Origin of the sequence: Aeromonas sp. s2 (genome assembly GCF_040907935.1) — a bacterium.
GTDB lineage: Bacteria > Pseudomonadota > Gammaproteobacteria > Enterobacterales > Aeromonadaceae > Aeromonas > Aeromonas dhakensis.
The window spans coordinates 113,238-169,236 of the sequence record NZ_JBFOCR010000002.1 but is presented as its reverse complement, the minus strand read 5'-3'; the positions used below and the strand labels follow the sequence as shown (position 1 = coordinate 169,236).

55 protein-coding genes (2 of these 55 only partly in view) are annotated in these 55,999 nt (G+C 63.1%); 19 read left to right on the top strand and 36 right to left on the bottom strand.

The window, feature by feature from the left end; genetic code table 11:
* The 4 genes from thyA to rppH form a co-directional block, all read right to left on the bottom strand.
* On the bottom strand, positions 1–558 hold the 5' portion of the coding sequence (thyA, locus tag AB5Y81_RS01000) for a thymidylate synthase (protein ID WP_005308712.1). It extends 237 nt beyond the left edge of the window; only the first 558 of its 795 coding nucleotides appear in the window; its start codon is at positions 556–558; its stop codon lies off the left edge, out of view.
* A complete protein-coding gene (gene lgt, locus AB5Y81_RS00995; protein WP_279484877.1) occupies positions 555–1,382 on the bottom strand; it encodes a prolipoprotein diacylglyceryl transferase in 828 nt (275 codons plus the stop codon). The genes thyA and lgt overlap by 4 nt, the downstream gene beginning before the upstream one ends.
* A 67-nt stretch (positions 1,383–1,449) precedes the next feature.
* A complete protein-coding gene (gene ptsP, locus AB5Y81_RS00990) occupies positions 1,450–3,729 on the bottom strand; it encodes a phosphoenolpyruvate--protein phosphotransferase (protein ID WP_017785581.1) in 2,280 nt (759 codons plus the stop codon).
* A 14-nt stretch (positions 3,730–3,743) separates the two neighbouring features.
* On the bottom strand, positions 3,744–4,271 hold the full coding sequence (gene rppH, locus AB5Y81_RS00985; RefSeq protein ID WP_005308708.1) for an RNA pyrophosphohydrolase: 528 nt from the start codon (positions 4,269–4,271) through the stop codon (positions 3,744–3,746).
* 733 nt (positions 4,272–5,004) lie between these two features.
* On the opposite strand from rppH, the gene mutH reads away from it, so the two are divergent.
* Both mutH and AB5Y81_RS00975 read left to right on the top strand, forming a co-directional pair.
* Positions 5,005–5,679: a DNA mismatch repair endonuclease MutH gene (mutH, locus tag AB5Y81_RS00980; protein WP_005308705.1), complete on the top strand. Its 675-nt coding sequence runs from the start codon at positions 5,005–5,007 to the stop codon at positions 5,677–5,679.
* A gap of 81 nt (positions 5,680–5,760) precedes the next feature.
* The gene (locus AB5Y81_RS00975) at positions 5,761–6,090 is read left to right on the top strand and encodes an isoamylase early set domain-containing protein (protein ID WP_005308703.1); all 330 of its coding nucleotides are present in this window, start codon (positions 5,761–5,763) and stop codon (positions 6,088–6,090) included.
* Positions 6,091–6,193: 103 nt separating this feature from the next.
* Here AB5Y81_RS00975 and rplS read toward each other — a convergent pair whose 3' ends face one another.
* The 5 genes from rplS to ffh form a co-directional block, all read right to left on the bottom strand.
* On the bottom strand, positions 6,194–6,541 hold the full coding sequence (gene rplS / locus AB5Y81_RS00970; RefSeq protein ID WP_005308701.1) for a 50S ribosomal protein L19: 348 nt from the start codon (positions 6,539–6,541) through the stop codon (positions 6,194–6,196).
* A 32-nt stretch (positions 6,542–6,573) separates the two neighbouring features.
* Positions 6,574–7,323 carry a tRNA (guanosine(37)-N1)-methyltransferase TrmD gene (gene trmD / locus AB5Y81_RS00965; RefSeq protein WP_005308699.1) on the bottom strand — a complete coding sequence of 250 codons (750 nt, stop codon included), beginning with the start codon at positions 7,321–7,323 and terminating at the stop codon, positions 6,574–6,576.
* 34 nt (positions 7,324–7,357) lie between these two features.
* Entirely contained in the window at positions 7,358–7,879 is a 522-nt protein-coding gene (gene rimM, locus AB5Y81_RS00960) for a ribosome maturation factor RimM (RefSeq protein ID WP_005308697.1), read from the bottom strand.
* Positions 7,880–7,903: 24 nt separating this feature from the next.
* Positions 7,904–8,152, bottom strand: coding sequence for a 30S ribosomal protein S16 (gene rpsP, locus AB5Y81_RS00955; protein ID WP_005308695.1), 249 nt, complete (start codon positions 8,150–8,152; stop codon positions 7,904–7,906).
* A 182-nt stretch (positions 8,153–8,334) separates the two neighbouring features.
* Positions 8,335–9,711, bottom strand: a complete 1,377-nt coding sequence (gene ffh, locus AB5Y81_RS00950; RefSeq protein WP_005308693.1) for a signal recognition particle protein — start codon at positions 9,709–9,711, stop codon at positions 8,335–8,337.
* Between the two features lie 221 nt (positions 9,712–9,932).
* On the opposite strand from ffh, the gene ccsA reads away from it, so the two are divergent.
* A complete protein-coding gene (ccsA, locus tag AB5Y81_RS00945) occupies positions 9,933–10,724 on the top strand; it encodes an inner membrane protein YpjD (RefSeq protein ID WP_005308690.1) in 792 nt (263 codons plus the stop codon).
* A 43-nt stretch (positions 10,725–10,767) separates the two neighbouring features.
* Positions 10,768–12,048, top strand: coding sequence for an HlyC/CorC family transporter (locus tag AB5Y81_RS00940; RefSeq protein WP_005308688.1), 1,281 nt, complete (start codon positions 10,768–10,770; stop codon positions 12,046–12,048).
* A 54-nt stretch (positions 12,049–12,102) separates the two neighbouring features.
* Here AB5Y81_RS00940 and AB5Y81_RS00935 read toward each other — a convergent pair whose 3' ends face one another.
* Positions 12,103–12,570 carry an Rrf2 family transcriptional regulator gene (locus tag AB5Y81_RS00935; RefSeq protein WP_279484879.1) on the bottom strand — a complete coding sequence of 156 codons (468 nt, stop codon included), beginning with the start codon at positions 12,568–12,570 and terminating at the stop codon, positions 12,103–12,105.
* A 110-nt stretch (positions 12,571–12,680) separates the two neighbouring features.
* Here AB5Y81_RS00935 and hmpA point away from each other — a divergent pair, with 110 nt between their 5' ends.
* Positions 12,681–13,874 carry an NO-inducible flavohemoprotein gene (gene hmpA, locus AB5Y81_RS00930; protein WP_117404972.1) on the top strand — a complete coding sequence of 398 codons (1,194 nt, stop codon included), beginning with the start codon at positions 12,681–12,683 and terminating at the stop codon, positions 13,872–13,874.
* A gap of 102 nt (positions 13,875–13,976) precedes the next feature.
* Here hmpA and AB5Y81_RS00925 read toward each other — a convergent pair whose 3' ends face one another.
* The 6 genes from AB5Y81_RS00925 to AB5Y81_RS00900 all read right to left on the bottom strand — a co-directional run bounded on the left by AB5Y81_RS00925 (position 13,977) and on the right by AB5Y81_RS00900 (position 19,014).
* On the bottom strand, positions 13,977–14,570 hold the full coding sequence (locus tag AB5Y81_RS00925) for a tetratricopeptide repeat protein (RefSeq protein WP_017780272.1): 594 nt from the start codon (positions 14,568–14,570) through the stop codon (positions 13,977–13,979).
* 464 nt (positions 14,571–15,034) lie between these two features.
* Complete coding sequence (mdh, locus tag AB5Y81_RS00920; RefSeq protein ID WP_279484880.1) at positions 15,035–15,970, bottom strand: malate dehydrogenase; 936 nt, start codon at positions 15,968–15,970, stop codon at positions 15,035–15,037.
* 221 nt (positions 15,971–16,191) lie between these two features.
* Positions 16,192–16,854 (bottom strand): arginine ABC transporter permease ArtM, encoded by a 663-nt coding sequence (gene artM, locus AB5Y81_RS00915; protein ID WP_017780274.1) that lies wholly within the window; start codon positions 16,852–16,854, stop codon positions 16,192–16,194.
* A 2-nt stretch (positions 16,855–16,856) separates the two neighbouring features.
* On the bottom strand, positions 16,857–17,507 hold the full coding sequence (gene artQ / locus AB5Y81_RS00910; protein ID WP_017765288.1) for an arginine ABC transporter permease ArtQ: 651 nt from the start codon (positions 17,505–17,507) through the stop codon (positions 16,857–16,859).
* A gap of 3 nt (positions 17,508–17,510) precedes the next feature.
* Entirely contained in the window at positions 17,511–18,248 is a 738-nt protein-coding gene (locus AB5Y81_RS00905; RefSeq protein ID WP_010635152.1) for a transporter substrate-binding domain-containing protein, read from the bottom strand.
* A gap of 25 nt (positions 18,249–18,273) precedes the next feature.
* On the bottom strand, positions 18,274–19,014 hold the full coding sequence (locus AB5Y81_RS00900; protein ID WP_005308671.1) for an ATP-binding cassette domain-containing protein: 741 nt from the start codon (positions 19,012–19,014) through the stop codon (positions 18,274–18,276).
* 201 nt (positions 19,015–19,215) lie between these two features.
* On the opposite strand from AB5Y81_RS00900, the gene argR reads away from it, so the two are divergent.
* Complete coding sequence (gene argR, locus AB5Y81_RS00895) at positions 19,216–19,686, top strand: transcriptional regulator ArgR (RefSeq protein WP_005308670.1); 471 nt, start codon at positions 19,216–19,218, stop codon at positions 19,684–19,686.
* Between the two features lie 82 nt (positions 19,687–19,768).
* Here the strand turns inward: argR and AB5Y81_RS00890 are convergent, their stop codons facing one another.
* From AB5Y81_RS00890 to glnK, 5 genes are all read right to left on the bottom strand, one after another.
* Positions 19,769–20,674, bottom strand: a complete 906-nt coding sequence (locus AB5Y81_RS00890) for a Dyp-type peroxidase (RefSeq protein ID WP_117404968.1) — start codon at positions 20,672–20,674, stop codon at positions 19,769–19,771.
* A gap of 103 nt (positions 20,675–20,777) precedes the next feature.
* Complete coding sequence (locus tag AB5Y81_RS00885; protein WP_117404966.1) at positions 20,778–21,812, bottom strand: ABC transporter ATP-binding protein; 1,035 nt, start codon at positions 21,810–21,812, stop codon at positions 20,778–20,780.
* Between the two features lie 69 nt (positions 21,813–21,881).
* Entirely contained in the window at positions 21,882–23,507 is a 1,626-nt protein-coding gene (locus AB5Y81_RS00880) for an iron ABC transporter permease (RefSeq protein ID WP_117404964.1), read from the bottom strand.
* 39 nt (positions 23,508–23,546) lie between these two features.
* Complete coding sequence (locus AB5Y81_RS00875) at positions 23,547–24,554, bottom strand: Fe(3+) ABC transporter substrate-binding protein (RefSeq protein ID WP_017782229.1); 1,008 nt, start codon at positions 24,552–24,554, stop codon at positions 23,547–23,549.
* Positions 24,555–24,760: 206 nt separating this feature from the next.
* Complete coding sequence (glnK, locus tag AB5Y81_RS00870) at positions 24,761–25,099, bottom strand: P-II family nitrogen regulator (protein ID WP_005308655.1); 339 nt, start codon at positions 25,097–25,099, stop codon at positions 24,761–24,763.
* A gap of 201 nt (positions 25,100–25,300) precedes the next feature.
* Here glnK and arfB point away from each other — a divergent pair, with 201 nt between their 5' ends.
* Both arfB and AB5Y81_RS00860 read left to right on the top strand, forming a co-directional pair.
* Positions 25,301–25,717: an alternative ribosome rescue aminoacyl-tRNA hydrolase ArfB gene (arfB, locus tag AB5Y81_RS00865; RefSeq protein ID WP_005308653.1), complete on the top strand. Its 417-nt coding sequence runs from the start codon at positions 25,301–25,303 to the stop codon at positions 25,715–25,717.
* 23 nt (positions 25,718–25,740) lie between these two features.
* Positions 25,741–26,235, top strand: coding sequence for a methylated-DNA--[protein]-cysteine S-methyltransferase (locus AB5Y81_RS00860; protein WP_005308651.1), 495 nt, complete (start codon positions 25,741–25,743; stop codon positions 26,233–26,235).
* Positions 26,236–26,582: 347 nt separating this feature from the next.
* Here the strand turns inward: AB5Y81_RS00860 and AB5Y81_RS00855 are convergent, their stop codons facing one another.
* From AB5Y81_RS00855 to AB5Y81_RS00825, 7 genes are all read right to left on the bottom strand, one after another.
* Positions 26,583–27,779: a NupC/NupG family nucleoside CNT transporter gene (locus tag AB5Y81_RS00855; protein ID WP_005308649.1), complete on the bottom strand. Its 1,197-nt coding sequence runs from the start codon at positions 27,777–27,779 to the stop codon at positions 26,583–26,585.
* Between the two features lie 182 nt (positions 27,780–27,961).
* Entirely contained in the window at positions 27,962–28,897 is a 936-nt protein-coding gene (locus tag AB5Y81_RS00850; RefSeq protein WP_026141420.1) for a LysR family transcriptional regulator, read from the bottom strand.
* Between the two features lie 82 nt (positions 28,898–28,979).
* Entirely contained in the window at positions 28,980–29,516 is a 537-nt protein-coding gene (locus AB5Y81_RS00845) for a glutathione peroxidase (RefSeq protein ID WP_017782231.1), read from the bottom strand.
* Positions 29,517–29,578: 62 nt separating this feature from the next.
* On the bottom strand, positions 29,579–30,142 hold the full coding sequence (locus tag AB5Y81_RS00840) for an NnrU family protein (RefSeq protein WP_010635161.1): 564 nt from the start codon (positions 30,140–30,142) through the stop codon (positions 29,579–29,581).
* Between the two features lie 210 nt (positions 30,143–30,352).
* Positions 30,353–31,486, bottom strand: a complete 1,134-nt coding sequence (locus tag AB5Y81_RS00835) for a glycerate kinase (protein ID WP_201899728.1) — start codon at positions 31,484–31,486, stop codon at positions 30,353–30,355.
* 9 nt (positions 31,487–31,495) lie between these two features.
* The gene (locus tag AB5Y81_RS00830) at positions 31,496–32,758 is read right to left on the bottom strand and encodes a GntP family permease (protein ID WP_005308643.1); all 1,263 of its coding nucleotides are present in this window, start codon (positions 32,756–32,758) and stop codon (positions 31,496–31,498) included.
* Positions 32,759–32,877: 119 nt separating this feature from the next.
* Entirely contained in the window at positions 32,878–33,993 is a 1,116-nt protein-coding gene (locus tag AB5Y81_RS00825; RefSeq protein ID WP_005308641.1) for a sugar diacid recognition domain-containing protein, read from the bottom strand.
* 322 nt (positions 33,994–34,315) lie between these two features.
* Here AB5Y81_RS00825 and AB5Y81_RS00820 point away from each other — a divergent pair, with 322 nt between their 5' ends.
* The 5 genes from AB5Y81_RS00820 (at position 34,316) to AB5Y81_RS00800 (ending at position 38,313) form a co-directional block, all read left to right on the top strand.
* Positions 34,316–34,690: a YacL family protein gene (locus tag AB5Y81_RS00820; protein WP_005308639.1), complete on the top strand. Its 375-nt coding sequence runs from the start codon at positions 34,316–34,318 to the stop codon at positions 34,688–34,690.
* Positions 34,691–34,752: 62 nt separating this feature from the next.
* Positions 34,753–35,046, top strand: coding sequence for a hypothetical protein (locus AB5Y81_RS00815; RefSeq protein ID WP_279484881.1), 294 nt, complete (start codon positions 34,753–34,755; stop codon positions 35,044–35,046).
* A 161-nt stretch (positions 35,047–35,207) separates the two neighbouring features.
* Entirely contained in the window at positions 35,208–36,038 is an 831-nt protein-coding gene (locus AB5Y81_RS00810) for a CPBP family intramembrane metalloprotease (RefSeq protein ID WP_279484882.1), read from the top strand.
* A 173-nt stretch (positions 36,039–36,211) separates the two neighbouring features.
* Positions 36,212–37,528, top strand: coding sequence for a sphingomyelin phosphodiesterase (locus AB5Y81_RS00805; RefSeq protein WP_279485512.1), 1,317 nt, complete (start codon positions 36,212–36,214; stop codon positions 37,526–37,528).
* Positions 37,525–38,313 (top strand): hypothetical protein, encoded by a 789-nt coding sequence (locus AB5Y81_RS00800; protein ID WP_279484883.1) that lies wholly within the window; start codon positions 37,525–37,527, stop codon positions 38,311–38,313. The genes AB5Y81_RS00805 and AB5Y81_RS00800 overlap by 4 nt, the downstream gene beginning before the upstream one ends.
* A gap of 38 nt (positions 38,314–38,351) precedes the next feature.
* Here the strand turns inward: AB5Y81_RS00800 and AB5Y81_RS00795 are convergent, their stop codons facing one another.
* Together AB5Y81_RS00795 and AB5Y81_RS00790 are read right to left on the bottom strand one after the other, a co-directional pair.
* Positions 38,352–39,833, bottom strand: a complete 1,482-nt coding sequence (locus AB5Y81_RS00795) for an alkaline phosphatase D family protein (protein ID WP_279484884.1) — start codon at positions 39,831–39,833, stop codon at positions 38,352–38,354.
* 159 nt (positions 39,834–39,992) lie between these two features.
* Positions 39,993–41,213, bottom strand: a complete 1,221-nt coding sequence (locus AB5Y81_RS00790; RefSeq protein ID WP_124249386.1) for a DEAD/DEAH box helicase — start codon at positions 41,211–41,213, stop codon at positions 39,993–39,995.
* 158 nt (positions 41,214–41,371) lie between these two features.
* Here AB5Y81_RS00790 and AB5Y81_RS00785 point away from each other — a divergent pair, with 158 nt between their 5' ends.
* The gene (locus AB5Y81_RS00785) at positions 41,372–42,181 is read left to right on the top strand and encodes a transporter substrate-binding domain-containing protein (RefSeq protein ID WP_279484885.1); all 810 of its coding nucleotides are present in this window, start codon (positions 41,372–41,374) and stop codon (positions 42,179–42,181) included.
* Positions 42,182–42,249: 68 nt separating this feature from the next.
* On the opposite strand, the gene tpx is transcribed toward AB5Y81_RS00785, so the two are convergent.
* On the bottom strand, positions 42,250–42,750 hold the full coding sequence (tpx, locus tag AB5Y81_RS00780; protein ID WP_279484886.1) for a thiol peroxidase: 501 nt from the start codon (positions 42,748–42,750) through the stop codon (positions 42,250–42,252).
* Between the two features lie 217 nt (positions 42,751–42,967).
* Here tpx and AB5Y81_RS00775 point away from each other — a divergent pair, with 217 nt between their 5' ends.
* Positions 42,968–45,379 (top strand): zinc/cadmium/mercury/lead-transporting ATPase, encoded by a 2,412-nt coding sequence (locus tag AB5Y81_RS00775; RefSeq protein WP_279484887.1) that lies wholly within the window; start codon positions 42,968–42,970, stop codon positions 45,377–45,379.
* 193 nt (positions 45,380–45,572) lie between these two features.
* Here AB5Y81_RS00775 and pulA read toward each other — a convergent pair whose 3' ends face one another.
* A complete protein-coding gene (pulA, locus tag AB5Y81_RS00770; RefSeq protein ID WP_279484888.1) occupies positions 45,573–49,607 on the bottom strand; it encodes a pullulanase-type alpha-1,6-glucosidase in 4,035 nt (1,344 codons plus the stop codon).
* Between the two features lie 280 nt (positions 49,608–49,887).
* On the opposite strand from pulA, the gene AB5Y81_RS00765 reads away from it, so the two are divergent.
* Positions 49,888–50,298 carry a hypothetical protein gene (locus tag AB5Y81_RS00765; protein WP_139431195.1) on the top strand — a complete coding sequence of 137 codons (411 nt, stop codon included), beginning with the start codon at positions 49,888–49,890 and terminating at the stop codon, positions 50,296–50,298.
* A gap of 58 nt (positions 50,299–50,356) precedes the next feature.
* On the opposite strand, the gene dmeF is transcribed toward AB5Y81_RS00765, so the two are convergent.
* On the bottom strand, positions 50,357–51,310 hold the full coding sequence (gene dmeF / locus AB5Y81_RS00760; RefSeq protein ID WP_279484889.1) for a CDF family Co(II)/Ni(II) efflux transporter DmeF: 954 nt from the start codon (positions 51,308–51,310) through the stop codon (positions 50,357–50,359).
* 71 nt (positions 51,311–51,381) lie between these two features.
* Here dmeF and AB5Y81_RS00755 point away from each other — a divergent pair, with 71 nt between their 5' ends.
* The 3 genes from AB5Y81_RS00755 (at position 51,382) to AB5Y81_RS00745 (ending at position 54,071) form a co-directional block, all read left to right on the top strand.
* Positions 51,382–51,657, top strand: coding sequence for a metal/formaldehyde-sensitive transcriptional repressor (locus tag AB5Y81_RS00755; RefSeq protein ID WP_005308614.1), 276 nt, complete (start codon positions 51,382–51,384; stop codon positions 51,655–51,657).
* 168 nt (positions 51,658–51,825) lie between these two features.
* Complete coding sequence (locus AB5Y81_RS00750; RefSeq protein ID WP_279484890.1) at positions 51,826–53,022, top strand: aspartate/tyrosine/aromatic aminotransferase; 1,197 nt, start codon at positions 51,826–51,828, stop codon at positions 53,020–53,022.
* A gap of 125 nt (positions 53,023–53,147) precedes the next feature.
* Complete coding sequence (locus tag AB5Y81_RS00745) at positions 53,148–54,071, top strand: LysR family transcriptional regulator (RefSeq protein WP_279484891.1); 924 nt, start codon at positions 53,148–53,150, stop codon at positions 54,069–54,071.
* A 43-nt stretch (positions 54,072–54,114) separates the two neighbouring features.
* Here AB5Y81_RS00745 and AB5Y81_RS00740 read toward each other — a convergent pair whose 3' ends face one another.
* From AB5Y81_RS00740 to AB5Y81_RS00730, 3 genes are all read right to left on the bottom strand, one after another.
* The gene (locus tag AB5Y81_RS00740) at positions 54,115–54,438 is read right to left on the bottom strand and encodes a DUF1820 family protein (RefSeq protein ID WP_005308607.1); all 324 of its coding nucleotides are present in this window, start codon (positions 54,436–54,438) and stop codon (positions 54,115–54,117) included.
* 179 nt (positions 54,439–54,617) lie between these two features.
* Positions 54,618–55,469: a YjjW family glycine radical enzyme activase gene (locus tag AB5Y81_RS00735; RefSeq protein WP_279485513.1), complete on the bottom strand. Its 852-nt coding sequence runs from the start codon at positions 55,467–55,469 to the stop codon at positions 54,618–54,620.
* Positions 55,470–55,506: 37 nt separating this feature from the next.
* A protein-coding gene (locus AB5Y81_RS00730) for a YjjI family glycine radical enzyme (protein WP_279484892.1) crosses the window boundary here: on the bottom strand, positions 55,507–55,999 show its 3' end. It continues 1,034 nt past the right edge of the window; only the last 493 of its 1,527 coding nucleotides appear in the window; its start codon lies off the right edge, out of view — the gene reads right to left on this strand; its stop codon occupies positions 55,507–55,509.

Below are 55,999 nucleotides of genomic sequence, written 5' to 3'. Positions count from 1 at the left end.
GTGGGTCAGCAGAGCGTAGCTGGCGATGTTGAACGGCAGGCCGAGGAAGACGTCACAGCTGCGCTGATAGAGCTGGCAGGAGAGTTTGCCGTCCGCCACGTAGAACTGGAAAAAGGCGTGGCAGGGGGCCAGCGCCATCTTGTCCAGCTCGCCCACATTCCAGGCAGAGACGATGATGCGACGGGAATCCGGGTTGTGCTTGATGTCGTCCACCGCCTTCTGGATCTGGTCGATGACAGACCCGTCAGCCGCCGGCCAGGAGCGCCACTGGGCGCCGTAGACCGGGCCAAGATCTCCGTTCTCGTCGGCCCACTCGTCCCAGATACTGACACCATTTTTTTTCAGATAGGCGGTATTGGTGTCGCCGTTGAGGAACCAGAGCAGCTCGTGAATGATGGAGCGCAGGTGGCACTTCTTGGTGGTCACCAGCGGGAAGCCTTCGGCCAGGTTGAAGCGCATCTGATGGCCGAACAGGGAGACGGTGCCGGTACCGGTACGGTCGGACTTGACGGTTCCCTCATCCAGGATCTTCTGCATCAGGTCGAGATAGGCTCTCATTGCTTTGCCTCCTTCACGACGTTGCCGAACAGCTGCGGGCGCTTGTAGGCAGCCCAGATCATCAGGGCACCGATGAGGATCATCGGAGTAGAGAGGATCTGCCCCATGCTGATCTCGTTGAAGTAGAGCCCCAGCTGGCTGTCAGGCTGGCGTACGAACTCCACCAGGAAGCGGAACAGGCCGTAGAACAACAGGAACATGCCAGAGATGGCGCCGCGCGGCGGGTTCTTGCGCCAGAACAGGTTGAGGATGATGAACAGTACCACCCCTTCCAGAGCGAACTGGTAGAGCTGGGAGGGGTGGCGCGGCTCGGGGCCCGCCTCCGGGAAGATGATGGCCCAGGGCACATCTGTGACCCGACCCCACAGCTCGCCGTTGAGGAAGTTGCCGATGCGGCCGACGCCGAGGCCAAACGGAATGAGCGGTGCCACGAAATCGGCCACGGTAAAGAAGTGGCGCTTGGTCTTGTGGGCAAACCAGACCATGGCGGTGATGACCCCGATCAGGCCGCCGTGGAACGACATGCCACCGGTCCAGATCTTGAACAGGTAGAGAGGATCGGCCAGGAACATGTCGAAGTTGTAAAACAGCACGTAACCGACCCGACCACCCAGGATCACCCCGAGGAAGCCGTAAAACAGCAGGTCGGACACCTCGTTACGGGTCCAGCCGCTGTTCGGCGCATCGGCGCGACGCCCCGCCAGCCACATGGCAAAAGCGAAGCCAAACAAGTACATGAGACCATACCAGCGTACCGATAGTGGTCCCAAACTGAATGCTACGGGATCAATCTGCGAGAAAACCCAATATCCATCGTGCTGCATAAGCGGCCCCAGTCATAAGAAAAGCCGCATTTTCCGATCATTCGTCAGCAGGGACAAGGCATGATTATCAATCAATCTGTTTCGCTTTGTGACCGGCGCGCAGCAAACCGCCCAGACCGTGCTCTTCCAGATAGCGGGCAAACAGGCCGCGCAACACGTGCGGATTGTCGTGCTTGAGGCCGTCGGTCAGCAGCACCGTCAGCTCGCTCAGGTTGGCCTGGCGCAGCACGTACTTGATGCGGGCGATGTTGTGGGTGTTCATGCTGAAGCGGCGATAGCCCATGGCCAGCAGCAGCAACACCCCGACCGGATCACCGGCCAGCTCGCCACACACCGACACTGGCTTCTGATAGCGATGTGAGGCGTCAACCAGCAGCTGCAAGGCGCGGATCACCGCCGGATGGAAGGCGTCGTAGATGTTGGCGACCCGGGCGTTGTTGCGATCCACCGCCAGCAGGTACTGGGTCAGGTCGTTGCTGCCCACCGACCAGAAGTCGATGAGCGGGGCCATTTCGGGCAGGATGTAGAGGGCGGAAGGCACCTCGATCATCACCCCCAGGCTCGGGTAGCGGATCACCGCACTGCGGCTGGCCGCCTCTTCCGACACCTCGCGCCACGCCTGATCCAGCAGGCGGCGGGAGGCCTTGATTTCGCTGACGCTGCTGATCATCGGCAGCATGATGGCCAGATTGTCCAGCCCTTCGCTGGCCCGCAGCATTGCCTTGAGCTGCACCAGGAACAGTTCGGGGTGATCCAGGGTGAGTCGGATCCCCCGCCAGCCAAGGAAGGGATTTTCCTCGACGATGGGGAAATAGGGCAACTGCTTGTCCCCCCCCACGTCCAGGGTCCGCATGCAGACCGGCCGGTTGCGATAGGTCTCCAGAATGCCGCGATAACGGGCGGTCTGCTCCCACTCGGAGGGGAAGCTGTCCTGCAGCATGAAGGGGATCTCGGTGCGATAGAGGCCGACCCCATCCGCCAGCTGATTGAGAGAGATCTCGGTGTCGGCGCTGAGGCCAGCGTTGAGCAGCAGGGAGACAGGCACGCCATCGGCGGTCTCGGAGGGCTGGTTGTCGACGCTGCGCACCAGGGTATCGAGCGCCCGCTCCTCGCTCAGCAGCTGACGATACTCGGTCAGGATCACCTGATTGGGCTCGATGAAGAGATCGCCGCTGTAACCGTCGACCACCAACATGCGACCACCGATGTCGCCGAGCGGCAGATCCACCCCCATGATGGCCGCCACCCCCATGGCGCGGGCCAGGATGGCAGCGTGGGAGTTGGTGCCCCCCTTGAGGGACACCACCCCGGTCAGGAACTCGCGGGGCACCTCGGCGAGGATGGTAGCCGTCACCTCATCGGCAACCAGCACCACAGGCTCGCCGATAGCGATGTGCTCGGGCTCGTTTTGCACCAGTCGGCTGATGAGCCGCTGAGCGATGTCCTTCACATCGGTGGAGCGCTCCTGCAGATAGGGATCCTTCATCCCCTTGAACTGCTCGATGAGACGATCGCTGATGAGTTTGACCGCCGAGACCGCCGTCCAGTGCTCCTTGCTCACCTTGTTGCGGATCGGCTTGATGTAGCCGGGATCGTCCAGCAGATGCAGGTAGATATCGAAGATCGCCACCGAGTCCTGGCTGTAACTCTCGCGAAAACGCAGGGCCAGGCTCTCCAGATCGTGGCGCACCTCTTCCACCGCCACGTTCAGCCGCGCCAGCTGGCTGGCGTGATCCTCATCCTTGCGCGGGGTGATGGAGCGCAGCTCCTTGCGTGGCCGCCATACCCAGGCCTTGGCCATGGCGATGCCGCTGGCCCCGGCAATGCCGCGCAGCGGCTTGCTCCAGTCGGTCTTCTGCAGCCACCCCTTGGCCTGAGCCTGGGCGATGCGCGCCGCCAGCTGGGCCGCCAGGGTGACCATGAAGGACTCCTCCCCCTCATCGAAGAGACGGCTCTCCTTCTGCTGCACCACCAGAATACCCACCACCTGGCGCTGATGCATGATGGGGGCGCCGAGGAAGGAGCGAAACGCCTCTTCGGCCACATCGGGCAGGAATTTGAAACTGGGGTGGGAGGGGGCATCGGCCAGGTTGATCAGCTCTTCACGCTGACCCACCAAGCCGACGATACCCTGCTCGAACGGCAAGGTGGCCTTGCCCACCGCCGACTCGGCCAGACCGTCGGTCGCAGCCAGCCGGTAGCGGCGCATTTCAGGTTCGGAGACATAAACGGAACAGCAGTCCACCGACATGGCCAGCCGGGTCTGGCTGACCAATGCCTGCAAGGCCAGCTCGAGGGTATTGGCTTCGGCCATGCTTTCGACGATGCGTCTGAGTTCCGTTAACAACTAATCTGTGCTCCTTAGCGGGCGCGATTACGCCGCCCATCCTTCTTGTTGACCTGCACTGCCGGCACCGGCATCGCCAGCGGGGCAAACTCCTTCATCACCCGGCGATAGACTTCCCGCTTGAAGGAAACCACCTGACGCACCGGGTACCAGAAGCTGACCCAACGCCAGTCATCAAACTCCGGATGACCATGACAACCGAACTGGATCCTGGACTCCCTGCCCGGATCCAGCTGCAGCAGGAACCATTTTTGTTTTTGGCCAATACAGACCGGTGAACTGTCCCAACGAACGAGGCGTTTTGGCAAGCGATACTTCAACCAGTTGCGACTGGTCGCCATGATGGTCACATCCTCGGGCTTGAGGCCTATCTCCTCATACAGCTCACGATACATGGCCTGCTCTGGCGTCTCACCGTCATCAACTCCTCCCTGCGGAAACTGCCAGGAGTGCTGCCCATAACGCTTGGCCCACAATACTTGTCCGTCACGGTTACAGATCACGATTCCGACATTGGGACGAAACCCGTCGCCATCTATCACGTGATCACCTTATAAAGGCTGAATCTATAAGGGGATTGTTCCACATTCACCTCGTGGCAGCAAACAAGGACTGCAATCCCCCATTCATGAATAACTTTCGATTTCAAGCAAACTTATAAACAAATTAAAGGATCAGATCCTGCAAGTTGCCCACCCAGACTGTGCATAAGCCTGTGAGCAAGCGGGTATATACAGTAGTTTTATTTATCTGCTCCAAACTGCCCCACAGCATACAGGATGTGATAGAAAACAAAATATGTATTTAAATACATGGTGTTAAACAAAGAATGCTGGATCAAGATCCATGTCTTTTACCGCCAGCGATCCGGGATCCGGATTGTGAACAAGTTCGACTGTTCAAAGATCCACCACGGCTATTTTATCCACAGGAGTGGCACACTATCTGCCCCGATATCGCCGCAAAAATCGGTGCCGTTTCACATTTTTTTGTAACAACAGGGTGACTATTCCTACTTTTAAGCAGTTATCCAAGATTTCTGTGGATAACTGTGTGAAACAGCGCGAGCAAACCCTTGGACAACTATTTCAAGGCAGGATCCAGCGCTACGCCCATCGATAAATTGGAGACAAATCCCTTTAAAATCATTACGATAAACACTTACACACAAAACTGCCCCCCCTGTGCATACCCCTGCCAGGATCGGTTATAAAAACAGCGATCCTCAGGGAGGATCAGAGTTGCTAGAATAATCCCTCTTTGCAGGAGTCACTCATGCCCGCCAACCCTCGCTCCGAACAGGAACTGCTGGCCCGCGCCTACGCCATGGCCGGCTTCACCCTGGCCCAGCTGGCCGCCGACGCCAACATCGCCGTGCCGGCGGATCTGCGTCGGGACAAGGGCTGGGTCGGCCAGCTGATCGAGTGGCAGCTGGGAGCGAGCGCCGGCAGCAAGCCGGAGCAGGACTTCCCGGATCTCGGCATCGAGCTCAAGACGATCCCCATCGATCCTCAGGGCAAACCGCTAGAAACCACCTTCGTCTGCGTGGCACCGCTGATCGGTGTCAGCGGCCAGCGCTGGGAGGAGTCCAACGTGCGCAACAAGCTCTCCCGCGTGCTCTGGATCCCGGTGGAGGGCAGCCGAGAGATCCCCATCGGCGAGCGCCGGATCGGCATGCCGCTGCTGTGGAGCCCGAATGAAGAGGAGGAGATGCTGCTGCGCCAGGACTGGGAAGAGCTGATGGACATGATAGTGCTGGGAGAGGTGGAGCAGATCAGTGCCCGTCATGGCCAGGTGCTGCAACTGCGTCCCAAGGCGGCCAACAACAAGGCGCTGACCCGGGCCATCGGCCGCAACGGCCAGCCGATCCTGACCTTGCCGCGCGGCTTTTACCTCAAGATAGGTTTCACCCACGGCCTGCTGCAGCGCCACTTTGCCCTGCCCGCTTGATCTCTGTTATCAACATCCTTGTCATAAAGTGATATAAAAATAGACAGCCGCTATTTTTCGCAATCAGGACAAGGAGGCGTCATGCCGATCAACAAGCAATTTCTCAAGTCCCGCCCCGAGGTCAAGGTGACCTTTGCCGTGGAAAGAGAGGCCGCAGGAGAAGCCGAGCAGGTGTTGTTGCTGGGAGAGTTCAGCCAGTGGCAGCCCATCGAGCTCAAGCGGATGAAGAGCGGTGAGTTCAAGACCACCCTCAACCTGCCGACCGATGGCCCCAGCCATTTCGAATACTGCTATCAGCTGGTTCAGCCGAACGGGGAGACCCGCTACGACAACGACTGGGCGGCGGATGACTATGTGCCCGGTCCCTTCGGGCGAGACAACTCTGTGGTACGGGTCAGCCAGCCAGGTTGAGCCGGCACACCCGAAAGTGGATACAAAAAAGGCTCGCCATTGGCGAGCCTTTTCACTACCTGTCGAGCATTTCGCCGACATATCGACACCAATTCGAATCGAATTAGTTGAGCTTCTCTTTGATACGAGCAGCTTTACCGGACAGGTTGCGCAGGTAGTACAGTTTGGCGCGGCGAACATCACCACGACGCTTCAGTTCTACACTGTGGATCAGCGGAGAGTGAGTCTGGAATACACGCTCAACACCTTCGCCGTTGGAGATCTTGCGAACGGTGAAAGCAGAGTGCAGACCGCGGTTACGCTTGGCAATCACGATGCCTTCGAAAGCCTGCAGACGCTCTTTACCACCTTCTTTAACACGAACTTGAACACGTACGGTGTCGCCCTGGGCAAAAGCCGGGATGTCGGTACGCATTTGCTCTTGTTCAAGCTGCTGAATAATCTTGCTCATTGTCTTTCCTTACCTAGGATAAACTGAAAACTCTACTTAACGCTGTCACGCACTTCGCGGACATACTCGGCAAGAAGTGATTCTTGCTCGTCAGTCAGAGCTAGGTTGTTAATAAGTTCCGGCCTTCTTTGCCAGGTTCGTCCGAGCGATTGCTTGAGACGCCAGCGTCGAATCACTTCGTGATTGCCGCTTGTCAGCGCCTCGGGCACCGCCAACCCATCCAACACCTCCGGCCGAGTATAGTGGGGATGATCCAGCAGACCGTCCGTGAAGGAGTCCTGCTCGGCACTGGCCTGATCGCCCAAAACCCCTGGGACCAGACGCGAAACCGCATCGATCAGGGTCATGGCAGGCAACTCGCCACCACTTAACACGTAATCCCCGATAGACCACTCTTCGTCGACTTCGGTTTGTATCACGCGTTCATCGATACCTTCGTATCGACCGGCTACCAGAATCAGTTTCTGATTCGTCGCCAACTCGGTCACGCCCGCTTGAGTCAGCTTGCGTCCCTGAGGGGAAAGATAGATGACTTTCGCCCCGTCTCCCGCCGCTTGCTTGGCTGCATGAATCGCGTCACGCAGCGGCTGAACCATCATTAGCATGCCGGGCCCACCACCATAAGGACGATCATCGACCGTACGGTGTTTGTCGTGGGTAAAGTCCCGGGGGTTCCAGCACTCAATCTGCAGCAGGCCACTCTTGACGGCCCGACCCGTTACCCCGTGCTCGGTAATGGCTCGGAACATTTCAGGGAAGAGGCTAATCACCCCAATCCACATAAGAAACCTCCGGCACCCGTGTTAGCGCGGGAAACTAGAAACCAGGATCCCAATCAACTTCGATTGTTCGAGCAGTCAGATCAATATTCTTGATCACCTGCTCTTCCAGGAACGGAATCAACCGCTCCTTCGCACCAAAGGCATCTTTTACATTGGCCTCAACCACCAACACATCGTTGGAGCCGGTTTCCATCAATTCGGTCACCTTGCCCATGTCGTATCCCTTGGTGGTCACTACCGAGCAACCAATCAGGTCACGCCAGTAGAACTCGCCCTCAGGCAACGCAGGCAACAGATCGGCGGCTACGCCAATCTCGACATTGGTCAATGCCAGGGCATCCTCGCGCACGTCGATACCATCGAGTTTGCAGATCAGACCCTTGTTGTGACGCTTCCAGGATGAAACCTGAATTTCACGCCACACCCCGTTCTGATTGATCAGCCAGGGGTTGTAATCGAAAATCGCTTCGGCAACATCGGTGAAGGAGTTCACTTTAAGCCAGCCCTTGATGCCGTAAACGGTACCCAGGGTGCCCAGAACTACAGGTTTTTCCACCTTAACTCCTTACCGTTTGGCTGATTAAGCAGCTTTGGCAGCGTCTTTGATCAGCTTGGCAACGCGGTCAGAAACAGCGGCACCAGTAGCAACCCAATGCTCGATACGAGCCAGGTCCAGGTTCAGCTTTTCAGCGTTACCAGAAGCAACCGGGTTGAAGAAACCAACGCGCTCGATGAAACGACCGTCGCGGGCGTTACGGCTGTCAGCAACTACTACCTGGTAGAACGGACGCTTTTTCGCGCCACCACGTTGTAAACGAATGGTTACCATATCGTCCTCATTAACATCTAATGAACAAGGCCCGCAAACACGCGGACCCTAGCTTAAAATAAGCCGCATAATTCTACTTGGATTCGTAATAATTGCAACCAAGCCAGCCATTTTTTGCGCAGAGCCGCAATGAAAAGGGTCTGCCGCTGGCAGACCCTCACTCGCTACGTCAGCCCGAATAATCAGAACGGACCGCGGCCGCCACCGAAGCCGGGAGGCAGCATGTTCTTCATCTGGCTCATCATCTTGCGCATGCCACCCTTGCCGGACATCTTCTTCATCATCCGCTGCATCTCGGTGAACTGCTTGAGCAGCTTGTTGACGTCCTGCACCTGCATGCCGGAACCCGCGGCGATACGGCGCTTGCGGGAGCCCTTGATGAGGTCGGGATGGGCACGCTCCTTGGGTGTCATGGAGCTGATGATGGCCTCCATCCGCACGGTGAGCTTGTCATCCATCTGATCCTTGACGTTGTCCGGCAGGCCGGACATGCCGGGCAGCTTGTCGAGCATCCCCATCATGCCGCCCATGTTGCGCATCTGGGCCAGTTGCTCGCGGAAGTCTTCCAGATCGAAGCCCTTGCCACTCTTGACCTTGCTGGCCAGCTTGGCAGCCTTCTCTTTATCGACGGTGCGCTCCACCTCCTCGATGAGAGAGAGCACATCGCCCATGCCGAGGATGCGGGAGGCGAGACGATCCGGGTGGAAGGGCTCCAGCGCGTCGGTCTTCTCGCCCATACCGATGAACTTGACCGGTTTTCCGGTGATGTGGCGCACCGACAGGGCGGCACCGCCGCGGGCATCGCCGTCCGCCTTGGTGAGGATCACGCCGGTGAGCGGCAGCGCCTCGTTGAACGCCTTGGCCGTATTGGCGGCATCCTGACCCGTCATGGCGTCGACCACGAACAGGGTCTCCACCGGCTTGATGGTGGCGTGAAGGTGTTTGATCTCCTCCATCATCTCGCCATCGACGTGCAGACGACCGGCAGTATCGACGATCACCACGTCATAGAACTTCTTGCGCGCCTGATCGATGGCCGCGTTGGCGATGTCCACCGGCTTCTGGCTGGCATCGCTCGGGAAGAAGTCGACGCCGATGTCGCCGGCCAGGGTTTCCAGCTGCTTGATGGCCGCCGGGCGGTAGACGTCCGCACTGACCACCAGCACCTTCTTCTTGTTGCGCTCCTTGAGCAGCTTGGCCAGCTTGCCGACCGTGGTGGTCTTACCGGCACCCTGCAGACCCGCCATCAGGATGATGGCCGGCGGCTGGGCAGCCAGATTGAGCTGCTCGTTGGCCTCCCCCATCACGGAGACCAGTTCGCCGTGCACAATCTTGATGAAGGCCTGGCCCGGGCTCAGGGACTTGGCCACTTCCTGGCCCACCGCCCGCTCCTTGACACGAGCGACGAAGTCACGCACCACCGGCAGGGCGACGTCCGCCTCGAGCAGCGCCATGCGAACTTCGCGCAAGGTATCCTTGATGTTCTCTTCGGTCAGGCGGCCACGGCCGCTGACGTTGCGCAGGGTGCGCGAGAGTCGTTCAGTCAAATTCTCAAACATGACGCATTCCGGTTCTTGGCGTAACAAATGGGAGGCATTATACCTCACTCGCACGATGAGGACGATTATTCGCCGCACTCGGCTGAGGTCAGCCCTGTGCGGCTGGCCCAACATGCTGCCTATATATGGGCAGATCGGCGGCAGCACAACTGGCGAGCACATCTTGTGCAAGGTATACTGCCCTTCCTATTCCCAATCGCTTGCTCGACAACGACCCGGTTATGATCGTGATCTCTGTTCTGGCCCTGGCGTTCTATCTGCTGGCCATCATCGCCTCTCTGCACCTGCTGCTCAGTGCCAAACCAGTGGGACAAGCCCCCCTGTTTGCCTGCATCGGACTGGCCCTGATCGCCCATGGCGCCGCCCTCTCCGGCGAGGTGCTGGTAACCCACTCAGGGCAGAATCTGAGCATGCTCAACGTGGCCTCGCTGGTCAGTCTCATCATCAGCTGCTTCATGACCTGCGTCACCCGCCGCTTCAACGGCTGGATCCTGCTGCCGGTGGTCTACAGCTTCTCGGCCCTGTTGCTGGCCGCCAGCGCCCTCATTCCCGGTCGCTACATCACCCACCTGGAGGCCCATCCCCAGCTGCTGCTGCATATCGGCCTCGCGCTGATGGCCTACTCGGTATTGATGATCGCCTGCCTGTTTGCGCTGCAGCTCGCCTGTCTGGACCGGCAACTGAAGACGCGCAAGATCAGCCAGCTGCCGGCCATGCCGCCCCTGATGACGGTCGAGAAGCGGCTGTTCCAGCTCATCTCGGCCGGCGTCCTGTTGCTGACCCTCTCCATTGCCTCCGGCCTCTTCTTCCTCGAAGACATGTTCGCCCAGGGCAAATCCCACAAGGCCATCCTCTCGATCCTGGCCTGGTGCGTCTACGTGCTGCTGCTGTGGGGCCACCATACCCGTGGCTGGCGTGGTCGCAAGGTGATCACCCTGAGCCTGATCGGCAGCTTCATTCTGACCCTGGCCTACTTCGGCAGCCGCTTCGTCAAAGAAGTGCTGCTGAGCTGAACGCCCACTACTTCTTCATCACCCAGTCCCACAGGAGCCCTTCTTGGACAGTATCTCAACGAGTACATTGCTGATTGTTCTCGTTATCTTGATCCTCATGTCTGCCTTCTTCTCAAGTTCTGAAACCGGCATGATGTCGCTCAACCGCTACAAGCTGCGGCATCTGGCCCAGACCAAGCACAAGGCTGCCCGTCGGGTGGAGAAACTGCTCTCCCGGCCCGACCGCCTGCTGGGGCTGATCCTGATCGGAAACAACCTGGTCAACATCCTGGCGTCAGCCATCGCCACCATCGTCTGTATTCGTCTGTTCGGGGATCTGGGTGTGGCCATCGCCACTTTCGGCCTGACCCTGATCGTGCTGGTGTTTGGCGAAGTGACTCCAAAGACCCTGGCGGCCATGTTCCCGGAGAAAGTCGCCTATCCCGCCTCCTGGGTGCTCAAGGGGCTGATGGTGCCGCTTGCCCCCTTCGTCTGGATGATCAATGGCATCACCAGCGGCCTGCTCAAGCTGCTGAAGATCAATCCGAACAAGGATGACTCCCTCAATACCGAGGAGCTGCGCACCATCGTCAACGAGGCGGGCAGTCTGATCCCCCAGCGCCATCAGGAGATGCTGCTCAGCATCCTGGATCTGGACAAGATGACGGTGGAGCACATCATGGTGCCGCGCAGCGAGATCTACGCCATCGACATCAACGATGACTGGAAGACCATACTGCGTCAGCTGGCCCACTGCGCCCACACCAAGATCCTGCTCTATCGCGACAACATCGACGATGTGGTGGGCTTCCTGCACGCTCGCGACGCGCTGCGGCTGATGGCCAAGGATCAGTTCAACAAGTCGAGCCTGCTGCGGGAAGTGGACGAAATTTACTTCATTCCGGAAGGGACGCCCCTCAACGTGCAGCTGGCCAAGTTCCAGCGCAACAAGGAGCGGATCGGCCTCATCGTCGATGAATATGGCGATATCCAGGGTCTGATCACCCTGGACGACATCCTGGAAGAGATAGTGGGCGACTTCACCACTTCCATGACCCCGGCTCCCAGCGACGAGATCCATCCCCAGCCGGATGGCTCCTTCCTGGTGGAGGGCTCGGCCAGCATCCGCGAGCTCAACAAGGAGATGAACTGGCAACTGCCCATCGACGGGCCCCGTACCCTCAACGGCGTCATCCTCGAATATCTGGAGGAGATCCCCCAGCCCAACATCAGCCTGCGGCTGGCCGGCTACCCCATCGAGATCCTGGAAGTGGAGAACAACATGGTGAAGATGGCGCGGATCATGCCGGCGTTGTACCGAAACGAGTCGGGACTGGAAGATTGAAAAAAGGCTGCCGATGGCAGCCTTTTTCTATTGCGTCATTGGCCGGCGATCGGCTCACTCATCTTCGTCGCCAGGCTCCAGCATCAGGGTCGGGATCAACTCGCCGAAGACCTGTTGCAGCTCGTCGCGATTGGCCAGCAGATCCTGCAGCGTGTAGCTGTCCATCACCGCCAGAAACGCATTCATCGCCTCTTTCAGGGCACTCTTCAGCAGACAGACAGAGACGATGTGGCAGGCCGGCGAGTTGCAGTCGATGCCGTCCAGATTGCCTTCCAGCGCCCGGATCACCTGGCCGATGTTGATGCTCTCCGGCGCGCAGGCCATGCGAATGCCGCCATTCTTGCCGCGCTGGGACTGCAGGTAGCCCAGTTTCACCAGCTGGTTCACCACCTTCACCATGTGGTTGCGGGAGACGTCATACAAGGCGGAGACCTTGGCCACGCTAGACAATTCGCCCTCCGGCAGGGTCGCCAGATAGAGCAGGGCTCTCAATCCAAAATCGGTATAGCTAGTTAGTCTCATAGTGCCTGTGTCGCATCACGCGGAAATTGATTATTGATTCAGATCAAATAAACATCTAGGATGCAGCTTATTAAGTGACATTCTAGATGTTCAATTAGCAAGGAACCCCTATGTTAGACCAAGCCACCATCGCCGTCATCAAAAGCACCATCCCTTTGCTCGAATCAGCGGGCCCCGCGCTCACCCAGCATTTCTACCAACGCATGTTCAGCCATAACCCGGAGCTGAAGGACATTTTCAACCTGGCGCACCAGCGCAGCGGTGGTCAGCCGTTGGCGCTGTTCAATGCGGTGGCGGCCTACGCCAAGAACATCGACAACCTGGGGGCACTGGCCGGTGCCGTGGAACGCATCGCCCACAAGCACACAGGTTTCCTGATCCAGCCAGAACAATATCACATTGTAGGTAGTCATCTCTTGGCCACGCTCAAAGAATTGGGCGGAAGTGCGGTCACCGACGAGGTGCTGGATGCCTGGGGCAAGGCTTACGGCGTGCTCGCCAGCATCTTCATCGGCCGCGAGAGCGAGATTTATCAGGAGAAGGCGAACGAGATCGGTGGCTGGCAAGGCCCCCGCCCCTTCATGATCAAGGAGAAGCGGGTCGAGAGCGAGCTCATCACCTCCTTCCTGCTGGCGCCGGTAGATGGCAAGCCGGTGCTGGACTTCAAGCCGGGCCAGTACCTCAGCATCAAGCTGGTCCATCCCGAGCTCGAGTATCAGGAGATCCGCCAGTACTCCCTCTCCGATGCCCCCAACGGCCAGCACTACCGCATCAGCGTCAAGCGCGAGCCGCAGGGCCAGGTCTCCAACCTGCTGCACGATCATCTGCAGGAGGGCGATCAAGTGGAGCTGATGCCGCCCGCCGGCGATTTCTACCTGAAAGCCGATGGCCATACCCCGGTGGTACTGCTCTCGGCCGGTGTGGGTGTCACGCCGATGATGAGCATGCTCAACCAGCTGCTGACGAGCAGCCATCAGGCCGACATCACCTGGCTGCACGCCTGCGAACAGGGCGCCGTGCATGCCTTCAGGGAAGATATTCAGCAAAAATCCCGCCAGCACGCCAATCTGCTGAGCCGGGTCTGGTATCGGGAGCCACAGGCCAGTGACGTGCAGGGCGAAGACTACCATCATGCTGGCACCATGGATCTGAGTGCCGTGCAGGAGCGCATCACGCCGCAGGCCCACTACTACTTCTGCGGTCCTCTTGGCTTCATGCAGGCGGTCAAGCAGCAGCTGATCGCGGCGGGTATTCCGGCCGGCCAGCTCCATTACGAAGTTTTTGGTCCCCACCAAGATCTGTAAGGCGGGCGGATCCCTATAACCTCATGAGGGTCCAGCCTGTCACGGCACGGCGGCTAGCCCCTCCCGACCCACGGATGCAGATCCGTGGGTCATTTTTTGGGATCAGTGCATCGCCTTGGCACGGGCGATGGCGTTGGCCGGCATCCGGTTGCCGAGCCGGCTCAACAGACCGGTCGCCTTCTGGTGCAGTGCCTTGTCGCCGATCACCGTGCTGTGCAGCCAGTGGTAGGCCTCTTCATAGTCGAGCGGGCTGCCCATGCCCTGCAACAGCATCTCCACCCACTCGATCTGCGCCCGCTGGAAGCCCAGGCTGGCGGCCTCCCGCATCAGGGTCTCGGCCTTGAGCAGGTCCTTTTGCACCAGGGTGCCCTTCCAGTAGTAGCGACCCAGCTGTTCCAGCGCTGGCGCAAGCCCCTGGTTGGCCGCATCCCACATGAATTTCACCCCCAGCTCCGCATTGGGCTTGATGCAGACCCCCCAGGCCAGCATGTCCCCCCACAGAAACTGATAAGAGGGGATCTTCATCACCTCGGCCCGCACCTCGATATCCTGGGTGAGCTGGCACCTGTCCTGCTTGACCTGCTGCAGGTGACGGCCCTGCTCAATCCAGTTGAGCAGTTCGTCCTGACGATAGAGCGGCACCGCCTGCAGCGCACCACTGTCCACGGTCACGCCGCTGGCCGGGGTGCTGGTCATGGGACGATTGTTCGGCGAACGGTCACCCTCTGCAGCGACAGGCGCGGGAATGGGGGCTGCCGCTGGCGCAGTGGCGGGTGTTGCACTCGCTGCCGCTACCGGTGCAGCAGGGGGGGCTGGCGTTGCCGTGGTTGGCGCGGCAGCCGGTGCGGGAGCCGCAGCAGAGGACGGGGCAGCCGCAGAGGACTGGGCGGCAACCTCCGGCTGCGCCGGCGCACTGGCCGCCGGCGTGGCCCCGCTCGTCGCGGTGGCGGCAGAGGCGGAAGGCTCTGCCCCCTGCGCCTGGCCCGTCAGCAATGGGGGCGTCAGCAAACAGAGCAGGCCGACAAGGGTAATGGGTTTCATCATAAGGATCTCCTGCAGCACCCTGTTATCGGCAGCCGGCGGCATCCCCTTAGTCCGGCACCGCCTGCCCATAACGACAAAGGGGAGCCGAAGCTCCCCTTGCTGTCCATCCGGACGCCTTACTTGACGAAGTCGACACCCAGCTGGATATCGGCTTTCAGGGTGGCCAGCATGCCATCCATCGCCTCTTGTTCGAAGGCGCTCAGCTTGCCGTAGTCCAGCACGGTTTCGACGCCGTTCTTGCCAAGCAGGATGGGCTGGGCGAAGAAGGTGGCGTGCTTGCCGTCGCCTTCCACGTAGGCGCACTCGATGACGTTGGCTTCACCCTGCAGACCCTTGATGAGCGACAGACCGAAACGGCAGGCCGCCTGACCCATGGAGAGAGTGGCGGAACCGCCACCGGCCTTGGCTTCCACCACTTCGGTACCGGCGTTCTGGATACGCTTGGTCATGGCGGCCACTTCGTCAGCGGTGAAGCTGGCACCTTCGATCTGGGAGAGCAGCGGCAGAATGGTCACGCCACTGTGGCCACCGATCACGTTGACGCGCAGCTTGTCGACGTTCAGACCCTTGGCCTCGGCCACGAAGGTCTCGGCACGGATCACGTCCAGGGTGGTGACGCCGAACAGGCGACGCTTGTCATAGACACCGGCTTTCTTCAGCACTTCGGCGGCGATGGCGACCGTGGTGTTGACCGGGTTGGTGATGATGCCGATCAGCGCTTTCGGGCAGGAGGCGGCGCACTTTTCCACCAGATTCTTGACGATGCCGGCGTTGATGTTGAACAGGTCGGAACGATCCATGCCGGGCTTGCGAGCCACGCCGGCGGAGATCAGCACGACATCGGCGCCGACCAGAGCCGGGCTCGGATCTTCACCGCAGAAACCTTTTACTTTCACGTCAGTCGGGATATGGCTCAGATCGACCGCCACGCCCGGGGTCACCGGAGCGATGTCATACAGGCTCAATTCGGAACCAGCAGGCAGACGGTTTTTCAACAGCAGAGCGAGGGCTTGGCCGATGCCACCGGCGGCACCCAGAACGGCAACTTTCATGATCAACTCCATGTTTAAGCGTAGGTTTAAGGTTGTTTCTTGTTGTGCGCCCAACCTTAAAGGATCCCCCCCTAAAAAACAATCTGATAACAGTTGTAATCACAGGTTCTGTGAGCCAATAAACAGGCGGCGAATAAAAATGGGGGAAAATGCAAAAAATTGGAGGGGAAGCACAGATTTCCTGCACTTCCCCTCACCATTAATAGGTAGATCTGCCGACTTCAGCCCTGGAAGGCCAACGCCCTGCGTTCACACCAACGAAAACCAATTGTTAACAATCCGTTCATGGTCAGGTAGAGGGCACCGGCCACGGTGAACACCGCCAGGGTGTCATAGGTCTGGGCATTGAGGCGCTGGGCCAGCCCCATCACATCCATGATGGTGATGGTACTGGCGAGCGAACTCCCCTTGAGCACCAGGATCACCTCGTTGGAGTAGGCGGGTACCAGTCGCCGGGCGGCGTGACGCACCTTCATCCACAGAGTTTGGCCGGCGGAGAAGCCGAGCGCGCGGCAGGCCTCTACCTCACCGGCCGGGATGGCATCGAGCGCCCCCTTGAACAAGCGGGTGGAGTAGGCGGCGGTGTTGAAGCCGAGCGCCAGCACGGCGCAGAACCAGGGCTGCTTGAGCAACGGCCAGAGCGGCCCCTCTTTGAGCCAGGCAAACTGGCCCGGCCCGTAGTAGATGAGGAAGATCTGGATCAGCAGCGGCGTGCCGGTGAAGACCAGCACCCACAGCTGCACCAGCTGGGTCGCCACCGGGATGCGGCGCTCCAGCACCCAGGTCATGGCTGCCGCCATCAGCACGCCCAGCAGCAGACTGCCGGCGGTCAGTTGCAGAGTAATCGCCAGGCCACCCAGCAGGGTCATCAGGTAATCCTGCATGATCAGCCTCCGTAACGGCGGGTATAGCGGGCTGCCTGCTTCAAGCCGAACTCACTCACCAGGCTGATGGCCAGGTAGATGAGGGCCGCCGCGGCATACCAGGTGAAGGGTTGATAGGTACTGGCCGAGGCCATCTGGGCCTGGCGCATCATCTCGTTCACCCCGATAAGCGACACCAGTGCAGTGTCCTTGAGCAGCACCAGCCACTGGTTGCCGAGTCCCGGCAGGGCGTGCCGCCAGGCCTGGGGCAGCACGATGCGAAAGAAGATGTGGCGCTTGCCAAGGCCCAACGCCAGCGCCGCCAGCCGCTGCCCGGCGGGCACCGCATTGAGGGCGGCCCGCAGGGTCTGGGTGGCGTAGCTGGCGAACAGCAGGGAGAGCGCCAGCACGCCGCAGGCGAACGGGCTGAACTCCACGTACTCGCCAGTGATGAGGAACAGCACCTGGGTCGAGCCGAAGTAGATGAACAGCACCACCAGCAGCTCGGGCAACCCGCGAATAAGCGTGGTGAGGGTGGCTACCGGCCACACCAGCCACCGCTGCTTGCTCAGCTCGGCGGCGCTGAACGCCAGCGCCAGCACCATGCCCCCGACCAGGGAGGCCAGGGCCAGCCCGAGGGTCATCCAAGCTGCATCCAACAACAGGCTCAACATGGCTTAGTGCGCGAAATATTTGTCGTAGATCTTCTGATAGGTGCCGTTGGCCTTGATGTCGGCCAGCCCCTTGTTCAGCTGGGTCAGCAGTTCCTGATTGCCCTTGGCCACCGCGATGCCAAAACCGGTACCGAAGTACTTGGCGTCGGTCACAGGTGCGCCGATCACGCTGTACTCCTTGTGCTGCTTGAGCCAGTCGGCGGCGACCGCGGTATCGGCAAACACGCCGTCGGTGCGGCCGTTCATCATGTCGAGGAAGGCGCTCTGGTAGCTGGCATAGGGCACGGTCAGCAGCCCCTTGCTCACCCAGTTGTCCACCAGATAGGACTGGTGGGAGCTGCCGTTCTGCACGCCAACAGTCTTGTCCACCAGATCTTCCGGCCCCTTGAAGTCACCCTTCTTGGTCACGAACACGGCGGAGTTCTGGTAATAGATGTCGGAGAAGTCGACCTGGGCGGCCCGCTCCGGGGTCACGTCCATGGCGGCGATGGCGGCGTCGTAGCGACGGAATTTCAGGCTGGGGATCAGGCTGTCAAAAGCCTGGTTGTGGAAGCTGCACTCCAGCTTGGCCTGTTCACATATGGCGCGGGCCAGGTCGATATCAAACCCCTGGAACTCGTTCTTGTCGTCCAGGTATTCGAACGGTGCGTAGGTGGCCTCGGTGGCGAACTTGATCTCTTTTGCCAGCACCTGGGTGCTCAGCAGGCCCATGGCCGCGATCAGCAACAGACTCTTTTTCATGACAGCTTCCTTATCGATTTGAATATCAATGCATCAAGAATTCGGCAAACCGGCTGGTTTGCGGGGCTTGGAAAATGGCAGCGGAGCCCGCTTCGATGATCCGCCCCTTCTCCAGATAGATCACCTGGCTGGCCACCTTGCGAGCGAACTCTACCTCGTGGGTCACCACCACCTGGGTGATGCCGGTCTGGCCCAGGTTGCGGATGATCTCCGCCACTTCCTTGGTGATCTCGGGGTCGAGGGCCGCGGTCGGCTCGTCAAACAGCAGCACCTGGGGGTCCATCATCAGGGTACGGGCGATGGCCACCCGCTGCTGCTGACCGCCAGACAGCCTCGCCGGCCAGGCGTCGCGCTTGTCGGCCAGTTGCAGCTGGGCCAGCAGATAGCCCCCCTTCTCCATGGCCGCCGCCTTGCTCATGCCAAGCAGCTTGACGGGCGCCTCGATGAGGTTCTCCATCACGGTGAGATGGGGCCACAGATTGTACTGCTGGAACACCATGCCCACCTTGCGCCGCAGCGCCTGGGTCTGGCGGTTGAACTCGGCAGTGGAGAGGCTGGAGGGGAAAGAAAATTCACTTTCACCGATGCGCAGAACACCGGCATCCGGGGTGTCCAGCAGGTTCATCATGCGCAGCAGAGAGCTCTTGCCGGCACCGCTCGGACCCAGCAGCACCAGGGTTTCACCGGGCGCGGTCCGAAAGCTGACCTGTTGCAGTACCGGCACCTTGTGCCAGGATTTTTCGATACCGATTAATTCAATACCCATACAGCCCAATTGAATAAGTTTTCAAAATTTCGTCCTGATTCTAACGCTGGCATGGGTGGATGCAAGCTATATTTGAATCAATATGCAGAACAAGCGCCGCTTCCTTGCAAAAATAGGCATATGAATGCAAAATGGGCACGCTGTTCATATCTGCCGCCTGAGCGTGACAGGCAGCCAAACCTCCTCATTCGTGAGTCCAAGATGAAGCATAACGACAAGCAAGAAAAACTGGCCAAGGCCTTTAAAGCCTTGCTGAAAGAAGAACGATTTGGCTCCCAGGCAGAGATAGTGACTGCCCTGCAAGAGATGGGCTTCGAAAACATCAACCAGTCCAAGGTATCGCGCATGCTGAGCCGCTTCGGCGCCGTTCGCACCCGCAATGCCAAGATGGAGATGGTCTACTGCCTGCCGGTGGAACTGGGCGTGCCCACCACCTCCAGCCCGCTCAAGAATCTGGTGCTGGATGTCGACCACAACGGTGCCCTGGTGGTGATCCATACCAGTCCGGGTGCGGCCCAGCTGATCGCCCGCCTGCTCGACTCCCTCGGCAAGGCCGAAGGGATCCTCGGCACCATCGCCGGTGATGACACCATCTTCATCACCCCGACCAGCGACACCGACATCGAGGAGCTCTACCTCTCCGCCCTCGAGCTGTTCGAACAGACGCCGTAAGGGTGGCTACCGCCCCGTGGCGGTTGCACCAGAACGCAAAATCCCGGCCAAGGCCGGGATTTTTGTTATCTGCTGGTCGAGCTTATTTGCCCTGCCCCAGCAGAAAATCTTCGGAAGGGGCGAAGAAAGCCGCACCGGTCACCGCCCTGGTGAAGCGCAGCAGGTGATCGAAGTGGCTGCCCTCCCCCTTGTACATGCTGGCCAGCATAGCGTTGAAGTGCTGCGGGGTGCGACAGCAGGAGATGAAGTAGAGCCCCTGCTCGGTCATGGTGCCCCAGGGCATGCTCTGGCGCAGGATCTCCATGGACTCCCCCTTCGGCGTCTTGAGGTTGACCCGCTTGATGTGGGCAGTCAGCGGCTTGTCGGCCGACTCGTACTCGATGTTGTCGACCTTGGTGCGACCTATGATGTCTTCCTGCTCCTTCAGCGCCAGCTTCTCCCAGTCGCTCATGGCGTGGACCCAGCGCTGCACGTGGATGTAGGAGCCGCCGGCAAACTCGCCATCGGCCAGCAGCGCCACTTCGGCGCGGTGCTCATCCTGCGGGTTCTCGGTGCCATCGACAAAACCGGTCAGATCGCGGCAGTCGAGGTTGCGAAAACCGCGCACCTCTTCCGCCAGCTCTACCAGCCCGGCCAGCAGGGCCATGACGCGCTGACCGGCGTGGTGCAGCACATCGACCCGATCGGCACGCAGCTGCACGAACAGATCGAACGGGGTGTTGGGGGCCTCCTGACCGTTGGCGGATTGCGCCATAAAGCTGCGGAACTGGGGTGGACGGGCGGCAGGATAGAGGCCATCCCAGGCGTCGGCGCCGACGGCCACCAGACCGCTGAAGCCGGCAGCGGGGAAATCGGCGGCTATCGCCTCCCACAGGGCCGGCAATCTGGCCAGACGGGCCACCAGCTCGGCGGCGTCACCGGTGCGGTTGAACATCAGATAGAGGGCGTGCAGATTGGGCTCTGCGCAGATCCCGGCTTGGGCTTTCATATATCTCTCCCCTGAACAGACATTGGCGATATGGGCGGTTAGCGTGGCGCGATTATAAACCAGCGCGGTTCCAGTTCATTGATTTCACGACGATATCACGCGTTCAGGGTAAAGGGTCAAACAACACCAGGGCGTGAGGGGTCACCCTGACCCGCGCCCGCGCGCCCTCCAGCGGCTCGCCGATGCTCGCCTCCAGCCGCAACTCGCCACTCTCGAACAGCACCCGGCAGTGGTGGCCTAAGAACTGCTGCTCCACCACCTTGATCTCGCCATCCGCGGCGCTCTCCAGCAGCAACTGCTGGGGCCTGAGCATCAGTTGCAACAGCTCACCCGCTTCCCGGCCGTGAGGCTCGCTGCCGCAGATGACCCCGAGCGCCGTGCGCACGCAGTGGCTGTCCACCACCTCGGCCGCCAGGTAGTTGACCCCGCCGAGAAACTCCGCCACAAAGCGATTCTGGGGGCGACGATAGAGCTGCTCAGGCTGGCCCACCTGCTCGATATGACCCGCGCGAAACAGCGCCAGCCGATCGGCGAAAGCAAAGGCCTCCTCCTTGCTGTGGCTGACGAAGATGGCGCCGATCCCCTGCTGCTTGAGCAGGGCGCGGATCTCGAGGATCAGCTTCATCCGTACCTGGGTGTCGATGTTGGAAAAGGGCTCGTCCAGCAGCATCAGCCGCGGCTTGCACACAAGCGCCCGGGCGATGGCCACCCGCTGTTGCTGGCCACCGGAGAGCTGGTGCGGATAGCGATCCCCCAGCCCCTGCAGATTGACCAGCGCCAGCGCCTCGTCCACCTGCTGCTGGCGGGCACGGTGATCGAGTTTGGTCAGGCCAAAACCAACGTTGTCGGCCACCGTCAGGTGGGGAAAGAGGGCGTAATCCTGAAAGATCATGCCGATGTTGCGCGCCTCGGGCGGCACGCTGGCACCCGGCCCGTCGAGCAGGGTATCGCCGAGGCGGATCGTACCCTCCGCCAGCGGCAGCAGGCCGGCGATGGCCTTGAGCAACGTGGTCTTGCCGCAGCCGCTCGCCCCCAGCAGGCAGACGATCTCGTTGTCGGCCACCGTCAGGGAGAGCTGTTCCAGCACATTGCGGCCGTTGTAACGGCAACTGACATTTTCAACCTGCAAACAGGACAAGGCTGACTTCCTCATATTCTTTTGAACCAGACCGACCGGCGGCCAGACACCACTCCAGGGTGGGCGAACTCAGTGCCCCGCCCCATCCAGGTTGCGGTTGACCCAGATGAGCGGCAACAACCCCACCAGCACGATGACGATGGCGCCGAGCGCGCCGCGCTCCAGCATCTCGTCCGAGACGAACTGGTAGACGTGGGTCGCCAAGGTATCGAAGTTGAACGGCCGCAGCAGCAGGGCGGCAGGCAGCTCTTTCATGGATTCGATGAACACCAGCATGGCACCGGCAAACAGGCCGCGCCGCACCAGCGGCAGGTGCACCCGCCGCAGCATGGCGCCATCCCCCTGCCCCAAGGAGCGGGCCGCCATGTCGAGGCTGGGGGAGATCTTGCCCATGCTGCTCTCCACCGAGCCGATGGCGATGGCCACGAAGCGCACCAGATAGCCGAACACGATGGCGGTGAGGGTACCGGTCAGCAGCAACCCAGGCCCCTGGCGCCCCAGCCACTCGGCCAGATCGTTGATGGCAAAGTCGAGGGCGGTGAGCGGCACCAGCACCCCGATGGCGAGCACGGTACCCGGCATGGCGTAACCCATGGCGGCGATGCGCAGCGGCAACAGGCTCTTGGGCCCGCCATCGAGGCGACGGCAGAAGCCGAGCAGCAGGGCGATGCCCATGGCCAGCAGGGCGGTCAGCGCCGAGATGAGCAGACTGTTGCCGGCGAAGCGGACAAACTCCGGCGTCCACGACAACTCGAAATAACGCACCCCATAATCCAGCAGGATGAAGAATGGCAGGCCGAAGCCGGCCAGCACCAGCCCCCAGCACCAGAGACCGGCCAGCCAGCGCCGCGCACCCTTGAGCGGGTAGCGCAGCGGCTGTTCGTGGCCCATGGACTTCTGGAACACCTGCTGCCGACTGCGGGAGCGGCGCTCCAGCGCGATCAGCAGCACCACCGCCAGCAACATCAGGCAGGAGAGCTTGGCGGCGGTGGCCAGACTACCGTAGCCAAGCCAGGTATCGTAGACCGCCGTGGTCAGGGTGTTGATGGCAAAGAAGTGGACGGTGGCAAAGTCCGCCAACGTCTCCATCGCCACCAGGGATACCGCCACCATGATGGCCGGGCGCGCCAGCGGCAGGCTGAGGCGGCGAAAACTCTGCCAGGGGCTGCAACCCAGCAGACGGCTGGAGTGAATGAGGCTGACCGACTGCTCCAGAAAGGAGGCGCGGGTCAGCAGATAGACGTAGGGAAACAGTACCAGCGCCAGCACCCAGGCGGCGCCGCCAAGGGAGCGGATGGCCGGAAACCAGTAATCGGCCGGACTGCTCCAGCCAAACAGCTGGCGCAGCCCCGCCTGCAGCGGACCCGAGTAGTCGAGCAGATCCGTGTAGACGTAAGCCACTATGTAGGAGGGCATGGCCATGGGCAGCATCAGCGCCCACTGCAGGGCCCGCCGCCCCGGCACCTGACACATGGCCACCAGCCAGGCGGTCGGCACGCCGAACAGCAGGCTGAGCAGCACAACACCAACCACCAGCCCCAGGGTATTGGTCAGATAGTCGAACAGTACGGTATCGGCGAGGTGGCTAAACAGATCTCCGTCGGCCGAGAAGGCGGAGAAGACCAGGGCAAGCACCGGCAAGGCCAGCAGCAGGGCGCTGGCCCAGCTGCCGGTAATCCATCCAAAATTTTTCATGAGACCACAGAGGTTGATGGGGCCGTTGGCCCCATCTGATTACAAGTCGAATTTCACTTCATCCAGCAGCTGCAAGGCGTCCTTGCGGTGCTTGGCGTAATCGCTGACCGGCAGGGCGTCAGACTTGAAACTGCCCCAGGACTTGACCATGGCGGAAGGCTCGACCCCGGCCTTGACCGGATACTCGGCATTCACGTCCGCATACATGTGCTGGGCGGTGTCGCCGGCCAGAAACTCCATCAGCTTCTGGGCCTCGGCCTTGTTCTTGGCATATTTGGTCATGGCCACGCCGCTCACGTTGACGTGGGCACCGCGATCCCCCTGGTTCGGGAAGTTGATGTAGACGGCATCGGCCCAGGATTTCTGCGCCGGATCCTTCAGCATGGCGCCCAGGTAGTAGCTGTTGCCGAGCGACAGGTCACAGATACCATCCTTGATCGCCTTGACCTGATCCCGGTCGTTGCCCTGCGGCTTGCGCGCCAGGTTGGCCTTGACCCCTTCCAGCCAGGTTTTAGCATCCGCCATGCCGTGATGAGCGATCATGGAGGAGACCAGCGCCACATTGTACTCATGCTTGCCGCTGCGGGTGCAGATTTTTCCTTTGAATTCAGGTTTGGCCAGATCTTCGTAGCTGATAGTGTCCAGCTTGCCGAGGCGATCCTTGCTGGAATAGATGGCGCGCACGCGGGTGGTCAGGGCGAACCAGCGGTTGTCCGGATCGCGATAGATGGCGGGGATGTTCTCCTGCAGGATCTTGCTGTCTACCGGCTGCACCAGCCCCTTGTCCACCAGATCGGTCAGCCGGCTGATGTCGACGGTCAGCATCAGATCCGCCGGGGAGAGCTTGCCTTCCCGCTCCAGACGCTCGTTCAGACCCTCTTTGGCGAACACCACATTGACCTTGATGCCCGACTCTTTCTCGAATTGCTGGATGATGGGCTTGATCAGCTCATCCTGGCGGTTGGAGTAGACATTCACTTCCCCTGCTGCAAACGCCGATTGAGCCGCCAACGCAGAGAAAGCCAGTGCCAACATCTTCATTTTCATCATCCATTCCTTGAGTTGCTACATCGAGTGAGAACCATTGCTGTTTGCATTTTGCATTGAGCTCGACAGCGGGATCAAGAAATCCTGACGTTGCGGGATCACATATTTAAACGCCGTTCAAACAAAGGGGCCGGATAGAATCCTATCCAGCCCCGCCATGGAGTCAATCAGCGACACCCCATCGACCACCAGCCCCGTCAGGGCCGTCAGAGCGCCTCGTCGTCGTTCTCGCCGGTCCGAATGCGCACGGCCTGCAGCAGGTCGTAGACGAAGATCTTGCCGTCACCTATCTTGCCGGTGTAGGCGGCCTTGCAGATCGCCTCGATCACCCCTTCGACGTTGTCATCGGCGGTGGCGATCTCCAGCTTGACCTTGGGCAGGAAGTCGACCTGATACTCGGCTCCCCGGTATAATTCGGTGTGCCCCTTCTGGCGGCCAAACCCTTTGACCTCGGACACGGTCAGACCCTCGACCCCCAAGATGGCGACGGCCTCGCGCACGTCATCCAACTTGAAGGGTTTGATAATCGCAGTAATCAGCTTCATCTGGTTGCTCCCAATCCATGGTATGTCATGAATGGGGAATCAATTCTTGTGCCAAGTCTTTTTATTGTTTAATTTCAAAAAGATAGCATTTGCGTCTGGAGCAGGACTCTCCCGACATCACCAAGGGAGCGCAGCTCGCCCCATTATGAGGCACCAAGCTGAACCAGCCAGCGCCGCTGCACCAAACAAGAGCACAGCAGTATGTTAGTCATCTCCAACAGCGTCACCCTGCCCTGGCATGAACTGCAATTCCAGACCATGCGGGCACAGGGCAACGGCGGCCAGCACGTCAACAAGACCGACTCCGCCGTCTGGTTGCGCTTCGATTACCGCAGCTCCCCCAGCCTCACCCCGCTCTACAAGGAGGGGCTCGACAAGCTGAGCGACAGCCGGGTTCACGACGGCTTCATCCTGATCCGGGTCGAGACCCATCGCAGTCAGGACATGAACCGCAAGGAGGCGATGAACCGCCTGGTGGAGCTGCTGAAAAAAGCAGCCTGGCGTCCCAAGGCCCGCCACGCCACCAAGCCGACCCGCAGCTCCCAGCGCAAGCGGGTCGATGCCAAGAAGCGCAAGGGGGAGATCAAATCGACCCGCGGCAAGCCGGTCGTGGACTAGGCCCGACACCCGAGGATGACAACATGCAATACAGTTTTTGCGACAGCGCCCACGGCCCCCTGCTCATCGCCATCGATCGGGACGGGCTGCGTTACGTGGAGTTCGTGCGAGGCGAGCAACCGGTGACCCCGACCGACCAGTGGCAGCGGGACGACTTGGCGCTCGCCCCTTTCGTCGAGCAGTTCGCTGCCTACTTCGCCGGTCGCCTGCGCCGCTTCGATCTGCCGCTCGCCGCCCGGGGCACCCCTTTTCAGCAATCGGTATGGCGCGCCCTGGGCGACATTCCCTACGGTGAGACAGTCAGCTATCTCGAGATAGCCCAGGCCATCGGCAATCCCAAGGCGGTGCGGGCGGTGGGTGCCGCCAACGGCCGCAACCCGCTCAGCATCATAGTGCCCTGCCACCGGGTGATCGGCCGCAGCGGCGAGCTGACCGGTTATGCCGGCGGCATCCCCATCAAACGCTGGCTGCTGGCACTGGAGCAGCAGACCGCCGATCACTTTGTGCTGACCCCCTGAGCCGCAGCCGGCATCCCGTTAGCAATCTGGTTGCCGGCGCTGGAACAGCAGACCGCAGACGACGTCGCGCTGCCTCCCTGAGCCACTGACCAGCCAGCCCGCATTGCGTTTAGCAAAATGAACATAGTATGAAGAATCGCCTCAGAAGGGCTTCAGACAGCCTCAGGCATCATGGCTTCACACTTGGATGGCATGGCTCATCCCTCATTCAAGTGGCACCCATGTGACGCTTCCAATCTGTCTTTTTCCCCCGCGCCTCCCTGAGGCGCTTTTTTTTGCCGGCAGACGGGCGCAAAAAAGCCCGCCGAAGCGGGCTCTGACCGGAAGGTGCTAACTTCTGGGGTCAATCAGAGGGCGAGGAACAGGCCGGCCAGCGAGGCGCTCATCAGGTTCGCCAGCACCCCCGCCAGGATGGCGCGCATGCCGTAACGGGCGATGAAGGATTTGCGCTCGGGCACCATGGCACCCAGGCCGCCGATCAGGATCGCCATGGAGGAGATGTTGGCGAAACCGCACAGGGCGAAGGTGACGATAGCCTTGCTCGATTCGCTCAGGGTCTGATCCTGCACCAGGGCGATGAAGGCAACGAACTCGTTCACCACTATCTTGGTGCCGATCAGGGCGCCGGCGGCCTGAGCCTGCTCCCAGGGGATGCCGATCAGCCAGGAGACGGGAGCGAACAGCCAGCCCAGGATGATCTGGAAGCTCAGCTCCAGCCCCACCAGGTCGCCGGCCCAGCCCAGCAGGCCGTTGAGCATGGCGATCACGCCGACGAAGGCCAGCAGGGTGGCCCCCACGGCAACCGCGATGTTGAGACCAGACATGGCACCATCGGCGGCCGCTTCAATCACGTTGGTGGCACGCGGGATCACCACGTCCTGATGATGGTCCTCTTCTTCGGCGGCAGGCGGCACCAGGATCTTGGCCATGGCCAGACCGGCCGGCGCCGACATGAAGGCCGCCGCGATCAGGTATTTCAGCTCGACCCCGATGCTGGCGTAACCCACCAGGGTACCGCCAGCCACGGAGGCGAGGCCGCAGCTCATCACCGCGAAGAACTGGGAGTCGGACATCTTGGAGAGATAGGGTTTGACCACCAGCGGCGCTTCCACCATGCCAACGAAGATGTTGGCGGTGGCGGAGAGGCTCTCGGCGCGGCCGGTGCCCAGCAGCTTCTGCAGGCCGCCGCCAAGCAGGGCGATCACTTTCGGCATCAGGCCGATGTGGTAGAGGATGGCGATCACCGCGGAGAAGAAGATGATGACCGGCAACACGTTGAAAGCAAAGATGAAGCCCAGCTTGAACTTGGCCAGATCGCCAAACAGGAAGGCGATCCCCTCCTGACCGTAACCGATCACGCTGCTCACGCTCTCGCTCACCCCGTTCAGCACGTGCTGACCGGCGGGCAGCCAGAGCACCAGGCCGGCGAAGAGGATCTGCAGGCAGAGGGCCAGGCCCACTGTTCGCAACGGGATACGACGACGATTATCAGAGCAGAGCGTGGCCAGGGCCAGGATGCTCAGGATGCCGAGCAGGGCAATCATAGGGACTCCATCAGGTGGGGCAAAAGATGGGCGCGGATTCTGCGCTCCCAGCCTCACCACTGCAAGTCCAGTTGGTTACAGCCCTGTTAGCAAAAACGTTTTCACGATACCGGTTGCGGCAACTGGCTGATTTGGCTCGATTTTGGTATCAAGCGAAAGCCAGTATTCTTATATGGAAACGATTATTCCTCTGTGCCGGACAATTTGCCGCCGAGCCAGGGGGCCAGCCGCTGTTCCCAGTAGGGATGGGGGCCGAAACCCTCCTTGAGGAAATCGATGAACAGCCGGATCTTGGGATCCAGGTGCTCGCGCCTGGCATAGACGGCGTGTACCGCCATCTTCTGATTTGGTCGCCACTGAGGCAACAACGGGATCAGTTGGCCGGACTGCAGCTCCTTGTCCAGCAGGTAGTTGGCTACGTAGGCGATGCCGAGCCCGGCCAGGGCAGCATCGCGCACCGCCTCCGCCAGATCCACCCGGTAGTTGCCGGCCACCTGCACCGTCTGGCGCTCCTTGCCCTGGCGAAACGACCACTCGTGGTAGCGCCGCTCCCGGCTCTGGTAGGTGATGCAGTTGTGCTGGGCCAGATCCTTGGGATGGAGCGGAGTGCCGTGGCTCAAGAGATAGTCCGGCGAGGCCACCAGCACGAAGCCGATGTCCGCCAGCCGCTGCCCCACCAGGGCCTCGGGTTTGTCCTCGTAGGTGGTGATCCAGAGATCCAGCCCCTCATCCACCAGATTGGTGCGGTGATCGAACAGGGAGACTTCCAGCTCCAGCTCGGGGTAGCGATCCTGAAACGCCTTGAGGCGCGGGATCACGTGCAGCCGGCCGAAAGATTGGCCGACCCCCAGATGGAGCACGCCGCTCACCTTGCCGCGCCGCTCCGCCACCATGGAGTCCGCCTCCAGCGCCACCGCCACCAGGGCACGGCAGTGGCGGGCATACTCCTGACCGAGCTCGGTGAGGGAGAAGCGGCGGGTGGTGCGCTGCACCAGCTGGGCACCGAGTTCTGCCTCGAGCTGGGCCAGCTGCTTGCTGATGTGGGATTTGGAGACGCCGAGCCGCCGGGCGGCGGCAGAGATCCCCTGTTCACGGACCAGGGCATCGAAGATCACCATTTGAGGCAGACGTTGCAGCACAGGATTACCAGACTGGAGAGCGGGCCCCCATTATTCCAGAGCGGCCCGCCGCGGGGTAGCGCTAAAGGCCGAGCGCCCGTTTGACCTCTTGTTGCAGGGGATCGTCCGCCGGATTCTGGTTGGCACCGTAGCTGCCGATGAGCTTGCCGTCGCGCCCCACCAGGTATTTGTGGAAATTCCAGTTGGGGGCATCGCCATCGGCTGCCGCCGCCAGCCCCTTGAACAGGGGTACCGCATCCGAGCCCCGCACCGCCACCCGGTTGAACATGGGGAAGGTGACCCCGTAGTCGCGCCGGCACACCTCGGCGGTCTTGTTCTCGTTGCCCGCCTCCTGTCTGAAGTCGTTGGAGGGGAAGCCCAGCACCACCAGCCCCTGCTCCTTGTAGCCCTGATAGAGCCGCTCCAGATCCCGAAACTGGCCGCTGTAGCCACAATAAGAGGCGGTGTTGACCACCAGCACCACCTTGCCCTCGGTCAGCTGGCAGAGGTTGTGGCGCTGGGTGCTGTTGAGCTCCCGCATCTCCACGTTGAAGTAGTCGGGGCAGGCGGCGCCGGCCATGCCGGATGCCAGCGTCAGCAACAAGACAATCCTTTTCATCGAGTGACTCCTGTCAGGCAGATGAGTGACATACGCGCGAACACGCCGGCCGGTTCACCGGCTCAATAGAGGGGGATGCCGGTGAGCATGCCGTGTCCCCAGAAGATCAGCAGGGCGGTGAGCGCCAGCCCGGCCCCCACGCTGAGCCCGGTGCCATACCAGTTGGCCGCCGGACGGGGATGGCGCTGCCAGTCCCGCACCGAAATCCAGACGATGCTCACCAGCGCCCACAGGCCGATGCCGCCAAACAGCACCAGGGAGCGAGCCTCGCTGTTGACCGCCAGATGGGCACCGGCCCAGAGCAGGGTGCCGAGCAGCTGGGGATGCACCAGCCAGCGCCGCAGGTGGTTGGGGCCCTGACCGGAGCAGAACAGGATCAGGGCGATGGGCATCACCGCCATCATCAGGGTCGGGCCCCAGGCGGGCAGAAAATAGAGCGGCAAGGGGCTGGAGGTGCGCCAGCCGGCAATGATGCAGGCGATGCCGATAAACAGCACCAGCGAGAAGAGTCCCTTGTAGCGATGCTCCCCCAACCGCTCGCGCAGCCGGATCCTGTGGTCGGGCGCGAAGCAGGGGTAGAGGTGAGTCAGGGTAAACAGCAGTACCCCCAGGGTCAGCAAGATCATGGGTGGCTCCTTGTACTATGGGGGATCACTATGCCGCAAAGTCGGCGGCCAGAATACAGAAACCGCAGAAAAGCACTGGGGATACAGCGGGATAATGAAAAAAGCCGATCGACGGATCGGCAAGGTGTTTCGGGCTGACCCACAGTTGAGCGGGTCGTCACCGCGACACGGGGCGGGGTTGGCCGGCGCCAGGCACCGGCCAGAAGAGGGTCAGGGTCGCAGCAGATAGAGCGCCGCCACGTTGCGGGCCGTGAGCTGCAGGTTGGTGGTGGCGGTGGCCAGCGCCTCCGGCAGGGACATGGCGCGGTTGACCACGGCAAACACCGCATCCAGCCCGTGCTCGTGCACCACGCCGCAGTCGTCGGTCAGACAACCCGCGATACCGATCACCGGCTTGCCGAACTGCTTGGCACAGCGTGCGACACCGATTGGCGTCTTGCCATGAATGGTCTGGCTGTCGATGCGCCCCTCGCCGGTGATGATCAGATCCGCGTCGGCCACCGCCTCGGCCAGTTTCAACGCCTCGATGACGATCTGGATGCCGGGCTTGAGCTCGGCGCCGAGCAGGCCCACCAGGGCCGCCCCCATGCCGCCGGCGGCGCCCGCCCCGGGGATCTCCTTCACCTGCTTGCCGAGGGCCTGCTCGATGCAGTCGGCGTAGTGGGCCAGGTTGGCGTCCAGCTGCGCCACCATCGTGGGGGTCGCCCCCTTCTGCGGACCAAACACGGCGGAGGCCCCTTTCGGCCCGCACAGCGGATTGTCCACATCGCAGGCCACTTCGATGGTGATCTTGGCGAGGCGCGAATCGAGCCCGCTCAGATCGATGGTGGCCAGCTCGGCCAGACCGGCGCCGCCCGGCGCGATGGGAGTGCCGTCGCGTTTGAGCAGCTTGCCGCCGAGCGCCTGGATCATGCCGGCACCGCCATCATTGGTGGCGCTGCCGCCGATGCCGAGGATAAGGTGCTTCACCCCCATGTCGAGGGCAGCCAGGATCAGCTCGCCGGTGCCACTGCTCGAGGTGTGCAGCGGATTGCGCAGCTCAGGCGCCACCAGATGCAGGCCGGAGGCCGCCGCCATCTCGATGACGGCGCGCTCGCCATCCCCCAGCAGACCGACGAAGCCCTCTACCTTGTTGCCGAGGGGAGCGGTCACATGGAAGGGCAGAATGCGGCCCCCGGTGGCATCCACCAGGGACTGCACAGTCCCCTCGCCGCCATCTGCCATCGGCAATTTGACGTAGGTGGCATCCGGCAGCACCTGCTTGAAACCGGCCTCGATGGCATCGGCCACCGCCATGGCGCTGAGGCTCTCCTTGAATGAATCGGGGGCGATAACAATTTTCATATCAATTCCTTAGGCGAGGCCAAACACGCCAAACATCAGGGTGGAGACAACGGCGATGGTCAGACCGACCGCGGTTTCGTAGGGGATGAGCTTGAGCCGCTCACCCACGCCCATGTGGACGCTGCCGCCGGTGGCATGGAAGAAGGAGCCGTGGGGCATGTGGTCGAACACGGTAGCACCGGCGTGGATCATGGCGGCCCCCGCCAGGCTGCTGATGCCAAGCTCGAGCAGGGTGGAGCTGAACACGTTGGAGGCTACCACGGTACCGGCGGTGGTCGAGGCGGTCGCCAGCGACATCAGGGCACCGGAAATGGGGGCCAGCAGGTAGGAGGGCAGGCCGGAGGCGGTCAGGCCGCTGATCAGCACATCCTTGAGGCCGGAGTTGGCGATGATGCCCGCCAGGGTACCGGTACCCAGCAGCATGATGGCCACCGGCGCCATGCGGGCGAGACCCGAGACGGCAAACTGGTTCACCTTGCCGAACTTGCCCATCATCAGGGCACCGACCAGACCACCGAGAGGCAGTGCGATGAGCGGGTCCACGACTATGCCGGCGATGGGGCGCAGGGCCAGCAGCAGGATGGCCACCAGGGGCGCACTGATGGCGGCGGCAAAGCCCGGCAGCTTGCTGCCATCGAAGCTCACCACCTCGTCGGCGGCGACCTTGCTGCCCTTGTTGTTGAGGCGCTTGGCCAGCCAGTAGGCCATCACCAGCCCGAACAGGCCCGGGATGATGCCGGCCGCCATCACAGAGGTGAGTGGCAGGTGGAAGGCGTCCGCCGCCGCGATGGCGTTGGGGTTGGGCGACATGACGTTGCCCGCCTTGCCACCACCGATCATCGCCAGCAGGATGGCCGCCTTGGAGAGATCGGCACGGCGGGCGATGGCCAGCGCAATGGGGGCGACCGTGATGACGGCCACGTCCACGAACACACCGACCGCGGTCAGGATCAGGGTGGCCAGCGCCAGCGCCAGCAGGGCGCGGGTCTCGCCCAGCTTCTTGACGATGGTCTCGGCGATGGTGGTGGCGGCGCCCGATTCGATCAGCACGCCGGCCAGTACGCCCGCCGCGAGGATCCGCATCACCGCCGTGGTGATCCCCTGGGCGCCGCCGATCATCAGGGCGACGGTCTGGGTCAGATCGGCGCCGCCGATCAGGCCGCCGGCCAGGGCGCCGACGATCATGCCGTAAGCGGGTGGTACCTTCTTCAGGATCAGGAAGATGGCGATGGAGAGCGCCGCGAGGGCGCCAAGGGCTGTAACCGGGGTCATGACGGGCACCTTTCTAGTGAGTGAATGGTGGCCATTATGGTGATCCGGGATCGGAATGCTTTGGTCTAAAAACCAAACATCACCTTATAAAAACGCTGATTTTTGTATGAATGAACAAGTCAGCTGTCGAGATTGAGCCCGAGATAGAGCAGGAACTTGTCATCTAACTTGTTGAAATTCAACCCGGTTATCTGCTCGATCCGGGTCAGCCGATAGCGCAGGGTATTGGGGTGGATGAACAGGGCTTCGGCACAGGGATGCAGATCACAATCCTGCAAGAAATATTGGCGCAGCGTCTTCAGCAGTGTTCCCTTTGTATCCTCCTGCGCCAGCTTGTGCAGCGGAGCCCGCAGCTGATCCGCCTGCCAGGAGTCCGCCAGACTGCCGAGCAGCACCGGCAACCGGTAATCCTCGAAGAAATAGACCTGCTTGCGCGGCGCCTGCCGCATGCCGCGGCGCAAGGTGTCCCGCGCCGTCTGGTAGGAACGCGCCAGCCCGCCGGTGCCAGCGAAGTAATCACCCACCCCGATGCGCACCCGAAAGTGGGGGATGCGGGCCAGCAACTGCTTGATGCGACTGCGCTCCTGCTCTGACTGCCAGATGCCGTCGCTGAGCTGGGCGGGCTTGAGCACCACTATCTCGTCCAGGCCGTTGATGGCCACCAGGTTGTCCCGCTCCGGGTTTTCCAGCAGGTGTACCAGCTCCCGCAGCCGGGCCGGATCGGCCTCCTCCAGCGCCAGCACCGCCACCACCCGCGGCTGGGCCAGATCCAGCCCGAGAAAGCGGGCCGCCTGCTGCAACTGATCCTCGCGCCCTTCACCACGGATGAGCTGCAGCACCAGCTCCTCCTTGTGACGCTTGTCCCACTGCAGTTGCTCGGTGAGCGCCGCCTGCTCCAGAATGAGCTCGGCGGTCATCCGCACCAGTTCGGCGTAAGCACGCACTTCGTCCGGATCACCCGAGATGCCGATTACCCCGAGCAGCTCCCCCTGATAGGCGATGGGCAGGTTGATGCCGGGGCGCACCCCCTTGAGCTCGCGGGCGGTGGCGTCGCTGATCTCCACCACCCGGTTCTCGGTCAATGCCAGCACGGCCCCCTCATGACGCTGATGGAGCCGCTCCGGGTTGCCGGACGCGATGATCAGGCCGTGCTCGTCCATCACGTTGACCGAGAAAGAGAGGATCTTCATGGCCCGGCTGACAATCTGTCGTGCGAGGGTGTCATTGAGCTGCATAGGTACTCCGCTGAACGAACCGGGAATAGCTTGAGGCGATGATGAGTCGCAGTGGCTCATCCATCACCTTGACCGAAACGGAGAGGATCTGCATCGCCCGACTGACTATCTGGCGTGCGAGGGTATCGTTTAGCTGCATCACATCTCCAAAGCGGGGGCCGGACCGGCCACAAAGCGCCTGCACCGGGGCAAAGATGCCACATCTTCAAGACAAGCGAGGGGGGGCTCGCTAGAATAGGCCACTTTACGCTATATGCGCCCCGCCATGGAGCAGGATTTTCCCCTGCCCATGACGACTCACTCTTCCGCTATGGACTGAACTATGGATTATGAATTTCGCCGCGATCCGTTTGGCGGCTATCGCGCCCGGTTCTCCATGGGCCACGAGGCCATCGGTCAGTGGCTGATCGACGAAGTGGGCAAGGACGAGGAGAAACTCGACGAGCTGTTCGCCATCATCGATCAGCTCTCCAGCCGGGCCCGCACCGAATACCGGCTGCTTGGCGGCGACTACTCCCTGCTGCTGACCCACGAGGAGGCCGAGGTGAAGGCCAACGTCCTCAATATTGAGCAGGATGAGGATCTCGACGATCTCGCCTACTACGATGATGAACAGCTGGCCATGTGCGGGCTGGAAGATTTTGCCCAGGTGCTCGTCTCCTGGCGCGCCTTTATCCGTAACGAGGATATGGGCTGATTGACCCCATCGGAACAACCACGTCGGGCTCAAGGCCCCTCGCCCAACCAACAGGATTGACTATGTCTATTTACGATTTTGATGACGAACTGCCGGAAGACGAGCTGGAAGAGCAGCCGAAGAAACCCGCCCAGTCCAAGAAGAAGGGCAAGCAGGTGCTGAACACCCAGGTCAACCTGAGCCCGCGCGATGCCAGCCGCCTGAACGGCCTGCACGTAGAGGCCATCACCACCCTGGACGACGTCAGCCTGCCGAAGAACGTGATCTTCAAGGCCGGCCTGATCGCCCTGGGCGAGCTGGACGCCAACCTGCGGGCCGACATCATCGCCCGGGTGATCGCCGAATCCGGCCGCTGATAGCGTCGCATCCTTGCCAAAACCGGAGCCCAGCTCCGGTTTTTTTATGGCCGCTCGCCTGCTCTCTCCTGCCGCGCGGGGATCCGACCAGCTTATTGAGCCTTGTCTCATGGGATGTCCCATTGTTAAGGTGCGGCACTTTCATCGGCCATGGAGACTCAATGTTACCTCTACCTGATTCACTCATCTGGGGAGCACTGGCGCTGGCCGTCTTGCTCTGTCTGGCCCGGCAGCGTCTGCCCGGCTTCATCATGCTGGCGGTCGCCCTGCTGGCGGCTCTCGGCCTCGGCCACCTGAGCCCCATCGCCCTGCTGGCCAGCACGGCGGGCCTGCTGCTGGCCTGGCGTACCCCCACCCTGCCCCAGCCCTGGCGCGCCGTCGCCCTGGGTGCCGTGCTGCTGTGGGCGGTGGCGCTGATGCTGCACCTCATCCCCGGCTTCACCAACCTGAAGGTGCTGGATCAGGTGCAGGCCGGCCCCGCCAGCGTGCCCTTCAACATGTACCTCAACCTCGACAAGCCGCTGGTCTTCTTCGGCCTGCTGCTGGCCTGGCCCGCCCTGCTGGGCCCGGGCGGCGCCATTCAGTGGCGCAGGCTAGCACTGCTGCTGGTGCCGCTGGCGGCCCTGCTGATCGCCGCCTGGCAGCTGGGGGCCCTCAAGCCCGAAGTGGGCCTGCCCGGCTGGTGGTGGCTGTTTGCCATCAACAACCTGCTGTTCACCTGCGTGGCGGAAGAGGCGCTGTTTCGCGGCTTCCTGCAGCAGGGGATCGCCGAGCGCAGCCAGCGCTGGCTTGGGGTGCTGGTAGCCAGCCTGCTGTTCGGCGCCGCCCACCTGGCCGGCGGCCCGCTGCTGGTGCTGTTCGCCGCGCTGGCGGGGGCCTGCTATGGTCTGGCCTTCCTGCTGAGCGGGCGCCTCAGCGTCGCCATCGCGATCCACTTCCTGTTCAACTTCGCCCACCTGGCCCTCTTCACCTACCCGCTGGCCAGCCGCTGATCCCCTCGGGGGCGTGCCAACCGGCACGCCCCGCCTCTTCGCCAACCTGTCCGCTCGCCCTGCCTCCCCATATGGGGCCTTTCATTTATTTGTAACAAAAATGTAAATGAAATGACCTCTGTGCCCGCCATAACAGTCACTTTCCCGCGTGTCTCAACCAAAAGGACTTCATGATGCACAAGCCCGTCAGTTATGCCGCCCTGCTGCTGGCCAGCCAGTTTCCGCTACAGGCGCTGGCCGATACCGATGTCTACCTCACCAACAACAGCCCGGATCCGGTCCAGCTGGAGATCCGCCAGAGCGGCTCCGGCGAGCTGCAGGCCGGCAGCCAGTGGATCCAGCACAGGACTGAGCTGGGCCCCTGGGAGAGCGCCATGGTGCTCAGCTTCAACCGCTACGAGGGGGTGAAGGCGGGCAAGAGCTATCTGTTCGAAACCCGGGTCACCACCCCCGGCGGTGACACCTATCGCCTCAACCAGAAGATGGAGGGCACCTGGTGGAACAGCACCCTGCAACACGGCGGCGAGACGCCGGCAGACAACTCAGGCTGGCAGAGCGATCGCGCCATCCACCGCCTGAACGGGCCGCAGGAGCTGGCCTTCGCCGCCAAGTTCACCGGCCGCTACGACGATCTGCACTACATGCTGACCCCGCCCAAACAGGTGGAGCAACCCGAACCTGCCGAAGCCAGGTTGAAGGTGGCCAGCTACAACGTCTGGGCGCTGCCGGTGATCGCCTCCAGCATCGGCGAGCGACTGGCACTGCTGCCCGAACACCTCAAGGGCTATGACGCCCTGCTGCTGCAGGAGGTGTTCGACGGCCGCCGCGAAGGCTTCCTGCAGGCGCTGGCCAAAGAGTACCCCTACCAGACCAAGGTGCTCGACAAGCCGGGGATCAACATCCACGACGGCGGCGTGGTGATCGTCAGCCGCTACCCCATAGTGCGCGAGGCCCAGCTGGTCTATCCCCAGTGCACCGGCACCGACTGCTTCGCCGACAAGGGGGTGATGTATGCGGAGGTGATCAAGGGGGGCAAGGCCTGGCACCTGTTCGCCACCCACACCGCCAGCTTCGACACCGACGAGGCGCGCCGGCTGCGCCAGATCCAGTTCGGCCAGATGCGCACCCTGGCCGCCAGCCTCAATATTCCCGCCAGCGACACCGTCATCTACGGCGGCGACTTCAACGTCAACAAGCGCAAGTTTGCCGATGACTACGCCGGCATGCTGGCCAATCTCAACGCCGACGAGCCGGCCTACGGCGGCTACACCGAGGCCACCTTCGATCCCAGGATCAACCCCTATGCCGGTGGCCCGCTCTCCGGCGGCGCCAACGTGGAGTACCTCGACTATCTGGTGGTGAGCCGGGAGTACGGCGCAGCAAGCCACAACCTCAACAGCGTCTGGATCCCGCGCAGCAGCGACAGCAGCCTCTGGCCCGCCAGCAACCTCTCCGATCACTTCCCGGTCAAGGGAGAGATCAGCCGATGAAGCGCCGTTACGGCTTGCTGGCGCTGGCGCTGCTGGCCTTGTTGCTGCTCAACCTGGGCGCACAGGAGGAGCAGGCGCGCCCGGCCTCCACCAGCCAGCCCCCATCGGGCGCAGCTGCGCCCGTGCAGGCACAGCTGCCGGACTCCCCGGCGCTCGCCTCGCCGGTTGCCGCCCCACAGGCCGGCTCCGAGCCACCTCCCGCCAGCTGGCGGGCCATGCCGGAGGCGCTGAGCCAGCAGCTCGCCAGCGAGGTAAGCGACAGCGATCTGCCGCTGGCCGAGCGGCTGGCCAATCTGGAAGGTGCAGAGGCCAGCTGGCTTGGCGAGGGGGAGAGCCTGTTTCGGCTGCAGGGGCGCTACGCCCTGGCGCTCGAGCAGCTGGCGCAGGAGAACGAGCAGTTGCCGCTGGCCGAGCGGCTGGATGCCCTCAGCCGCTTGCAGGATGAGTGGGTGGCGGAGCACCCGGATCTGGCGACTGAACTGTTCAACCCGGCGGCCCGGCTGCAGCAGGCACGCCAGCTGTGGGGAGACGAGGAGCTCGCCACCCTGGTCCACCACTTCCTGCCGGCCGCAGAGGCCGAGGCGACCCTGCAGTTTGCCGCCAGCCGCCAGCAGCAGCTGGATCAGCGCAGCCGCTACCAGCAGCAGTTGACCGAGCTCGAGCAGCAGCTGGCGGCCAGCCGGGGCAACATGGACGAGGCGAGCTGGCAGCAGCACAGGGAGGCGGTGCTCGGCCAGTTCCGGCGCGACTTCTTCGCCCGTGACACCGCCACACCAACGCAATGAAAAAAGGGCCCTGACGGGCCCTTCGCATTTTCTGGCCATCAGGCCAGCGGGTAGCTGGCCGCCACCCCGTTCTCGCAATGCCAGTTGGCCCACAGCTTGTCATCGCTGCCCATCAGCAGGGTGGCGAAGTTGCGGGTACGCAGGTAGACGGGGGCGCCGAACGGCTTGATAAGCTCGGCGCGGATCAGCCGGCTCTCGTCGAGGTATTCGGGATCGTCGTTGGTCATGGCCAGGATCCCCATCCATTGGAACTGGGTGGGACAGGGGTGGACGATGCCGGAGGAGACCAGCTGGTGCACGTTGAGCCCCTCCCGCTTGTCCTGAATGACCCCGAGGCAACCCACATGCACGTCGCCTGAGAGGATCAGGGTCTTGCAGCCAGGCTCCTTCTGGCGCCGCTGCCTGGCGTTGTCCAGCAGCCGCATGATGAGGCGGGCCCGCTCCCCCTGATGGGCCTTGGCCCGCCAGTGATCCTTGAGATCGTCGGTCAGCTCCTCCTCCCAGGGGGTGGCATCGAACGCCGCCTCGGTGAAGGAGAAGTCGCGATAGACCACGGGCACCCCCGCCAGCACCAGCAGGTGACCCGTGTCGCAGGCAGCCAGCGCGGCGTTGACCTGATCCCACTGGGACGGGCTCATTACCTGGTCGCGGGTGCGATTGGCCCGGTTGTCCAGCGCCAGGATCTGGTAGCCCCTGAAACCGAGCCGCCAGGAGTGGTGATTCAGCCCCTTGTCCAGCAGCGCCCCGTTGGCACCGGTGCGCAGCTGGAACAGCCGGAAGTACTTGGTGGCGGCGGCATAGATGGCCTGATAGACCTCGCAGCGCTGCAGATCCTCGGGGTAGCTGCCCCAGCCATCGAAGATGTCGTGGTCGTCCCACATCATGGCGCTCGGCACCCGGGCCAGCATGAAGGCGACCTCGAGGCGGCCCCACTGTTTGCAGTAGAGATCGCAATAGAAGCGGTCGAGCTGCTCCACCATGGCCCGGGTCGCCTTGCGCTTGACCTTCTCTGCCCGGTCCAGCTCGTTCCAGGCCTTGAGGGTCGGCACGCTCGTCCAGAGGGAGTCCGCATAGACCTGATCTCCTCCCATCAGCAACAGGGAGAAGGGATGGGCCTTGTGCTCCGCGGCCAGCTTGTCCCACATGACGTAGGGGGCCGGAGTGGAGGTGAGCAGCTTGAAGTCGGAGAAGCCGTTGCAGGAGGCGTAGCCTATCCGCACCGGCTCCTTCTTGCCCGGCAGATGGAACTGCCACTTGTCGTATCCCGCCAGATCCTGCGCCGGCTTGTTGTCCAGCAGGACCTCGTAGTCGACGGAGGTGCCGGCCTTGCTTTTGGGACTGGCCTGCCAGACCAGCCGCCAGAAGCCGCCTCTCGGGGTATCCGCCTGCTTGCTGGCGGCCAGCAGCTCGCCGTTGATCCGCACGGCAGCACTCTTGCAGCTGGCCTGCGCCATAAAACAGATGCTGTACTCGGTCTCTGACTCGAGGCCCAGCAGGGGGCCCATTACCAGACTGGTCATTCGTCATCCCTCCATGGTGAAACCCATGGAGCATAGCGAAGCGACCGCTATTTGATAGTGACCAGGTGGGCAAACAGAAAGGGTCAGGGTTTGGCCCCGACCCTTTCACTGTCTGGTGCTGCGATGAACCGGCCTGTCACGCCGGTCATGACGGGGTCGCTACGCCTTGCCCTTGAACTGTTTGACGCTGCGCTTGGCCTGGGTGCGACGGTTGGCCTGTTTGTCGCGGGGGGCGCGCTTGCCCTCCCCGCTGGCTGGCTTGTCGGTCACCGGGAAGCCGGTGAGCTCGGCCAGCGGCAGCTTGCGACCGGTGAGGGTGCGGATCGCCGCCAGGGTGTCAGCCTCGCCATGGCAGGTGAGCGAGATGGCGAGCCCGCTGCGCCCTGCCCGGGCGGTGCGGCCGATGCGGTGCACATAGACGGGGGCGCTGGCGGGCAAGTCCAGGTTGATCACCAGCGGCAGCGCCTCCACGTGAATGCCGCGCGCCATCAGATCAGTGGCCACCAGCACCCGCACCTTGCCCGCCTTGAAGTCGCCGAGCGCCTGTTCGCGCACCGCCTGCTCCTTCTCACCGTGCAGGGCCGCCACCGCGATGCCCGCCTTGGCCAGCTTGCGGGCCACCCCGTCGGCGTCGTCCCGCGCACTGATGAACACCAGCACCTGCGGCCACTCGTGGGCCTTGAGCAGGCTGATGAGCGCCGGCACCTTGCTGCTCTTGTTGACCAGGTAGAGGCGCTCCTCGATGTCGTCGGCCACGCTGTTGCGAGGATCCGCCTCCACCCGCGCGGGCTCTTTCAGCAAACCGGTTGCCAGCGCCTCCAGCTCGGCGGGCAGGGTGGCGGAGAAGAGCATCTGCTGCCGCGCGTCCGGCATCGCCTTCATCAGCCACTGGATATCGGGCCAGAACCCCATCTCCAGCAGCCTGTCCGCCTCGTCCAGCACCAGAGTGCGCAGGCCGGCCAGGGTCAGCAACTGCTGGCCCAGCAGATCCCGCAGCCGCCCCGGGGTCGCCACCAGCAGCTGCGGCCCCAGCGCCAGCTCGGCCTGTTGCTGCGCCTGTTCCACCCCGCCGCACAGGGTCACCAACCGCAGACCCAGCCCGGCGGCCGGCCCCTGCAACGCCTCGCTCACCTGCACCGCCAGCTCGCGGGTCGGCACCAGCACCAGCCCCTGCACCTCTGCCAGGGCGGGATCCAGCCGCTGCAGCAGCGGCAGGCCGAACGCCAGGGTCTTGCCGCTGCCGGTGCGGGCCAGCGCCAGCAGATCCCGTCCCGCCAGCGCGGCCGGGATGGCCAGTTGCTGCACCCGGGTCGGGTGCTGAAGATTGGTTGGCAGGGCCGCCAGCAGGGCGGGGGCAAGGGCGAGTTGGTCAAAGGTCATGGCACGGTACGGATAAGCAAGTGGGAGGGCGAAGTCTAGTGAGCGGGGGCCCATAAGTAAAACCCAATCCGCCCAGATGCCGGTTCCGGGCCGTACCGCCGCGACAGGGTGCCGCTGGCTACACTTCAGAAAACCTCTCAAGGCGGAGCGACCCGACCATGACCCGATCCCCCACCCTGCCCCTCTTGCTGCTGCTCGCCCTGCTGGGGCTGACCAGCCTGGGGCTCTCCCGCGCCGATCCCCAGGCCGCCCCCGCCGCCAAACCGGTGCGCATCATCAACGCCCACCTCGGCGAGTTGCCGGGGCTCATCAATGCCGACAAGACGGGTCCCTTCGTGGATCTGGTGCGCGCCATCGACGATCTCTATCCGGATATCAGCATCCGGATCACCATCTATCCCCTCGCCCGGGCCATGGCCGGGGTGATCGCCGGCACCGCCGACTTCAGCCTGCCCGCCATCCGCAACCTGCAGGATGCCGACCTGCTGCCCTATCGCTTCAGCACCCGCAGTTTCGGCAAGGTGACCCACGTGCTCTACAGCAATACCGACCACATCATCACCCCCGACATGGCCTACGGCATAGTGCCCACCAAGCGGGATCTGCTGATCGAGGCGACTCCCGGCTTTCTGCCCATTCCGCTGCAGCGGTCGATGAGCATAGAGCAATCCCTGCGCAAGCTCTCCCGCGGTCGCATCGATGCCTTCATCTGGGCCCAGGAGGAGGCCGACCTGATGTTGCGCCGGCTCAAGCTCAGCAACATCCATCGGGAACATCTGGGGGATTTCGAGGATGTCTTCATCATCGCCAAGGGGCCCGCCGGCGACGAGATGGATCGCTTCCTCGGCGAGGCGATTGACCGGCTCGCCGCCTCCGGCAAGCTGGCCGAGATCTACGCCAGGCTGCACCGCCCCTATGTGGAGTGGCAACCCAAGCCCCCATCGCAGCCGGTCGCCACGTCCCCCTGACGGCAGCCGCCCATAAAAAAATCCCGCCGGGGCATAGCCCCGGCGGGATTTTTGTCGACCCGACGCTATTACAGCACGGCCAAGGCGGCGGCGTAGTTCGGCTCGTCGGCCACTTCGGTCACCAGCTCGCTGTGCAGCACCTTGTCGTGCTCATCCAGCACCACGATGGCGCGGGCAGCCAGACCCACCAGCGGGCCGGAGGAGAAGGCCACGCCGTAGTCCTGCAGGAAGGAGACGCCACGCAGGGTGGACAGGTTCACCACCTTGTCCAGACCCTCGGCGCCGCAGAAACGGGCCTGGGCGAACGGCAGGTCGGCGGAGATGCACAGCACCACGGCGTTGTTCAGGCTGCTTGCCTGCTCGTTGAACTTGCGCACTGAGGTGGCGCAGGTCGGGGTATCGACGCTCGGGAAGATGTTCAGGATTTTGCGCTGACCGGCGAAGCTCGCCAGGGTCACGTCACAGAGATCCTTGGCCACCAGGGAGAAGGGCTTGGCCTGTTCGCCAACAACCGGGAAGTGACCGGCGACGGAAACCGGGTTGCCTTGCAGAGTAACGGTATTGCTCATGTTATGTCCTTGATTATCGAGGGAGGATCAGGGCCTCCAGTATAGGCCCGCCGGGCGGGGACAAACACCCGCCAATCACAGGGATATAGGATCGCCAAAGCACTCGTCTGGAGAAGCGGAGAGAAAGGGGGTTGACCTTGGACTTAACACCAAGGTTTACACTCGGCTCAGTCATCCAGGATCCCGCAGGGGCGGGGTCCCTCAAGAGGAACGCACCATGAGCAAATCCTGCTGCAGCCATCAACACGCCGCCCCCATCAAGGCCATCAGCAAGGCGGCCGCCTCCCAGGCCGAGCACAGCCACACCAGCCACTGCTGTGACAACACGGCAACAGCCAGTTGCGCGGCCACCCCGTCTCCCCACGATCATCAGGCGCGCGGGGTCGCCGACGTCCCCGGCGACGAAGAGCCCCCCAGAGGGGGCTGCTGCACCGACACCCAACGCGACCACGGCCATCACCATGAGCAGGGTCATGCGCACGATCACGCCTCCGCCGCGGACGAGCCGCCGCTGGACGCCCCCGAGCAGAACAGCCGCCGCCACAGCTGGCAGGTGCTGGGGATGGACTGCCCCAGCTGCGCCCGCAAGATAGAGACGGCCGTCAGCCGGGTGAGCGGCGTGCAGCAGGCCCGCGTGCTGTTTGCCACCGAGAAGCTGGTGGTGGATCTGGCCCCCGGCCTCTCCCCCGATCCCGTCACCGCCGCCGTGCTGGCCGCCGGCTTCCAGCTCAAGGGCGAGCAAGCCGGCAAGCCGGAGTCCGGCCGCGAACGCGGCCCGCTGCAGACCCTGCTCGGCAAATATTGGCAACCGCTGTCGCTGGCCGGCCTGATGTTGGTGGCGGCCCTGCTGCCGAGCCAGATCGGTCAGCCACTGTTTACCCTGGCCACCCTCTGGGGGCTGTGGCCCATCTCCCGCAAGGCGTGGGCGCTGACCAAAAGCGGCTCCCCCTTCGCCATCGAGACCCTGATGACGGTCGCCGCCGTGGGGGCCCTGTTCCTCGGTGAAACCGCCGAAGCGGCCATGGTGCTGCTGCTGTTCATGCTGGGCGAACACCTGGAGGCCTACGCCGCCGGCCGCGCCCGCGCCGGGGTCACCGCCCTGATGGCGCTGGTGCCCGACAAGGCGCTGCGCATCCGCACTACTGCCGAGGGCGAGGTGCGGGGAGAGGTGGCTGCCGATGAACTGCGTCCAGGCGACATCATAGAGATCGCCCCGGGCGCCCGTCTGCCGGCCGATGCCCGCCTGCTCGACCCCCTCGGCGCCTTTGACGAGAGCGCCCTGACCGGCGAATCCATCCCGGTGGAGCGCCGTCAGGGTGACAAGGTGCCCGCCGGCAGCCTGGCGGCGGATCGGGTGCTGCGTCTCGAAGTGGTGTCCGAGCCCGGCAACAACGCCATCGACCGCATCCTGCATCTCATCGAAGAGGCCGAGACCCAGCGCGCCCCCATCGAGCGCTTCATCGACCGCTTCAGCCGCTGGTATACCCCGGCCATGATGCTGGTCGCCCTGCTGGTGGTGCTGGTACCGCCGCTCGCCTTCGGCCAGAGCTGGGACGAGTGGGTCTATCGCGGGCTAGCGCTGCTGCTGATCGGCTGCCCCTGCGCCCTGGTCATCTCCACCCCGGCGGCGGTCACCTCGGCGCTGGCGGCAGCCACCCGGCAGGGGGCCCTCATCAAGGGGGGCGCCGCGCTGGAGCGCCTCGCCCACATCGATACCCTGGCCTTCGACAAGACCGGCACCCTGACTCTGGGCAAGCCGCAGCTGACCGAACTGGTGAGCCTCAATGGCCAGCCAGAGGCCGAGCTGCTGGCACTGGCGGCAGCCATCGAGCAGGGCTCCCACCACCCGCTGGCCCGCGCCGTGGTGACGGCGGCCAGCGAACGGGGCCTCAGCCCCGCTGCGGCCCAGGAGCTGCGCGCCCTGCCCGGCATGGGGGTGGAGGGTCGCATCGACGGCACCCTCTGGCAGCTGTTGGCACCGAGCCGGGTCGCCACCCTGGATGCGGCGATGCAGGCCCGGGTCGCCACCCTGGAGCAGCAAGGCAAGACAGTCGTGGTGCTCGGTCAGCCTGACGCCGCTCCGGCCGCCCTGCTGGCCCTGCGCGACCAGATCCGCCCCGAGGCGGCCCCGGCCCTGCGCGAGCTGAGCGAGCTTGGCCTGCAAAGCATCATGCTGACCGGTGACAACCCCCGCGCCGCCGAGGCGATCGCCAGCGAGCTCGGCATGGGCTGGCGCGCCGGCCTGCTGCCGGAGGGCAAGGTCGATGAGATCGCCAAGCTCGGTCTGACGCAAAAGGTCGCGATGATCGGCGATGGCATCAACGACGCGCCGGCCATGAAACGGGCCAGCATCGGCATCGCCATGGGGGGCGGCACCGACGTGGCGCTGGAGACCGCCGATGCGGCGCTGACCCACAACCAGCTCGGCGGGGTCGCCGCCATGATCCGGCTCTCCCGCGCGGCACTGGCCAACATCCACCAGAACATAGCGCTGGCGCTGGGGCTCAAGGCCATCTTCCTGGTCACCAGCCTGCTCGGCATCACCGGCCTGTGGATTGCGGTGCTGGCCGATACCGGCGCCACCGCCCTGGTCACCGCCAACGCCCTGCGTCTGCTGCGCAAGCGCTAAGCCGGCCGTTAACGGCACAACTTAAAGCCGCCCCTAGTGGGCGGCTTTTTTATTGCCTTGCCCACGAGCAAAGAAAAAGCGCGGCTGCCGGTCGGCAGTCGCGCTTTGCTTACTCTCTCGGTGTTATCCCACCCTTGGCAAGGTGGAATTCAACCCTGGGCTGCCGAGCCAGCCCCGGGCTCGATGGGAATGACTACTTGGCGCTGCACTCCTGGATCACCGCGGTACCCGCCTTGGCACCGGCCGGGTCAACCTTCACCAGCACGCTCCACAGCCCTTGCGGCAAGGTGATGCTGTTGTTGGCGCTACCCGCCTGGGAGAAGGCGAACGGGTAACCGGTCTCCGCCTTCAGCGCACCGCCACCGTTGAGCAGGTACTCCTTGCTCCAGTCCTCGTTGGCCACCTTGAACTCGGTGCTGCCGGTGTAGTTGAAGGCCGCCTGATAGATGGCGAGATCCCCATCCATCCCCTTGTAGCTCAACTGGTACTGGGGCTGAGCATTCCAGCCGGAGAGCTCGCCCTTGACGAACAGGTTGTAGCCGAGCGGATTGCCCGCCACCGTGTCCAGCACCTTGCAGCTCTGCACCGGCTCGGTAAAGCTGACGCTCAGGGTGGGCTTGTCCTTGTTCATGGCGGTAAACACGAACTTGTAGCTGCCCGCCTTGGCCAGATCGAGCCCGATGTTGCCGGTATCGCCACCCTTGCAGAGGGTCAGCGGGGTGCCGACCACCAGCTTGTCACCGGCGTTGCAGCTGCCGTAGTTGAGGGGATCCCAGCTGGCATCCGCGATCTTGACGTTGGTGGTGCCCAGCTTGTCGCTGCTCACCTCGGTGGTGAACTCGTACATGAAGTTGCTGGTGAAGGTCATCTGGTTGGTGTTGCCCCACTCATCGAGGAACCCCTTCAGATAGACGGCGGTGTCACCGAACGGCGGTACCGTACTCAGGTCAGTCTTCTTGCCGACCGGCAGGCCGCTGCCCTGGGCACCGCTCTGCGGCTTGACGAACACCGCCGCCGACCAGGCCCCCAGGGTCAGGGTACCGCCATTGACGGCGGCATCGCGGGCGATGCTCTCGCCGCCGTGGTGGGCCGGGCTCAGCTGCAGGCTGGTCAGATCGATGGGCTGATCGTTGCCGTCACGGAAGTCGCTGATGCTCTGGGGAGCATTGGTGGCGTTGATCATCACCACCAGGCCGTCGATGGCCGGATCCAGATCCGCACCCGCATTGACGCCGTCATCCACCGTCATCACGATGAGGCCGGGCACCTGATCCGGGCCGGTATTGCGAAAATCGACCCGCTTGATCACCTCGGCGCCACTGCCCAGACGCAGCAGACGGGAGGATTGACGCAGCTCGGCCAGCTCCTGATAGAAGCCCACCATGGTCGCCATGTCGGCACCGCTCGGCTTGACGTGCTTGCCGAGCACCTGCTCGATCAGCGGGTAGTTGTCGCCATCCTTGTCCTTGCGCGGCAGCCCCTTGTCGAAGTTGTTGTCGGCCAGGGTATAGTCGACCCGGTTGTACCAGTCACCCGAGTCGTAGCTGTCCCGCTCCATGGATTTGGAGCGCAGCAGCTCGACACCGGCGTGGGTAAACGGAATGCCCTGCCCCAGCATGGCGGTGGCGAGCGATACCCCCTGCATCCGCACCAGATCGGCCCCTTGCGGCGCCTTGTAGATCAGGTTGTCGAACAGGGTCTGGTTGTCGTGCTTGTCGACGTAGTTCTGGATTTCGGTCGGATCCTGGGCATAGCCCGCCGGCTGACCGTTGTAGTCGATGTCGGCCCCCTTCTTCGGCATCCCGTCCTTGTCGGTCAGGATGAAGTCCTTGAGGTTGCCGGCCATGCCGAGGCGCACCAGGTCGCTCTGATGCAGGGCGGTGGCGCGATCGACGCCGTCCATCTCGTTGGCATCCACCAGGGCGCCGTTGCCAAAGCCCTGGGTCTTGCGAATGGTGTCGCCGCCGTCGAACGGACTGCCACCGCGCACCGCATCCCGCAGCCGGTCGGAGAAGGAGCCGATGCCGGTGCCGGCCAGGTGTTTCTGGGTCGCCTGCACGAAGCGCTTGTCATCCTGCACCTCGCCGAAGTTCCAGCCCTCGCCGTAGAAGTACATCTCCGGGTTGACCTGCTTCACCGCAGCCAGCGCCTGCACCATCTGATCTTTCGGGTGGTGGCCCATCAGGTCGAAGCGGAAGGCGTCGATCTTGTAGTCGCGCGCCCAGGTGACCAGGGAGTCATCCATCAGCTTGGCGAACATGGCGTGTTCCGGCGCCGTGTTGGAGCAGCAGGTGGAGTTCTCCACCGAGCCGGTCTCCGGATTGAGGCGCTGATAGTACCAGGGCACTATCTTGTCGAGCACCGACTTGGGCCCCAGGCCCGCCTCGTTGGTGTGGTTGTAGACCACGTCCATCACCACGTTCATGCCGATGTTCTGCTTGATGGCCTTGACCATTTCGCGGAACTCCAGGATGCGCTGGCTGCCCTCGGCGTTGGTGGCGTAGGAGCCTTCCGGGGTGGTGTAGTGGTAGGGGTCATAACCCCAGTTGAAGGAGTCGACGCCGCGCAGGTAACCGTAAAGCTCCTGCACCTGCGGGTTCTCCTTGCTGTCGCCCCCTTGCAGATCGCCGAGCACGGCCTCGATGGTCTGGCCGCTGCTGCAGTAGCCGGCGAACTTGGAGTTCTGCACCTCGGGGTTGACCTGGCACAGCTTGCCGAAGTCGTCGCCGATGTTGGCGACCTTGGCCGGATCTTCATTGACGGTGGCGATGTCGAACACCGGCAGCAGGTGCAGGTGGCTGACGCCGCTCTTGGCCAGCGCCTGCAGGTGCTTGACCGGCGCCGTGTCGGTGTCGGTCAGGCCGAGGAACTTGCCGCGGTGCTCGGCCGGGGTGGAGTCGTCGTTGCCGGTCAGATCGCGGACATGGGCCTCATAGATGGTGATGTCGGCCGGGTTCTGCTGGCTGTGGGGCGCCTTCAGGCTGTCCCACCCTTCCGGCTTGAGGGCCGGATCGTCGAGATTCACCACCTGGCTGAACTCGGAGTTCATCGCCAGGCTCAGGGAGTAAGGGTCGGTCACCTGATAGGATTCCAGCTTGCGGCTGACCGGGTGATAGACCTGGATGTCGTAGCGGTAGAACTTGCCCACCAGCTCGCTGCCCCCCTGCACGCTCCAGCTGCCGCTGGCCTCGTCCAGGGTCATGGTGCGCTCGCCGAGCGGCTTGTGCTGGCCGTCGAACAGCGCCAGCTTGACCGACTTGGCGGTCGGCGCCCACAGCCGGAAGGTGACATTGCCCCCCTCGACCACGGCGCCATAAGTCAGCTTGGTAGCCGCTTCACTGTAGAGGGCATCGAGGGCGCCGGCGCTCTGCACCAGGGTCGCCCCCTGCAGAATACCGTCGGCATCGGTGCCGATGGCTACCAGCTCACCCTTGAGCAGCGGCTTGAGATCTTTCCCGGCCGGCAGGGCGAAGGCGGCGGCATCCTTCAGATGCGGATACTTGGCCTGCTGCTCGGCGGTCAGACTGGTCGGGGTAAGGGTGATGTAGGGGAAGTCGAACACCCCTTCCGCATTGGCCTTGATGGTGCCGGAGTCGGTGTAGTAGAGGCGGACATGGGGCTTGTCCTTGCCCCCTTGCCAGATCAGGGTGCTGCCGTCGATCAGGTGGGCACTGGCCCCCGCCACGCCGAAGGCAGCGGTGAAGGCCTCGGCCCGGCTGCCGAAGATCTCGTTCTTGCCGGCGACGATGGCCACGGTGCGGTCCGGATGATCGCTGAAGACCACCTTCATGTCGCTGCCGGTCAGGTTGGCCAGATCGCCGTTACGGGCGATGAAGTTGATGCACCCTTCCACCTTGCTGAGGGGCACCACCCAGCTCGGACCGAAGCCGTCGACCGCGGCCGGGGTGTTGGCCTTGTCGTCCCAGCCCGCGTTGAGGCCGCTCTCGGCGGTGGCGTTGCAGGCGTCGTTGTTCCACAGGTGCAGGCTGTAGTTGGCGAAGGGGCCAGTGACCCCGCGTGCCGCACTGGTCTGGGTATCCACCAGGGCGATCACCGCCTGATCGGGCCCGGCCACCAGCTGTTCGGCCGGGGGTTGTACATTGGGCAGACGGGCGACTGGGCCGTCCGAGGGTTCCGGGGTGGGGGAAGTGCTGTTGTCATTGCAGCCGGACAAAAGCGCGAGCAGTGAGGCTGTTACCAGCGCCACCTTGGTCTTTTTCATATCCATTTTTTTATAATTCCCGCTGTAGTTAGTCTCGATATTCGAGTACCCGGTCATTGCCGAGCGGGGCCATATTAATCAGCTGAAATCGTTTCAAATGTGAGCAGGAAGGCAAAAAAGTTAACCTCTTTCAACAAGATAACGTTTTCATAACGAAAATCGGATCGGGCTCACAGACCCGTCGTCCGTTTCGGCCCATACCAGCGGAAGGCGCGTCCAATTTCGGAAAAAAAGATTTCCGATCAAATGGATAAGTGAACAAGAGCGAGCAAAGGAGCAACCGGAGATGAAACGGATTGAAGAGCAGGCCAGGCGGCTGGATCAGGAGTATCAGGGGATTGCCCAGCTGTTCGACCAGTTCTGCCAGCAGGCGGGCACCCTGGCCGAGCAGTACCACTTCTTCAACTGGCCGGATTACGAGGATACCCCGCCCCTCGCCCGCGCCTTCACCTTGCTGGGGGAGCCACGGGAGCTGCGGCTGCGCTGCCAGCCGGGGGAGCGCGGCAGCCTGGGCGGGCTAATCCAGGTGTGCGGCGAAGATGGCACCGTCCACGCCAGCCTCGGCTTTCATCCCGACGGCCAGCTGCAGCTGGAGTCGGGCCGGCTGCTGGACAATCCGCCCGGGCTGCTGCTCAAGCTGCTGCTCGGCGCCATCTGGCAGCACAAACCGGACGATGTGCAGGGCCCGCCGCACTGAGCCAGAAAACAGGAAGGGGCCTTGGCCCCTTCCTGCTGTTGCGGCCAACCGGCCAGGATCAGGGGGTGCCCACCTCTATGGTGACGTGCACCAGCTCCTCGTGGATGGCAAGCCGGGCGCGGATCTCGCTGGCGGAGAGCGGCGCCGCCATCAGCAGGGAGAGCACGCAGGCATACTGCTGCTGCCCCACCCGCCAGACGTGTAGATCGCGGATCTCGGTCTGTGGCAGCTCGGCTATCACCTCGCGGATCTCTGCCACCAATGGGGCATCCATCTCGGCATCCAGCAGCACCCGGCCGGAGTCGCGCAGCAGCCCCCAGGCCCACACCGCCACCAGCACGGCGCCCACTATGCCCATCAGAGGGTCGAGCCAGTCGGCCCCCCACAGCATGCCCCCCACCAGCGCCAGAATCGCCAGCACCGAGGTGGCCGCATCCGCCAGCACGTGGATGTAGGCGGCGCGCAGGTTGAGATCCTGATGGCCGTGATGATCGTGTGAGTGATCCTGGTCGTGATGATCATGATGGTGATCGTGGCCATGCCCATGGTGATGATGACCGTGATCATCCTTGAGCAGCCAGGCACAGGCCAGGTTCACCAGCAGGCCGACGATGGCGATGGCGATGGCCTGCTGGTAGTGGATCGGGCTGGGATCCAGCAGCCGGAACACCGACTCGAACAGCATCATGCCGGCCACCCCCACCAGCAAGAGGGCGCTGGTGAAGCCGCCAAGCACCTCGATCTTCCAGGTGCCAAAGCTGAATCTGTGGTCGCGGGCAAAGTGGCGGGCGGCGCGGTAGGCCAGCACCGACAGGCCGAGCGCCAGCGCATGGGAGCTCATGTGCCAGCCGTCGGCCAGCAGTGCCATGGAGTTGTAGAACCAGCCGCCACCGATCTCCGCCACCATCATGACGATGGTCAGCAGCACGGCCCAGCGGGTCTTCTGTTCCGCCAGCGGATTCCCTTCGTGAACGACGGGTTGGTGGCAGTGGGATGAGGCGAGGGATGACATGGATTTCTCCTGAGGACGAGCATGCAATATACTATACCCCAGTATAGTTTTATTGATCGAGAGGATCCTGCATGTCACACACCATTCACGGCAAGAAGAAGCTGCTGGCGCGGGTGCGCCGCATCAAGGGGCAGGCAGGGGCACTGGAGAGCGCGCTGGAGCAGGAAAGCGACTGCGCCGCCATCCTGCAGCAGATCGCCGCCATTCGCGGCGCCGTCAACGGCTTGATGCTGGAGGTGCTGGAGGGCCACATGCGCGAGCATCTCGGCGCCGAAGAGGCGACCCCGGCCGAGCGGCTGGAGGATCTGGATCAAGTGGTGCGGGTGTTGCGATCCTATCTGAAGTAAGGCCGGTGGAGGGGGCCGCGAGCGACCCGCATCATCCCGTTTACGGCTGGGCGGCATCGCTCCGCCAGCCCCCGCCCCTTTCAGACTTGAGCCCTCGCCGGCTTTACGCCATGATGACCGCCGATCATTGATCGCCATACCCTGGATTCCATTTCGCAAGGACCCCCCATGTTTGAACACGTCGATGCCTATGCTGGCGACCCCATCCTGACCTTGGTCGAGACCTTCCACAAAGACACCCGCGAGCAGAAGGTGAACCTGGGGATCGGCCTCTATTACGACGAGCAGGGCCGCATTCCGCTGCTGGCCTCGGTACAGCAGGCCGAAGCGCAGCGCGCCGCCGCCCCGGCCCCCCGCCCCTACCAGCCGATGGAAGGCGCCGCCAACTACCGCACCGCGGTGCAGCACCTGCTGTTCGGTGCCGACCACGAAGCGGTCAAGGCCGGTCGCATCGCCACCATCCAGACCATCGGCGGCTCAGGCGCGCTGAAGATCGGCGCCGATCTGCTCAAGCGCTACTTCCCGACCTCAGAGGTGTGGGTCAGCAATCCCACCTGGGACAACCACAAGGCGATGTTCGAGGGCGCCGGCATCAAGGTGCACGACTACCCCTACTACGATGCGGCCACCGGCGGCGTGCAGTTTGACGCCATGATCGACTGCCTGAGCGCCCTGCCGGCGAAAAGCATCGTGCTGCTGCACCCCTGCTGCCACAACCCGACCGGGGTGGATCTTTCTCGCGCCCAGTGGGACCAGGTGATCACGCTGGTGGTCGAGAAGAACCTGATCCCCTTTATGGACATTGCCTATCAGGGCTTCGGCGACGGACTGGAAGAGGATGCCTATGCCATTCGCGCCATGGTGGCCGCCGGCGTCAGCTTCTTCGTCAGCAACTCCTTCTCCAAGAACCTCTCCTTCTACGGCGAGCGCTGCGGCGGCCTGTCGGTCATCTGCCAGGATGCCGAAGAGGCGGGTCGGGTACTGGGCCAGATGAAGGCCACCGTGCGCCGCAACTACTCGAGCCCCCCCACCCACGGTGGCCAGATCACCGCAGCGGTGATGAGCCAGCCCGAACTGCACGCCATGTGGGTCGGTGAAGTGACCGAGATGCGCACCCGCATCAAGGCGATGCGCCAGAAACTGTTCGAGGTGCTGAGCGCCAAGGTGCCGGGCCGTGACTTCAGTTACTTCATCAACCAGCGCGGCATGTTCAGCTACACCGGCTTCACCCCGGAGCAGGTGGACCGCCTGCGCGAAGAGTTCGCCGTCTATCTGGTGCGCTCCGGTCGCATGTGCGTGGCGGGCCTCAACAGCCGCAACGTCGACTACGTGGCCGACGCCATGGCCGCCGTGCTCAAGGGCTGATCCCCGCAAGCCCCGCTCAGGCGGGGCTTTTTGTTTGTCCCGTTTGCTCGTGGAGTCCCTATGAACCTGATCGCGCCGTCTCCATTGCGCCATCCAGCCCGCCTCGTCTCGCAGCAGGAGGCCTCATGGATCTGATCGCGCTGTCGCGACTGGGCGGCCGCCATCTGGTTACCCTGCACCTGCTGCTTGACAGCCAGAGCGTCACCCGCACCGCCGAGCGGCTCTGCACCACCCCCTCCACCGTCAGCAAGACCCTCAACCAGTTGCGGGATCTGCTCGGCGATCAGCTGCTCTACCGCCAGGGCAACCAGCTGTTGCTGACCCCGTTCGCCGAGCGGCTCGGCCCCACCCTGCACCGGCTGCTGAGCGAGCTGAACGGCCTCACCGGCCAGGGCGGCTTCGATCCTGCCAGCTGGCAGGGGCAGCTGAAATTCGCCCTGCGCGAGAGCGGCATGGTCTGGCCCATGGGGCCCATTCTGGCGCAGCTGATGCGCGAGGTGCCGGGCCTGGTGCCCGACATTCGCAACAAGGATGAGCAGGGGCTGGCGGCCCTGGCGGCGGGCAAGCTCGACTTCGTGATCCTGCCCCACGATCAGAGCCAACCGCTACCCCGCCAGCAAGGGCTGGTGTGGGAGACGCTGCGAGAGGACAAGCTGGTCTGCCTGCTGCGCGCGGATCACCCGGCGCTGGAGCGGCCCTGGGATCTCGATGCCTACCTGAGCTGGCGCCATATCGCCATTCGCGATCAGGAGCTGGCCAACCCCTTCTTCGAGCAGAGCCTGGCCCAGTTGCAGGTCCGCCGGCAGATCGCCGCCATCCTGCCCGATTTTGGCAGTGCAGCGACCCTGCTGCGCCAGAGCGATCTGATCCTCACCGCCGTCAACGGCTGGGCCGAACAGGCGGCCCCCCACGATCTGGTGAGCCGGCCGGTACCGTTTGATTACGGCGCCGTCACCCACAGCCTGGTATGGTACGGCCCCGCCGGAGAGGAGCCGGCCCGGCGCTGGTTTCGCCAGCGGATCCTGCAGCTGGCCCGCGAGCTGGCATGATGGGGGCCGTGCCCGGCACAGGCTGTGCCAGGCACGACTGTGCTCAGGGTTTCTTGGTGTAGATGGGGCCGGGGAAAGGAGAGACGTTGTTGCCCAGCTCGGTGATGCGGGCAGCCCCCTGCTTGCGCACCTGATCGACCCGCAGCACGTGGTGCATGGGGATCATGGTGCGATTGACGTCGGCAAACTCACTCTTCAACTTCTCGTGGCTGGGGTCGACGATAAGCGCCGTGTGGTTGTCCCACACGAAGTTGGCGATCTCGATAAAGCCGAACAGCTGACCCTGGCTCACTTCCCTGACATAGACTTCGTAACGCTCGTTGTGACAAATGAACTGCACTCGATATAAGGCGTTGGATTCACTCATGTTCGTCTGTTGATGGTGGGCGATTGACCCATTCTAGCCGCCCCCTCGCAGAGCTCAAATAGACAGCAATCACAGTTACGTCATCTCAAGACTCAGGCAGCAAAAAAGCCGGCCAGCTCGTCGCAACCTTCATCAATAAACATGAAACTCCTTTGCGATCAGTGCATTGAATAAATCTTTCAGAGCAAGGGCGGCAGAGTGACGGGGCCAAGCCCCGCCGCCGCCAGCGCCGCGGCCAGTTGCTCCAGCTCCTCTCGCGTCGCCTCTGGCCAGCCCTGCGCCGTCCCGCGCACGCCGTGATGGCGAAAGCCGTTGAGGCGGATGGGCACGGGCCCCAGAGAGTGCAAGAAGGCGGCGAGCCCGCCATCCAGCGTGCCGTCGGCGGCGAGATAATCGCTCTGCCCCGGCACCTGCAGCAGGCGCACCTCCGCCAGCTTGCCCGCCTGCGCCAGCAGTTGCAGCGAGGCCAGCACCCGCTCGCGGCCATAGCCGGTCAGCGTGTGATGCACAGAGTCGTGCCACCCCTTGAGGTCGATCATGGCGCCGTCCAGCACCGGCAGCAGCCGCTGCCAGCCTGCCTCGGCGAGCGAACCGTTGCTGTCGAGCAGGCAGCCGAGATGGGCCAGATCCGGCGCCCCCTTGATGGCCGTGAACAGCGCGATCACGAACGGCAGCTGGGTGGTGGCCTCACCGCCGGAGACGGTAATGCCGGTCAGCAACGGGCCGTAGCGGCGCAGCAAGGCCAGCACCTCGGCCACCGTCATGGTGGCGGTCTTGGGGCTGGCGCTGCGGGGGCACACATCGAGACAGGCATCGCAATCGGTGCAGCACGCCGCCTGCCAGCTGACCCTTCCTTCGTGCAGGGTCAGGGCCCCGCTCGGACAGCCCGGCACACAGTCACCGCAGTGATCGCAGAGGCCGATGGTGTGCGGGTTGTGACAGCCGGGGCAGGCGAAGTTGCAGCCCTGCAGAAACAGCACCAGCCGGTTGCCGGGGCCGTCCACGCAGGAGAAGGGCAGCCAGCGGCTCACCGTCGCACAGCGCGCCGCCCCTGCCCGCCTGCCGCACTCAGTAGTCACACAGGGTCGCCTCGCGTCCCACCACCCGCGGCGCCCGCTGGCGGATCCCGGTCAGCTCGCTCGCCTCGGCGCCGAGGCAGGTGGTCTGCAGCCGCGAGCCTTCTGCCGCGAAGCGGGCCACGTCGCTCTTGCGGATCATGTAGCCGGTCACCCGCACCAGGTCGCTGTCCGCCACGTTGGCGGTGAACTCGCGCATGCCGATGGCGAGCGCCCCCTTGCAGAGCTGCAGCAGCGCCTGCGGGTTCTGGCTGATGGTGGGATCCAGGGTGAGGATCTCGCTGATCCCGGAGTGATAGAAGCCGTGGTGGGGCGCCAGCGCCAGCATGTGGCTGGCGGGATCCGGCTCCTCGCCATAGGGGATGCGCACCCCGGGGGTCACCCCGCGATCCACGCTGAGCCCACCCTGGGAGTGGAGCAGGGCGCGGCCGCCCCAGGCGTGGCGCTGCGGCGTTTCGCTCACGTGGCGGGCGAGCTGGGCCGAG

Coding starts and splice junctions, on each gene's coding strand:
- trmD (WP_005308699.1), bottom strand. CDS start 7,323: ATGTGGATTGGGGTGATTAGCCTCTTCCCTGAAATGTTCCGAGCCATT.
- tpx (WP_279484886.1), bottom strand. CDS start 42,750: ATGAGCAATACCGTTACTCTGCAAGGCAACCCGGTTTCCGTCGCCGGT.
- arfB (WP_005308653.1), top strand. CDS start 25,301: ATGTTAGTCATCTCCAACAGCGTCACCCTGCCCTGGCATGAACTGCAA.
- rpsP (WP_005308695.1), bottom strand. CDS start 8,152: ATGGTAACCATTCGTTTACAACGTGGTGGCGCGAAAAAGCGTCCGTTC.
- AB5Y81_RS00810 (WP_279484882.1), top strand. CDS start 35,208: ATGTTACCTCTACCTGATTCACTCATCTGGGGAGCACTGGCGCTGGCC.
- mutH (WP_005308705.1), top strand. CDS start 5,005: ATGCCCGCCAACCCTCGCTCCGAACAGGAACTGCTGGCCCGCGCCTAC.
- AB5Y81_RS00820 (WP_005308639.1), top strand. CDS start 34,316: ATGGATTATGAATTTCGCCGCGATCCGTTTGGCGGCTATCGCGCCCGG.
- AB5Y81_RS00925 (WP_017780272.1), bottom strand. CDS start 14,570: ATGACCAGCACCCCGGCCAGCGGCGTGACCGTGGACAGTGGTGCGCTG.
- AB5Y81_RS00825 (WP_005308641.1), bottom strand. CDS start 33,993: ATGCAGCTCAATGACACCCTCGCACGACAGATTGTCAGCCGGGCCATG.
- ccsA (WP_005308690.1), top strand. CDS start 9,933: ATGATCGTGATCTCTGTTCTGGCCCTGGCGTTCTATCTGCTGGCCATC.
- AB5Y81_RS00815 (WP_279484881.1), top strand. CDS start 34,753: ATGTCTATTTACGATTTTGATGACGAACTGCCGGAAGACGAGCTGGAA.
- artQ (WP_017765288.1), bottom strand. CDS start 17,507: ATGTTGAGCCTGTTGTTGGATGCAGCTTGGATGACCCTCGGGCTGGCC.
- hmpA (WP_117404972.1), top strand. CDS start 12,681: ATGTTAGACCAAGCCACCATCGCCGTCATCAAAAGCACCATCCCTTTG.
- ffh (WP_005308693.1), bottom strand. CDS start 9,711: ATGTTTGAGAATTTGACTGAACGACTCTCGCGCACCCTGCGCAACGTC.
- AB5Y81_RS00880 (WP_117404964.1), bottom strand. CDS start 23,507: ATGAAAAATTTTGGATGGATTACCGGCAGCTGGGCCAGCGCCCTGCTG.
- AB5Y81_RS00855 (WP_005308649.1), bottom strand. CDS start 27,779: ATGATTGCCCTGCTCGGCATCCTGAGCATCCTGGCCCTGGCCACGCTC.
- pulA (WP_279484888.1), bottom strand. CDS start 49,607: ATGGATATGAAAAAGACCAAGGTGGCGCTGGTAACAGCCTCACTGCTC.
- AB5Y81_RS00875 (WP_017782229.1), bottom strand. CDS start 24,554: ATGAAAATGAAGATGTTGGCACTGGCTTTCTCTGCGTTGGCGGCTCAA.
- argR (WP_005308670.1), top strand. CDS start 19,216: ATGAAGCATAACGACAAGCAAGAAAAACTGGCCAAGGCCTTTAAAGCC.
- AB5Y81_RS00840 (WP_010635161.1), bottom strand. CDS start 30,142: ATGATCTTGCTGACCCTGGGGGTACTGCTGTTTACCCTGACTCACCTC.
- AB5Y81_RS00775 (WP_279484887.1), top strand. CDS start 42,968: ATGAGCAAATCCTGCTGCAGCCATCAACACGCCGCCCCCATCAAGGCC.
- AB5Y81_RS00795 (WP_279484884.1), bottom strand. CDS start 39,833: ATGACCAGTCTGGTAATGGGCCCCCTGCTGGGCCTCGAGTCAGAGACC.
- artM (WP_017780274.1), bottom strand. CDS start 16,854: ATGCAGGATTACCTGATGACCCTGCTGGGTGGCCTGGCGATTACTCTG.
- AB5Y81_RS00830 (WP_005308643.1), bottom strand. CDS start 32,758: ATGACCCCGGTTACAGCCCTTGGCGCCCTCGCGGCGCTCTCCATCGCC.
- lgt (WP_279484877.1), bottom strand. CDS start 1,382: ATGCAGCACGATGGATATTGGGTTTTCTCGCAGATTGATCCCGTAGCA.
- glnK (WP_005308655.1), bottom strand. CDS start 25,099: ATGAAGCTGATTACTGCGATTATCAAACCCTTCAAGTTGGATGACGTG.
- AB5Y81_RS00765 (WP_139431195.1), top strand. CDS start 49,888: ATGAAACGGATTGAAGAGCAGGCCAGGCGGCTGGATCAGGAGTATCAG.
- AB5Y81_RS00890 (WP_117404968.1), bottom strand. CDS start 20,674: ATGAAAGCCCAAGCCGGGATCTGCGCAGAGCCCAATCTGCACGCCCTC.
- AB5Y81_RS00750 (WP_279484890.1), top strand. CDS start 51,826: ATGTTTGAACACGTCGATGCCTATGCTGGCGACCCCATCCTGACCTTG.
- AB5Y81_RS00935 (WP_279484879.1), bottom strand. CDS start 12,570: ATGAGACTAACTAGCTATACCGATTTTGGATTGAGAGCCCTGCTCTAT.
- dmeF (WP_279484889.1), bottom strand. CDS start 51,310: ATGTCATCCCTCGCCTCATCCCACTGCCACCAACCCGTCGTTCACGAA.
- AB5Y81_RS00900 (WP_005308671.1), bottom strand. CDS start 19,014: ATGGGTATTGAATTAATCGGTATCGAAAAATCCTGGCACAAGGTGCCG.
- AB5Y81_RS00975 (WP_005308703.1), top strand. CDS start 5,761: ATGCCGATCAACAAGCAATTTCTCAAGTCCCGCCCCGAGGTCAAGGTG.
- rplS (WP_005308701.1), bottom strand. CDS start 6,541: ATGAGCAAGATTATTCAGCAGCTTGAACAAGAGCAAATGCGTACCGAC.
- AB5Y81_RS00850 (WP_026141420.1), bottom strand. CDS start 28,897: ATGGTGATCTTCGATGCCCTGGTCCGTGAACAGGGGATCTCTGCCGCC.
- AB5Y81_RS00740 (WP_005308607.1), bottom strand. CDS start 54,438: ATGAGTGAATCCAACGCCTTATATCGAGTGCAGTTCATTTGTCACAAC.
- AB5Y81_RS00800 (WP_279484883.1), top strand. CDS start 37,525: ATGAAGCGCCGTTACGGCTTGCTGGCGCTGGCGCTGCTGGCCTTGTTG.
- AB5Y81_RS00805 (WP_279485512.1), top strand. CDS start 36,212: ATGCACAAGCCCGTCAGTTATGCCGCCCTGCTGCTGGCCAGCCAGTTT.
- AB5Y81_RS00755 (WP_005308614.1), top strand. CDS start 51,382: ATGTCACACACCATTCACGGCAAGAAGAAGCTGCTGGCGCGGGTGCGC.
- AB5Y81_RS00860 (WP_005308651.1), top strand. CDS start 25,741: ATGCAATACAGTTTTTGCGACAGCGCCCACGGCCCCCTGCTCATCGCC.
- AB5Y81_RS00905 (WP_010635152.1), bottom strand. CDS start 18,248: ATGAAAAAGAGTCTGTTGCTGATCGCGGCCATGGGCCTGCTGAGCACC.
- AB5Y81_RS00745 (WP_279484891.1), top strand. CDS start 53,148: ATGGATCTGATCGCGCTGTCGCGACTGGGCGGCCGCCATCTGGTTACC.
- AB5Y81_RS00835 (WP_201899728.1), bottom strand. CDS start 31,486: ATGAAAATTGTTATCGCCCCCGATTCATTCAAGGAGAGCCTCAGCGCC.
- mdh (WP_279484880.1), bottom strand. CDS start 15,970: ATGAAAGTTGCCGTTCTGGGTGCCGCCGGTGGCATCGGCCAAGCCCTC.
- AB5Y81_RS00785 (WP_279484885.1), top strand. CDS start 41,372: ATGACCCGATCCCCCACCCTGCCCCTCTTGCTGCTGCTCGCCCTGCTG.
- AB5Y81_RS00790 (WP_124249386.1), bottom strand. CDS start 41,213: ATGACCTTTGACCAACTCGCCCTTGCCCCCGCCCTGCTGGCGGCCCTG.
- AB5Y81_RS00845 (WP_017782231.1), bottom strand. CDS start 29,516: ATGAAAAGGATTGTCTTGTTGCTGACGCTGGCATCCGGCATGGCCGGC.